Here is a 56,712-nt window from a genome sequence, read left to right on the forward strand (position 1 = left end):
GTGGAACCACCTGATCCCATGCCGAACTCAGAAGTGAAACGCGGTAGCGCCGATGGTAGTGTGGCATTCGCCATGCGAGAGTAGGACACTGTCAGGCACCTATTTAGAAGAGGCCTCCCATTCGGGAGGCCTTTTTGCTTTCTGCCCCTCGGCCCCTCATTCGGACTGCGTTTTCCTCCTCCCTTTTCCAGTCTTGCCGGGTGGAGTAAGCTGAGCCCTTCTCATCCGGGCCATGCCCCCTGTGTTCTCGCTTCATTCGGGATGAAGCGACTCTGATGGAGACTGTTTGTGCGTCTTGATCCCTTTACCTGTGTGCTGATCCTGGTGGTTGCCCTGGCCTCCCTCTTTCCTTGTGAAGGTGCGGTGGCCGTCTGGTTTGGTCTGCTGACCAAGCTGGCGGTGGCGCTGCTGTTCTTCATGCACGGCGCCAAGCTGTCGCGCCAGAATCTGCTCTCTGGCCTGGGCCACTGGCGCCTGCATCTGGTGGTGATGGCCAGCACCTTCATGCTGTTTCCCTTGTTGGGGCTTTTGCTGACGCCACTGGTTCCCCAATGGCTGAGCCCGGCCATTTATCTGGGTTTCCTCTACCTCTGTGCCCTGCCGGCGACGGTGCAATCGGCCATCGCCTTTACCTCCCTGGCGGGAGGCAATGTCTCGGCGGCGGTGTGCAGCGCCTCCGCCTCCAGCATACTCGGCATCTTCCTCTCCCCCATACTGGTTGGTCTGATGATCGATGTGCAAGGTGCCGAGGTGGACACCTGGCACTCCATCCGGTCCATCATGGTGCAACTGATGCTGCCCTTCGTGGTGGGCCACCTTTCCCGCCCCTTGATCGGGCGCTGGGTCGACAGCCACAGGCCGCTCATCGGCAAGCTGGATCAGAGCTCCATCCTGTTGGTGGTCTATGTGGCCTTCAGCGAGGCTGTGGTGCAGGGGATCTGGCATCAGGTAGGTTGGTATGACTTGGGCAGCATAGTGCTGTTGAGCTGCCTCTTGTTGGCCCTGATACTGGCCTGGAACGTCTGGATCAGTCGGCGTCTCGGTTTTTGCCGGGCAGACGAGATCACCATCGTCTTCTGCGGCTCCAAGAAGAGCCTGGCCAATGGCGTGCCCATGGCCAACGTCATGTTTCCGGCCGCCAGCGTCGGCGTCATGGTGCTGCCGCTGATGATCTTTCACCAGATCCAGCTGATGGTGTGCGCCGTGCTGGCCCGTCGCTACCGCGAGCAGGAGGCCGTGCCCCAGGTCTTGAGCCAGAAGGAGTAAGACGCCCGGATAAAACAGAGGGAGGCCATGGGCCTCCCTCTTTCGTTTGCCGCCCGGTCAGCGCTTGCGCCAGATGGTGAGCTGGGCAAGGGTGTGCTGATGTTTGCGGGCCGTCTCGCGAATGACGAAGGGAATATCGCGTGGTTCGCATAGCTCTTCAAACTCCGCGGCCAGCAAGCGTTGCAGTGCTTGATAGGTGCTGAGTGCTTCACCATTCTCACGCACACCACCTAGCCAGTTGGCCTTGGGGGTGTACTCCTCGAGCCAGGTGTAAGGGCTGGTGAGCATCAGCAGACCGCCGGAACGCAATCTGGGTGCGATGTCGCGCAGGAAGCGGGCCGGCTCTCGCAACCGGTCGACAAGGTTGGAGGCCAGCACCAGATCGTAATGGTCGTACTTGGGCTTGAGATTGCAGGCATCCCCCTGGCTGAAATGGATGCGCGCCGCCTGGGCCGGGCCCAGATCGTGATGGGAGAGCCGCGCCTCGCAATATTCCATCAGGTCGCCCTCCAGCGTGATGGCGTAGCGGAAGCTGTCCTGTTTTGCGAGGCTCAAGGCGACATCGATGAAGCGGGCCGAGTAGTCCACCCCGTCCACATGCTGGAAGTGGCGGGCCAGCTCGAAGCTGGCGCGACCGGTGGCGCAGCCGATATCCAGCGCGCGCTGATGGTTCGGGCAAAGCTCGCAGGCGATCCCGGCCAGGGTCTTGGCGTAGTTGGGGACGCCGAAGCGGGTCGGTCCGTACTGGAAATCGAGATACTGCGCCACGAGGGCGTCGGTTTCGTAAGGGTTCACTGGGATGGTTTCCTGATGGCGGGAGACCAGGTAGCGGAAGCCCGCATGCTGGAAAAAATGGCGACGAAAGGCATAACGGGACGATTTGAGCGCCTCGTTGCCGGTGGAGATCCAGCTCCCCCCCTTGATCAGGGTGTGCTTGCCGTCGAAGGTGGGGGTGGAGAAGTCATCGTAGAGGGGGTGCACCCGAAAACCTTCGAAGCCATCGATGGCGCTGCTGGTCCACTGCCAGACGTTGCCGACCAGATCGCAGAACTCGCCCTGGGGGAAGAGATCCACCGGGCAGGGGGAAGCGAAGCCGGCCAGGTTGATGTTGCCAGGTGCCCTGTGCCAGTCGGGCTGATCCCCCGGCACCCCTTCCCTGAGCAGAGCCCACTGGGCCTCGCTCGGCAGCTGGATGGGCAGTCCGGTCTGGGCTGACTTCCAGCGGCAGAAGGCGGCGGCCTCGAGCTGGTTCACCTCGACGGGCCAGTCCCAGGGCATGGCCACGACCTCCGTCATCAGCCGCAGTTGCAACCGGTCTGGATCGGCGGGGTCGCCGAGCCAGAAGCTGGGCATCTGCGCCCCGGCAAACTGGCACCAGCCCCACCCCTCCTGATCCCACCAGGCTTGTGTCTGATAACCGCCAGCCTGCACGAAGGCGAGATACTCACCGTTGCTGACCAGCAGTCGGCTGGCCTGAAACGCCTCCAGCTCGACCCGGCGCTGACCATATTCGTTGTCCCAGCCATAGGTATCGTCACGCTTGCCCAGTTCGACCGTGCCTCCCGCCACCGGCAGCAAGGCATTGGCTGGCACCTGGTCTCGTTGGTGACGCGCCTGCCGGCAGGGGGGCCAGTGAGGCTGGTCGCGTACCCAGGCCAGGGGCAGCTGGCGGATCAGCACGCTCGAGGTCTCGAGATGGATCCGCTCGTGCTCCACCCCCATCAGGATGACCCAGGCCGGGCTCTGCCAGTCGATGGGCAGGGTGACGGGCATGTGGGTGATGACCTCGATGATGCGGCTGCGCACCTTGGCGCGGTAGGCACGCAGGCGTTCGACCGAGGGCCAGTCATAGTGCGCCTCGTCCAGGTCGTCCCAGCTCATCTCATCGACGCCGATGGCGACCATGGCCTCGATCTGGGGGTCGATGCGCTGGTCGATGAGGCGGGCCGCCAGCAGCTTGTTGATGAAGAAGGCCGCCGTGTGGCCGTAGTAGAAGATGAGGGGATGGCGCAGGGAGATGGCCTTGTTGAACCAGGCTCTGGGATCGGCCAGGCAATCAAACAGGCTGTCGTAGAGATCGAAGGTCTGGCAGAAATAGCCGAGAAGTTCGCGGCGCTTGGCTTCCGGATCCGTTCCGCTCAACAGCGGGGTGCGGGTCGGTTCGGGCAGCTCGCCGACGGCGGTGCTGAGGCTGGCTGGGATCACGCTCTGACTCCTTGTCTGGATTGGCTTCTCGAAAGAGAGCTATATACGTATCAGATGTCAGTAATGGGTCAATCGACTGAGCAAGGTCACCACAGGGGTGGTGTCGGCCCTTGAGCATAGTCAATGGGTGACGGGGCCGGCGCCCACCCGGGCCCACAGTGCCTGACTCAGCTCAACTCGGTGGGGTCGATATCCAGGCTCCAGCGCACCCGCTTGGTCTCGGGCCAGCCGTCCAGCTCTTTCACCGCCCAATCCAGCAGCTGGGCCAACGGCGCCCGGCTGGGCCCCTGCACCAACAGCTGCATGCGAAACTTGCCCGCCTTGCGCTCCATGAAGCCGCTGATGGGCCCCAGCACCTGCACCTGGGGATAACGGGCGCTGCGCAGAGTATCGGCCAGACGGGTGAGGAACAGCTGCACCTCGTCCCGACCGTTGGCCTCGGCCCGAAACAGCCCCTGATAACTGAACGGCGGCAGCCCCAGCAGGCGGCGCTCCTTGAGCGCAGTGTCGGCGAAGTGGCCGTAACCGTTCTGGGTCAAGTCCTGCAGCAGGGCGTGCTCCGGGTGGTGGCTCTGCAACACCACCAGCCCGGGCTTGCTGGCGCGGCCTGCCCGACCCGCCACCTGGGTGTAGAGCTGGGCCAGCTTCTCGGCGGCGCGAAAATCGGCACTGAATAGCGCGCCATCCACATCCAGCAGACCCACCAGGGTGACATCCGGGAAGTGGTGGCCCTTGGCCAGCATCTGGGTGCCGATCAGGATCTTGTACTTGCCCGCCTTGATGTCGCCGAGATGGGTCTCCAGCTCCCCCTTGCGGCGGGTGTTGTCCCGATCGATACGCACCACCGGATATTGCGGGAAAACCGTGGTGAGCAGCTGCTCCAGCTGCTCGGTGCCCACTCCCGAGCCGATGAGCTCACTGCTGCCGCACTCGGGGCAGCTATGAGGCAGCGGGCGCACGCTGTCGCAGTGATGACAGTGCAGCCGTCGCCCGGCCTGATGCCAGGTGTACCAGGCATCACAGCGTTCACAGGCGGCGCTCCAGCCGCACTGGTGGCAGATGAGGGCCGGCGCATAGCCGCGGCGGTTGAGAAACAGCATCACCTGATTGCCCGCCGCCAGGTGCTCTGCCATCAGCTGCTCCAGCTGGGGGGAGAGCCCGGCCTGCAGCCGCACGCTCTTGATGTCCAAGATCACCTGGCGAGCGGTCTGGGCGTTGCCGGCGCGCCGGGTCAGGCTGAGGTGGTGGTACTTGCCGGTGCGGGCGTTGTGCAGCGTCTCCAGCGACGGGGTGGCCGAGCCCAGCAGTATGGGGATGCCGGCACGATGGGCCCGCATCACGGCGAGATCCCGGGCGTGGTAGCGAAAACCGTCCTGCTGCTTGAAAGAGCCGTCGTGCTCCTCGTCGATGATGATGATGCCGAGATCCTTGAACGGTGTGAACACGGCGGAGCGGGTGCCGATCAGGATGGCGGCGCCGCCGTCGCGACAGGCGAGCCAGGCATCGAGCCGCTCCCTGTCGTTCATGGCGGAGTTCATCGCCACCACGGGCACCTTGAAGCGGCGGCGGAAGCGGTTGATGGTCTGGGGGGTGAGGCCGATCTCCGGCACCATCACCAGGGCCTGCTTGCCCGCCTTGAGCAGGGGCTCGAGTATGCTCAGGTACACCTCTGTCTTGCCGGAGCCGGTGATGCCATCGAGCAGGAAGGCGCCGAACCTGTCGCTCTGGCTGGTGACGGCAGAGACCGCCAGCGCCTGCTCGCCGTTGAGGCGCAGCCCTTCTCCTGGCTCAAAATGGGTTGCCCAGTCGCCGTCATGGCTCGGCTCCAGGCTGCGCTTCTCCAGCAGGCCCTTCTTCTCCAGGGCGGTGAGGGCGGCGCTCGAGATCTCCTCCTGCTTGAGGGCGGAGGGGGTCTGGGGTCCCTTGCGCAGCAGGGCGAGGGCCTGCTGCTGCTTGGCGGCCCGCTTGAGCTCGTTGAGATCGATGGCCATGCCCGCCTCGGTGGCGAACCAGAACTCCAGCTCCCGGTAGGCGGCGGGCTCCCCCTTGCGCACCAGTACCGGCAGGGCATGGGGCAGCACTTCCCCGAGCGGATGCTGGTAGTAGCCGGCGCTCCAGGCCATCAGCGCCAGTATGTCGGGCCCCAGCACGGGGGCGCTGTCGAGCACCCTCTTCAAGGGCTTTAATTTGTTGCGGGGCACCTGGCTCTCGGCCGGGTGATCCACCACCAGGCCGACCAGGGTCTGGGGGCCGAACGGGATCTCGACCCGGCAGCCGGGGGCGGGCAGGGGGAGGGGGGAGAGATAATCGAAATGGCGGCGGAGGGGAACCGGCACTGCGACACGAACCAGATCAAGCGTTTGCGATGAATCCACCAAAGATTGCCTATTTTTTCTGCGAAGCCACTTGCCTGCCATCAGGCATTTCCTATATTATTCGCAGCCTTTGAAACTGTGTTCAACAATCGTGTGGTGTCCGACAGAAGATCGGATAGCGACACGGCCTGATAATTGAGGTTGTCCATGAAAGCTGGTATCCATCCCGAGTACGTAGCCATCACCGCCAAGTGCTCTTGCGGTAACGTCATCAACACTTTCTCTACCCTGGGTAAAGATCTGAACCTGGACGTGTGCTCCGCGTGCCACCCCTTCTATACCGGCAAGCAGAAAGAAGTGTCTAGCGGCGGCCGTGTAGACAAGTTCAACAAGCGTTTCGGTGGCCTGACTGCCAAGAAGTAATGCTACTTCTGACGAATTCTGAAAAAGGTGCCCATCGGGCACCTTTTTTGTTGCCTGGCGTTCTGTATCGGGCCGGATTGCCCTAAGGTGGTGGCTCAGCCAAGGGGAGAAGCACGCATGCGTACATGTCTGGTCATGGGGGCCGCCGGGTATATTGGTTCCCACCTGGTGCCCTATTTGCAAGGGTTGGGTCACAGGGTGATCGCCGGGGCGCGCCACCCCTGCCGCCTGCCCGCCGGGGTCGAATTTCGCCTGGCCGACGTGCTCGAGCCAGGCAGCCTGCCCGCGGCCCTGACCGGGGTGGATACCGTCTTCTATCTGGTTCATGCCATGGGGGCGGGCGCCAACTTCCATCGCCTCGAGCAACAGGGGGTGAAGAACTTCGCCGCCGCCGCCCGCGCCGCCGGGGTGCGCCGCATCATCTACCTGGGGGCCATTCAGCCCAGGCAGTGCAACAGCCGCCACCTCAACTCCCGCCGCCACTGTGGCGAGCTGTTTCGCAGCGCAGGGGTGCCCACCGTGGAACTGAGATCCGGCATCATCATAGGTCCGGGCTCTGCCGCGTTCGAGGTGATGCGGGATCTGGTGTTCAACCTGCCCATGATGGTGACGCCCAAGTGGGTACGCTCGCGCACCCCCCCCATCGCGCTGTCCAATCTGCTCCACTATCTGGGCGGGTTGGTGGATCTCGATGGGGTGGATGGTCAGGTGTTCAACGCCGTGGGGCCCGAGCTGCTCAGCTACCAGCAGCAGTTGCAGACGTTCGCCGCCCACATCGGCAAGCGCTGCCCCATCATCCCCATCCCCTTGCTGACGCCGCGCCTCTCCGCCTGGTGGTTGCAGTTTGCCACCTCTGTGCCCCAGCCCATCGCCAAGGCGCTGGTAGGGGGACTCAAGCATGATATCCCCGCCGACGATGGCCCCTTGCGGGCCCTGTTGCCCCAACCGTTGCTCGGATTCGATGAGGCGCTGACGGAGAGCCTGGCCCTGGAGCAGCGACTCGGTGCCGAGCAGCAGGGGGAGGAGACGCCCCTGGGGCTGCGCTGGCGCCATCCCGAGTATGGCTTCTATGACAGGGTCGCCTCTGGCAGTGCGCTCTCTCTGGCGCCGCCAGAGGCGCTCTGGCAGGTGTTGCAAGGACTGGGAGGGGAGCAGCGTTACTTCTACATGAACAGCCTCTGGGCCATCCGGGAGTGGATGGACGCCGCGGTGGGCGGCCCGGCCCTGACCCGAGGGCGCACCAACCCGGATCGCTTCGTGAAGGGGGACATGCTCGACTCCTGGCAGATCATCGGGGTCGAAGAGGGGCGCCGCCTGGCCTTGCTGTTCAACATGAGGGCGCCAGGGGTGGGGCGGCTCGAGTTCATCATTGCGCCGGAACCCTCCGGCCTGACCCGGGTGACGATCAGGGCACACTGGCATCCCCAGGGCGCCTGGGGGCTGGCTTACTGGCTCGCCATGCTGCCGTTCCACCTCTTCATCTTCCAGGGGATGACGGAGGCGCTGGCTCGCCAAGGGGAGGCGCTGGTCGGCATTCCCGTGATGGACTGAAACCGCACCTACCACCAAGGGGTTAGTTTTCGTCAGCACACTACTCTGTTGAGTGGCCACTTAACAGCGGGTTGGCGATATTTTCTGCTGGGAAAGCCCGGGGCTTTTCTTTATGATCCTAGCCCCTCGCCTCAGGCGAGCCACCCTTTCCCTACTTATTCAAATATTGCCTCGGGGTCCCCATGTCCGATCTGCGTCAGCAAGCGCTCGATTATCACGCCCAACCCATTCCCGGCAAGATTGCCATCGCCCTCACCAAGCCCGCCGAGACCGCCCGCGATCTGGCGCTGGCCTACAGCCCGGGCGTGGCCGAGCCGGTGCGCGAGATCGCCGCCAATCCGGATGATGCCTACCGTTACACCGGCAAGGGCAACCTGGTGGCCGTCATCTCCAACGGCACCGCCATTCTGGGGCTGGGCAACCTGGGGCCGCTGGCCTCCAAGCCGGTGATGGAGGGCAAGGCCCTGCTGTTCAAGCGCTTCGCCGGCATCGACGCCATCGACATCGAGGTCAAGCACGAGACCAGCGCCCAGTTCATCGACACGGTCGCCGCCATCGCCGACACCTTCGGTGGCATCAACCTGGAAGACATCAAGGCCCCCGAGTGCTTCGAGATAGAGCGGGCGCTGATCGAGCGCTGCGACATTCCCGTGTTCCACGATGACCAGCACGGTACCGCCATCGTCACCGCCGCCGGCCTGCTCAATGCCCTGGAAGTACAGGGCAAGCTGATCGGCGACAGCCGCATCGTCTGCATGGGGGCGGGGGCCGCCGCCACCGCCTGCATGGACTTGCTGATCACCTGCGGGGCCAAGCCGCACAACATCTTCATGCTGGACCGCCAGGGGGTGATCCACAGCGGTCGCACCGATCTCAACCCGTACAAGCAGCGTTTCGCCAACGACACCCCGCTGCGGACCCTGATGGATGTCATCGACGGGGCGGACGTGTTCGTCGGCGTCTCCGGCCCGGACGTGCTGCCCGCCGAGGCGGTGGCCCTGATGGCTCCCAATCCGGTGATCTTCGCCTGCTCCAACCCGGACCCCGAGATCAAGCCCGCCCTGGCCCACGGGGTGCGCAGCGATCTCATCATGGGCACGGGTCGCTCCGACTATCCGAACCAGATCAACAACGTCATCTGCTTCCCCTTCATCTTCCGCGGCGCCCTGGATGCTCGTGCCAGCCGCATCAACGACGCCATGAAGGTGGCGGCGGTGGAGGCGATCCGCGCCCTGGTCAAGGAGCCGGTGCCGGCCGAGGTGCTGACCGCCGCCGGGGTGGAGGTGCTGACCTTCGGCAAGGATTACGTCATTCCCAAGCCGATGGATGCCCGCCTGCTGCCCCGGGTGGCCCGCGCCGTGGCCCTGGCGGCGGTGGCGTCCGGCGTGGCCCGCATCGCCCTGCCGGCAGACTATATGCTGGGGTGACGGGGCCGGATCGGGGGAGTGACCCCCAGATCCGCCGCCGACCGGCATGAAGAAGGGGCCCCGTCATGGGGCCCCTTCTCGTATCTGGATTCGGGTCGTCTGGGGGTCAGCCCTTGCGGCACAGGTAGACACCCGCCTCCATGTGATGGGTCCAGGGGAACTGGTCGAACAGGGCGAGCCGTGCCACCTCGTGGGTCTGCCCCAGGGCCTGCATGTTGTCGATCAGGGTGTCCGGGTTGCAGGAGATGTAGAGGATGTTGTCGTACTCCTGCACCAGGCGGACCGTGTCCTCATCGAGGCCGGCGCGGGGCGGATCGACGAAGATGGTGTTGCACTGGTAACTGGCGAGGTCTATCCCCTCCAGCCGGTTGAAGTTGCGCTCGCCGCGCATCGCCATGGTGAACTCCTCGGCGGACATGCGCAGTATGATGAGGTTGTCCACCCCGTTGGCGGCGATGTTGTACTGGGCCGAGGCCACGCTCGGCTTGGCGATCTCGGTGGCCAGCACCCTGCGAAAGTTCTGGGCCAGGGCGATGGAGAAGTTGCCGTTGCCGCAGTAGAGCTCCAGCAGATCACCCTCGCTACCTCGGGTCACGTCCAGAGCCCAGCCCAGCATCAGCTGGTTAATCTCGGCATTGGGCTGGGTGAAGCTGTTCTCCACCTGCTGATAGATGAGCTCGCGCCCCTGTACCTTGAGGGTTTCGACCACGAACTCGTCCCCCAGGCAGATCTTCTGCTTGTGGGCGCGGCCAATGATGCGCACGTCGAAGCCCTGGGCCTGCAGCTTGGCCCGCAGCCCTTCGGCTGCGGCCTGCCAGTCGCCATCGAGGCGACGATGGTAGAGCAGGGTGATGACGAGCTGGCCGGAGAGGGTGGAGAGATAGTCTATCTGGAACAACTTGAAGCGCAGCGCCTTGACCGGCCGCAGCTGGTCCAGCAGGGGCGGCATCACCCGGTTGATCAGGGCGCTGGCGGCCGGGAACTGATCCACCCGGATACGCTGGCGGGTCTCCTGATCGAACATCACATGATAGAGATCGTCATCCTCGTGCCAGAGGCGGAACTCGGCGCGCATCCGGTAGTGCTCGGCGGGAGAGGCGTGGACCTCGATGGCGGGGGGATTGAAGCCGGCAAACAGGGCCTGAAGGCGTTGCGCCTTGGCCGCCAACTGGGCCTGATAGGCGGCCGGGGTTCGCTCGGATGGGGTCATGACATACCTCTGATGCACGCCGGCGGGGCCGGACAGAAACCTGGGGGTGACTCAAGGCCACCCAAAGGGGCCTGATTTTAAAAGTCAGGGGTAGATTGTCCAGTATTTTATGGTCAAGAAGTCGCCACCCGGGCCGATAAGCGGCTAACGGGGATTGCACGAGGAGATGGCGATGCGGCTGGATGGCATGGGGGCGGGTCAGCCCAAAGGGGTGAAAGGGGAGGCGCGCAGCGACGAGGTGCGCCACGGCAGGGAGAGCGAGGCCGGGGGCAAGCCTGAGCGTGCGCGCGAGACCGGCGGCAAGGGGCTGGACGAGGAGGTGATCCTGAGCCGGGCGCCCCGCTGGGCCCAGGCTCTGGTGCAGCAGGCGTTGCAGTTCCATCTGCAACTCAATGGCAAGGGCTATCAGGCGCCCAGGGCCGAGCCGCCGGAGGAGATCACCCCGCAGACCCTGTTCGACTTCCAGGCGGTGGCGGACAATGTGCTGCAGTTCGTCAACGGCCGCCTCGGCGCGGCGCGGGCCGACGGCAAGTCCGATGACCAATTGACCGAGATGATGGCCCAGGCCCGCAAGGGGGTGGAGATGGGCTTCGCCGACGCGCGCAAGCAGCTTGGCGACACGGCGACCGACAACGAGGACGTCAAGACCGGCATCGATCAGAGCTACACGCTGATCCAGCAGGGGCTGGACGAGTTCGAGCAGACCTTCTTTGGCCAGGTGTCCGATCTGGACATGAAGTCGGCGGAGATGGCCAGTCGCCAGCAGGGGATCCTGGAGATAGAGACCAGGGAGGGGGACAAGGTGCTGCTGCGCTTCAACGACAGCTGGCAGCTCAAGTCCCGGGAGCAGGGGGATGCCAGCCAGTTCAGCCTCAAGCTGAGCCAGAGCTTCAGCTTCTCCCTCGAGGGGAACCTGGGAGATGCCGAGCTGGCGGCCATCGGCGATCTGGTCAAGGGGCTCGACTCGCTGGCGGACAGCTTCTTCAATGGCAAGCTGGATCAGAGTCTGGATGCCGGTCAGTTGCCCGGGCTGGACGACGGCCAGCTGGTGGCCTACTCCCTGCGCCTCAAGCAATCGAGCCGGCTGGGTCAGCATTATCAGGGCAACAGCGCCCTGCAGCAGCGCCTGGCGCCCCTGGCGGACTACCTGCCCAGGCTGGCCGACTGGCAGCAGCAGGCCGACGGAGTGCTGGCGCAGGATCAACAACAGGCGCTGATCCCGGCCGTACTGGCGGCGCGGGGCGATGACGGGGAACAGGGCGCCCGCTTCGTCGCCACCAATCGCCGCCTGCTCGATGCCTATCGGTTATTGGGAACGGTCTGAGCCCGGATGACCCCGCCGTCGCCTGTTTGATATCTGGTGTCAGGCAGGCACGGTAGGGGCCCTGTCTTTGCCGGCCGGGTGCCCCTGTTTGCCTGGGACGCCCCCGGCTGGCACACTGCGGCTTTCCCCGCGAGCGAGAACCCCATGGATCAGCAGCCCGAATCCGGCCCCGACGAGGCGCAGACCAGCGCCCCTGCCGCGCGTCAGCGCAGCCACAAGCGCCCGAAAGACATACGGGAGCTCTGCTACCCCTTCATCTACGAGACCCAGTTGCAGTGTGACTACGAGATAGCGACCGACGAGCTCTGCTGCCAGGTGGGGGCTGTCATGGCCATGCTGCCGACGCCCCTTGGTGAGGGGGAGGCCGCCATCTTCGCCGATCTCGATACCCTGCAGCGGCTCATCTACAACCTCAACGGCTCGGTGCGCGGCAGGCTCGGCATCTTCGAGGAGGATCTGGACTGGCTCAAGGGGCGCTATGACGCCTACAACGAGGCGAGCCGCGACCGGGTGACCGGCTTCGTGCTGCCCCGTGGCCCCCAGCCGATCCCGGCCCTGCACCTGTGCCGCTGCGCCAGCAAGAAGGTGGTGCGCCTGCTGGTGCGCCTCGAGGAGAGCGGCGTCGGCCATGACCCCATACTGGCCCGCTTCGCCAACCTGCTGGCCAACTTCTTCTTCGTGCTCACCGTCTACCTCAAGCAGGCATGGGATGTGACCGAGGTCCCCTACGTCAGCATCAACTACTGAGGGGGCCTGCTCGAGCAGGGAAGTGCCGCTCTGCTCTCTGCTGACCGTTTATCTCAGTGGCGGCATGGGATGTAGCCGAGGTCCCCTACGTCAACATCAACTGCTGATGCAGCCGACCCGGATGGGGTGAGCAAACCAAAACCGGAGCCTTGTGCTCCGGTTTTGGTTGTCAGCTCGACAGCAGCACCCGGGCCGAGTTGGCCGGGATGGTGAGTTGTACCTCCCCCTGCACCACCTCGAACTTGTCGCCGTTGAAGGCATCGGTGAAGCGGCTGGCGGGGCTGGCGGTCTGCCACAGGGGCAGGCTGATGGTGCGGGGCTCCGTGGCGTGGCGGTTGCAGGCCACCACCACCTGATCGCTTTGCAGGGTGCGGGCGAACACATAGCTGTGAGCCCCGGCGTAGAGGGTCTGGGCGTCACCCCGGCGCAGGGAGGGGCGCTGGCGACGGATCTGGGTCAGGCGGCGATAGTGCTCGTGCAGCACATGGTCCCAGGCCGTGCTGTCCCAGGGGAAGCAGCGGCGGCAGTCCGGATCGTTGCCACCGGACAGGCCCACCTCGTCGCCGTAGTAGATGCAGGGGGCGCCGATATAGGTGAGCAGCAGGGTGGCGGCCAGCATCATGCGTTGCCTGTCCTCCCCCAGCAGGTGCAGGAAGCGGGCCGTGTCATGGCTGTCCAGCAGGTTGAGCTGGGCCAGCTGGTTCTTGAACGGGATGTGGGCCCGGGCCTGCTTGAGCCAGCCATCGAGCTCGGCGGCGCTGATCCTGATGGGGTGGTAGGCGATGTCCTGACCCGCCAGGAAGGCGCGGATCGGGTGGGCGAAGCCATAGTAGTTCATGGCGCCATCCTCCTGATCCCCCTGCAACCACTGGCTCGCCTCGAAGAAGTGCTCGCCGAGCACATAGGCCTCCGGGTTCTCCTGCTTGAGGGTGTGGCGAATGGCGCGCACGTGACCAGGGTTGCCCTCGGCGGTGCCCCGCTCCCCCAGCATGTGGATGACGTCGAAGCGCCAGCCGTCTATCTGGTAGGGCGGGCGCATCCAGTAACGCAATATGGCGTCCTCGGCGCGGTAGACGGCGTCCTGCACCTGCTCGCTGGCAAAGTCCAGCTTGGGCAGGCTGCGGATCCCCTTCCAGCTCACATAGTCCCCCTCCTGATCGAAGGTATAGAACTTGCGAAACGCCGAATCGGGATTGCCCATGGCCCCCCTGGGTGGGCAGAACCAGGGGTGCTGGGTCGAGGTGTGGTTGACCACGGCGTCCAGGATGATCTTCATGCCGCGCTGGCGCAGGTGGCGGGTCAGCTCGGCCAGCCGCTCATTGCTGCCCAGATGGGGGTCCACCCGGTAGTAATCCTGGGTGTCGTACTTGTGATTGCTCGGCGAGGCGAAGATGGGGTTGAGATAGAGCGCCGTCACCCCGAGGGACTGCAGATAGTGCAGTTTGCCGTCGATGCCAGCCAGATCGCCGCCATAGAACTCGCTGCTGGCGGTGCCTTCCCCCTGCTGGCTGACCGGCTCGCCCCAGGCCTTGCTGATGACGGCCTTGCCGCCGTACTCGTACTCGTGATGGCGCACGCTCAGGGAGGGATCGCCGTTGCAGAAGCGGTCGGGGAAGATCTGGTAGAACACCTGATCCTGCACCCAGGCCGGCGGCTGGTGGCGGGCGTTGAAGCGAAAATGTTGCTCGCGGGGGGGCATGGCGGGGCTGATGCCGGCGCCGTGCAGCCACCACTGACCCTCATGGGTGAGGCACTTGAAGCAATAGAGTTGCAGATCCTGGCCCGGGGCCAGGGGCAGTCTGGCCTGCCAGATCCCCAGCCGCTCCCGGGTCGCCACCCGGGTCATGGCCAGCAGGTACTCCTCGTTGTCAGGCTCGTGGCGCAGCCAGACCTCGCGGATCCGGGCCCCCTCTTCGCAGAACAGGGTGAGTAGCAGGGAGTCGGACTCCTCCTGGAACCAGGGGGCCGCCTGAGGGTGAAACAGAAACGGGATATCTTGGGTCATGTCGTTCATTGGGTCAGGAGTTCGTCGAGGGGGTTGCCCTGCTCGTGAAGGGTTTCGAGTTGCGCGGCCAGCCGGCTGGTATCCAGTCCCAGGGGCTCGGCCAGGGGCATGGGGAAGCGGGCGATGATGGTCTGGGCCGGTACCCCGGCATGCCAGGCGAAGGAGACGAAAACCGCCAGCCGGATCAGCACGGCATCCCGGCTGACGGGCTGGTGGGCCAGGGGGTCGAGCTGCTGTGCGATGGCGGTGACGAAGGCGGGAGCCAGTTGCCAGCGCCGGGCCAGTTCGGCGCCGAGCTGGGCATAGTCGTAGCCCAGCATCTGGCGCTGGGCATCGACCCGGCTGGTCCCCTGCTGCACCGCCAGATGGATGAGCTCGGCCTCGTCGGGCAGGGTGCTCTGGATCAGCAGCTCGCCGATGTTGTGGATGAGGGCGCAGGTGAAGGCGGTCTCGGGATCCATCTCCCTGGCGTGCTGGGCCAGGAGCCGCGCTATGGTGGCGACCCGGAAGGTCTCGGTCCAGAAGGCATGCTTGTCGAAGCTGGGCGGCGCCTTGAAGCTGCCAATGATGCCGGAGGCCACCACCAGGGAGCGCAACCGGTTGAAGCCCAGGCGGATCACCGCCTGTTCGATGGAGGTGATGTCGTGGCCCCGACGCAGGGCGGCGGAGTTGGCCAGCCGCAGCACCTTGGCGCTGATCACCTGATCCATGGCGATCCGGGCGGCAATCTTGTCTATCTGGGCGTTCTCGTCGCCGAAGCTCTGCATCAGCTCGTGAAGCAGCTGGGGTATGGTGGGCAGTTGCTTGATCTTGTCAAACAGGTGATCCATCGACATGGGGGCCGCCTCCGTTGCGTGCACTGCCCATATTGTGCCACAGGCAAGGGCCCTGTTCCCGTTTGTGGCGTCCCTTTCGTGCGCCTGGGGCGGTTTAGTAGACCCAGTCTCGCAACTTGTATTCCAAACGGTGCCGTTTTCCCTGCAGGATCAGCCGCTGGGTGTCTCCCGTCAGGGTGGCGCCCTGTTGCAGGGTGTCGAGCACCGCCTGCTCTATGGTGTCGAGGGGGGGCGGGCAGGCCATGCTGGTGCTGCCCAGGTTGGTGACCTTGAGCCTGTCGCCCTTGAGGTGGCCCTGGCCGAAGTAGCGGTTGCACCCTGCGATGCCGTTGACGGTGAAGTGCTCGCCTATCTCGAAATCCGGCCGGTTGCGGGCGGGGAGCTCAATGGCCTCATCATCGAGTCTGTCCAGCACCCAGTGATGGTGCATCAGGTCCTGGCGGCTGAACTGGGGGGCCGAGCTGCAACCGCCGAGCAACAGCAGGGCGAGCACCAGCAGCAAAAATCTGTACATGGGAGGGCTCCGGTAGTGGGAGCCTCAAGGATAGCGCCGCCGGGCCCGGGGGGGCAGGGGCCGGGGGCGCCCCCCCGACCGCTTCTGTCGCCCCGGGGCATGGGGGGAGTCAGCAGGGTCGAAATATGGGCCAATCCGGCGCCGATGGGGCCTGGCGCTCGGTCCACGACTGCCGGCCAATGATTTCCGGCCCATGACCTCCGGCCAAAGAAAAGAGGCGGCGACCCTGGGTCACCGCCTCTTTTGGATGGGGCTCTGGGAGGGATCAGCCCCGGGGGGCGCCAAACAGCCGCTCGGCATAACGGGCCAGCCCCGAGGCGACCGAGCCGAAGTCATCGCCGCCGTCCACCGGCAGGTTGGGCAGCTTGTCGTTGATATAGGCCTTGATGAGGGGGGAGCGGGCGCTGCCCCCCGTAATGAAGACGCGGTCAGGCGCCACCCCGGCGGCCTGGATGGCTTCATCCATCAGCTCCCCTATCTTCTCCAGCAGGGGGGTGGACGCCTGGGCCAGCTGATCGCGGTGCAGCTGGGCATGCAGCCCCCGCTCCAGCTCGGTGAGCGGCTGCTGGCAGCTTTCCTGGTCCGAGAGCTGGATCTTGCCCTGCTCGGCGCGCCATACCAGCTGGTGGCTGAGCTTGTGGGCCCGCAGCCGGGCGAGGCGGGGCAGCTTGCTGTCGGGGGCGCTGTCGAGCTGCAGATCCTGCAGGGAGCGCGCCGTCTCCAGGCTGTAGAAGCGGCCCTGGGCGCTGACGTCGTTGATGGCGGCCGCGTCCCAGAACAGCGGGTGAGGCAGCGGCTTGCCGGTCTTGAGGGTCTCGTGCATGCCGAGCAGCGGCATCATGCCCTCGACGGTGAGGCGGATGTCGAAGTCGTTGCCGCCGATGCGCTGGCCGCTGTGACCGAGCAGATCGTCGTCGCGCTCGAGCCGGTGGCGGTGGCTCGGCCCCATGCGCAGCATGGAGCAGTCCGTGGTACCACCGCCGATATCCACCACCAGCACCACGGCATCCTGGGTGAGGCGCGCCTCGAACTCGAAACCGGCCGCCACCGGCTCATAGAGAAACGCCACCCGCTCGAACCCGGCCAGACGGGCCGCCTCGCCGAGGATGGCGATGGCCTGGCGGTTGCTCTCCTCCCCGGCCAGCCCCTGGAAGTTGACCGGGCGACCGATGACGGCGCTGCGTACCGGCTGGCCGAGCTGCTGCTCCGCCTGCTGGCGCACATGCAGCATCATGGCGCAGACGATGTCCTCGAACAGGGCGATCTGGGGCGGCTTGAGACCATAGGCGCCGAGGAAGGACTTGGGCGACTTGATGTAGTAACCCTCGTCCGGGGCCTCCAGATAGCGATCCAGGGCGGCGGCGCCGAAGCTGAGCTCGTCGATGAGCCCCTCGTCGCGCATCTGGCGACGGACCGACTGGGCGCGCTGCACCACGGGGCCCCGCAGCGTGAGGTAGCTCTGCTGCTGGGCCGGGCAGAGGCCTTCGGCCAGCAGGCCGGCGATGGCATCCCGGTGCGGGGCGTGCAGGGTGGAGGGCAGATAGTGGGAGGCGCCGAGGGGCAACAGCCTGGGGTTGCCCTGCTCCATCACGGCGACGGCGCAGTTGGATGTGCCGTAATCGAATCCGATAAACATGGGGGGCGGGCTCCTGTGCAAAAAGGGGCCGGACAGCCTAACGAATTGCGCCGACTCTCACAAGTCGGCGCAGGATATTGGGAGGACTGGACTGGGCCAGTGTCAGCGGCTGGATCAGGACTCGACCTCGTTGTCGCTGCGTCCATCCTGGCCGATAGCCTGGATGTTGCCCAGGGTGGTGTCGGCGATGGCGTGCAGGGCTTCGCGGGTCAGGAAGGCCTGGTGACCGGTGAACAGCACGTTGTGGCAGGCCGACAGGCGGCGGAAGACGTCGTCGGTGATCACCTCGTTGGACTTGTCCTCGAAGAAGAGATCCTCCTCCTCCTCGTAGACGTCCAGCCCCAGGGCGCCGATGCGGGAGGTCTTGAGGGCCTCGATGGCGGCGTTGGCATCGAGCAGGCCGCCCCGGCTGGTGTTGATGATCATCACCCCATCCTTCATCTTGGCGAAGGCCTCCTTGTTTAGCAGGTGGTAGTTCTCCTTGAACAGGGGGCAGTGCAGGCTGATGACGTCGGACTGGCGCAGCAGGGTGTCGATGTCCACGTACTCGGCGCCGAGATCGATGGCGGCCTGGTTCGGGTAGGGGTCGCTCACCAGCAGGCGCATGCCGAAGCCCTTGAGGATGCGCAGGGTGGCGATCCCTATCTTGCCGGTGCCTATGATGCCGGCGGTGCGGCCGAACATGTTGAAGCCCACCAGCCCTTCCAGGGAGAAGTTGGCGTCCCGGGTGCGCTGGTAGGCCTTATGGATGCGGCGGTTGAGGGTCATCATCAGGCCCACAGCGTGCTCGGCGACCGCCTCGGGGGAGTAGGCGGGCACCCGCACCACTTTCAGCCCCAGCTCCCTGGCGGCGACCAGGTCCACGTTGTTGTAACCGGCGCAGCGCAGGGCGATCACCTGGGTGCCATGCTGGGCCAGCTCGGTCAGCACCTCCCGGTCGGCGTCATCGTTGACGAACAGGCAGACCACGGGGAAGCCGTGGGCGAGACGGGCGGTCTTGGCCTCCAGCCGCACATCGAAAAATTCCAGGTCGAAGCCGTACTGCTCATTGGCCTGGTGAAAGTGTTCCTTGTCGTAACTCTTGGTACTGAATAGGGCGACGCGCATGGCGGTTCTCCAACAACGTGAGGGTTGTGGTTAATTTACAACAAGGCGGCGGGCGCGGCACCAGAAACCGGCGCCGGGTCGCCCCCGGGGCGAGCGGCAATATGCCGGGGGCGGCGGCTGCCCCGACTCACTCCAGCTCCACCGGCGGGCGGAAGGTCATCTCGTGCATCATCACGTCCTCCGGCAGGGTGAGCAGATGGACCAGGGTGCGCGCCACGCTGGCGGGCTGCATGTATTGCGGCCTGGCCTGGGGGCGAAAGCCGGTGTCGGTGCCGCCCGGATAGAGGGTGGTGACCCTGATGCCGTGGGGCTGGGCCTCCTTCATCATCACCTGGCTCAGGCCGGCGAGGCCCTGCTTCATGGCGGTGTAGACCCCCATGGTTTCGCTGCTGCGCTTGGCGACCGTGCTCACCACGTTGATCAGGTAGCCACGGCCACGGGGCTGCATCGACTTGAGGGCCTCCCGGGCCAGCAGATAGGGGGCGCGCAGGTTGATGGCGTACTGCTGGTCGAACTCCTCCAGGCTGGTCTCCACCAGGGGGGCCTTGCGGCTGTTCATGCCGGCGTTGTTGATGAGCACGTCGATGGGGCCGAGGGCCTGCTCGGCACTGGCGTAGAGGGCGAGCAGGGCGGCGGGGTCGGCCAGGTCCGCCGTCTCACCCAGGCAGCCCGTCGCCTGCTTGAGGCGGGTGAGGGCCTCCTGGTTGCGACCGGTGGCAAACACCTGGTAGCCAAGCCGGGTCAGCTCCTCGACCAGGGCATACCCTATGCCGCTGGTGGCGCCGGTCACCAATATGGTCCGATACATCTGCAACTCCCTCCGTGTGAATGTGACAGGCCCGGTGGCTCAGCCCCAGGGCATGATGGGCACGGCGCTGACCGCGCTCTTGTAGGAGCCATCGATCAGCTTGGTGCTGTAAGTGAGATAGACCAGCCCATTGCGCTTCTCGTCGTAAAAGCGCACCACCTTCTGCTCCTTGAACACCAGGGAGGTGTTGACGTCGAACACCTCCTCCCCCTGCCTGAGCTTGTCCGGCACGGCGATGGGGCCGGTCTGGTGGCACGAGAGGGAGGCGTGCGAGGGGTCTTCTGCCAGGCCGAGGCCGCCCTTGACGCCCCCTGTCTTGGGACGGGCCAGATAGCAGGTGACGCCGGCGATGTCCGGATCGTCGAAGGCCTCGATCACTATCTTGTGGTTGGGGCCGAGCAGCTTGAAGGCGGTGCTCACCTCGCCGACGGTGTCGGCCTTGCCGTGGGCCAGGGCGGGCAGCAGCAGGGCGCAGGTCAGCAGTGTGTTCAGGAAACGCATGGGTCTCTCCATATCGGCATCAATAACGGATGGGCAGCGGTCGTTACTGACCTTGGCTGGGAGGATAGTCCCAGTAGTGGGCCGGAATGCTGCGCAGCAAGGGGGTCATGTCGGGGTTGGCCAGCTGTATGGTGGTGCGACCGGCCAGGTTGGCGTTGGCCAGGGCGGTGCGGATGGCCGGACTCTCCCGAAAGAAGCGCAGGAAGCTGCCGTCGGCATAGGCGGATTCCAGTCCCCGGGTCAGCGCCTTGGCCAGCTTGGGATGGCGAGGGCTGACGAAGAAGAACTCGGCGAAGGGGTAGCGGATCAGCAGGTGCTGCTCCACCACCAGGTTGGGATACTGGCCGGCGAGCTCCCGCTGCTCGGCGAAGATCTCCACCAGGCTGCGGGGGAAGAAGTCGAGCCGGCCGCCGTCGTTCATCAGTCGAAACAGGTTGCTGAAGCGGGTCATGTAGGTGGGGATGCCCGCCTCCTGATAGACCCGGTTGTCGGCCCAGCCGATGCCCTGGGCGGCCCGCATCTTCCTGAGCTGTTCCAGGTTCGTTATCTGGCTGAACTTCTCCTGATCCTTCTCGTGAATGAAGGCGATGCGCAAGCCTTCGAGACCGCGAAACAGCGGCACGGGCACGGGCAGCAGGGCCGACTCCAGGGCGCTGGACGTCCCCATCCAGAACACATTGATCGCTTTGCCCTCTCGCAGCTGCTGTTGCAGGGTGAACTGGTTCAGATCCACATCGACCTGCTCTATCCGAAACGCCTGGCCGGAGTGGCGCAGGGCGAGATCCAGCAACTTGAGCTGGTAGTCGCCGTCCAGCTGGTTGACGGGGCGTTTGGGGGTCTTGACCACGAGATCTTGCGCCTGCGCCAGCAAGGGCAGGCACAGACACAGGGTGATGAGCCATTTCACTGTCTGCACTCCTGAAACAACCTGAAAACAGTCCGGAGTCTAACAGAATAACGGGTCAGCGCCTCGTGCCAGGGCGGTAGTGTGGGGCAAATCGGGAGGGGGTCGGGTGAGGATGGCCAAATGGCCAGGTCCCCGGCGGGCAGCCGGGGGCCTGGCGCGCATCAGGCGACGCGGCGGAACACGTGAGTATCGTTGAACTCCTTGGTGCTCTGGCACTCGAGGCAGTAACGGGACTCCGGGCGAGCCTGCAGACGCTTGAGGGCGATCTGCTCACCGCAGGACTCGCAGTAGCCGAAGTCACCTTCGTTGATGCGGCGCAGCGCCGCCCTCAGCTTGCGCAGGTGCAACTTGTCGTGCTCGATGCGATTGAGTTCCAGGCGGCGGGCCTCTTCGATGCTGGCCCGGTCAATTTCATCGGCCATCTCGTTGGTATCGGTGGCGATGGCCTGGCTGGCCTGGGAGTTGAGGCGCTCTTCGAGCTCGGCAATGTGCCCCTCTATCTGTCCCGTGTAGTAGGCCAGTTGGTCTTCTGTCATGAAATCACACATAAGGTTTACCAGTCAGTTTCTAACCCAATTTTCCGTAGTTATGGGGGCGGTCTGCATCCAGTCCAAGCCCTGTGTCCTCGATTTACCGCAGATGGCGACGAAAAGCGTGCAAATCAGGGCGGGCCTTGTACCAAAAAAACGCCGGCAAGCAAAGCGCAGTGCGCGAAGAGTGTGCGCCCTTGCAAATAATCGGCGGGGAGAAGACGGGTTCTGACTGAGGATGGCGGGCTGCGACGAGCCGCGTCGGCAGGGAGATGCGCCCCTGTCTGTTCGAGGCTGGGTGTTTAGTATTTTGTATCGATTTGGCCGTTATTCAGACAATGACTTGTGCTTTTTTAAACAGAGCACCTTGACAGGCGCCACAGCGGCGGGCTTTTATGGAGGCGGACATTACATATCTGCAACAGGGGTGTTCCATATATTAGACACCCCTGCCAATGGCAACCGTCAAGTCGGGGTTTAACATGGACAGTATCAAGGGTTGGATGGATGCCAACCGCATCACGGAAGTGGAGTGCCTGATCCCGGATTTCACCGGCAACGCCCGGGGAAAGATCATTCCGGCCAGCAAGTTTCTGCGTGAGGGGGGCATGCGCCTGCCCGAAGTCATCTTCATCCAGACCGTCACCGGCGACTACCCGGACGACGACAGCATGATAGATCCGCTGGAGCGGGACATGCACCTCTTCCCCGACCCCAACACCATTCGCTTCGTGCCCTGGGCGCTGGAACCCACCGCCCAGGTGATCCACGACTGCTTCGACACCAGCGGCAACCTGATCGACATAGCGCCGCGCTCCGTGCTGCGCCGGGTGCTCTCCTGCTTCGACAAGCAGGGCTGGAAGCCGGTGGTGGCCCCCGAACTGGAGTTCTACCTGGTCAAGCGCAACGAGGATGCCGACTATCCCCTGGTGCCGCCCATCGGTCGCAACGGCCGCCCGGAGACGGCGCGCCAGTCGTTCAGCATAGATGCGGTCAACGAATTCGACCCCATCTTCGAAGACATGTACGACTACTGCGAGGCCCAGAACCTGGAGGTGGATACCCTGGTGCACGAGTCCGGCGCCGCCCAGATGGAGATCAACTTCCTGCACGGGGACGCCATCGATCTCGCCGATCAGGTGTTCCTGTTCAAGCGCACCATGCGCGAGGCCGCCCATCGTCACGGCATCTACGCCACCTTCATGGCCAAGCCCATGAGCGACGAGCCGGGCTCCGCCATGCACATCCATCAGAGCCTGGTGGATGGAGAAGGGCGCAACCTGTTTGGCACCGAGGATGGTGGCCACACCGAACTCTTCCTGCATTTCATCGCCGGCTTGCAGAAATACACCCCGGCGGTGACGGCCCTGCTGGCGCCGAACGTCAACTCCTATCGTCGTCTCACCTTCGGCGAGAGCGCCCCGCGCAACGTGCAATGGGGAGTGGAGAACCGCACCTGCGGCCTGCGGGTGCCCTATTCGGATGCCAACGCGCGCCGGGTCGAGAACCGTTTCGCCGGGGCCGACGCCAACCCTTATCTGGCCCTGGCCGCCACCCTGGCCTGCGGCTATCTCGGTATCCAGGAGCGGTTGCAGCCCCTGCCCGAGATGAAGACCAGCGCCTATGACCTGCCCTACAGCCTGCCCCGTACCCTGGAGGAGGCCCTGAGCCATCTGGAACAGTGCGAGCCCATCAAGGAGATGCTGGGGGAGCGTTTCGTTCAGGCCTTCGTCGCGGTCAAGCGCAAGGAGTACGAGACCTACTTCGGGGTGATCAGCCGCTGGGAGCGAGAGTTCCTGCTGCTGAACGTCTGACCCTGCTTTGGGGGAGGCCGCGGCTTCCCCTGCTCATATCGAAGGAACCGAGGAGCAATTCATGTCCAATACCAGGGAGTGGCAACAACAGGATGCCAGCCACCATCTACACCCCTTTACCCATTTCCAGGCCCTGAACCAGAAGGGCAGCCGCATCATCACGGGGGCGCAGGGGGTCTATCTCGAAGACTCCGAAGGGCGCAGGATCCTCGACGGCATGGCAGGTCTGTGGTGCGTCAACCTGGGGTATGGCCGCCAGGAGCTGGTGGATGCCGCCACCCGCCAGATGCAGCAGCTGCCCTATTACAACCTCTTCTTCCAGACCAGCCACCCGCCCGCGGCGCAGCTCGCCACCCTGCTGGCCGAGGTGACGCCGGCCCATCTCAACCATGTCTTCTTCACCGGCTCGGGCTCGGAGTGCAACGACACCGTGCTGCGCATGGTGCGCCATTACTGGGCCTGCCAGGGACAGCCGGACAAGCAGGTGATCATCAGCCGCCACAACGCCTATCACGGCTCGACGGTGGCGGGGGCCAGCCTGGGGGGCATGAAGGGGATGCACGCCCAGGGCGGCTTGCCGATCCCGGGCATAGAGCACATCGATCAGCCCTATCACTTCGGTGAGGGCCAGGGGATGAGTCCCCACGAATTCGGGCTGGCGCGAGCCCGCCAGCTGGAGGAGAAGATCCTGGCGCTGGGAGTGGACAAGGTGGCGGCCTTCATCGGCGAACCCATCCAGGGGGCCGGCGGCGTCATCATTCCGCCCGACAGCTACTGGCCCGAGATCCAGCGCATCTGTGACCAGTACGGCATCCTGCTCATCGCCGACGAGGTGATCTGCGGTTTCGGCCGCACCGGCCACTGGTTTGCCAGCGAAGGGTTTGGCATCAAACCGGATCTCATGTGTCTGGCCAAGGGGATCACCTCCGGCTATCTGCCGATGGGGGCCGTCATGGTGGGTGACAGGGTCGCCGAGGTGCTGATCGAGCAGGGTGGGGAGTTCAATCACGGCTTCACCTACTCCGGCCATCCGGTCGCCTGCGCCGTGGCTATCGCCAACATTACCCTTATGCAAAACGAGAGCATAGTTAAGCGAGTGCATGATAATATCGGCCCCTATTTGCAGCGGCGCTGGCGCGAGCTGGCCGATCATCCCATCGTCGGGGAAACCCGGGGCAAGGGCTTGGTTGCCGCGCTGGAAATAGTGCAGGACAAGCAGACGAACACCCGCTTCCCGGCCTCGGCCAATGCGGGGATGACCTGTCGAGAGTTCTGCTTTAACAATGGCTTGGTGATGAGGGCAGTCGGCGATACCATGATCATATCGCCCCCCTTGGTCATCACCGAGGAACAGGTTGATGAGTTGATCGATCTGGCCAGGCGCAGTCTGGATCTGACGGCGCAAACGCTGGCAGGCTAGCTTGCATCTGGCCAGATGGTCGTGCGCATACATTTGCTTAGGAGACAAGGATGATGTCTTTCAAAACGGGAATGCTGGCCGCGTCCATGGCGCTGGGGATGTTCAGTGCCGGGGCCATGGCCGATGACAAGGTTCTGCACGTCTACAACTGGAGCGACTATATCGCGCCGGATACGCTGGAGAACTTCCAGAAGGAGACGGGCATCAAGGTGGTCTATGACGTCTTCGACAGTAACGAAGTGCTGGAAGCCAAGTTGCTGGCGGGCAGTTCGGGTTATGACATAGTGGTGCCGTCCAACCCCTTCCTGGCCAAGCAAATCAAGGCGGGTGTGTTCCAGAAGCTGGACAAGGCCAAGCTGCCGAACTGGCAGCACCTGGATACCTCCCTGCTCAAGGCGCTCGAGCCGAGCGATCCGGGCAACCAGTACTCCATTCCCTACCTGTGGGGCACCATCGGCTATGCCTACAACATCGACAAGGTGAAGGCGGCCCTGGGGGCGGATGCGCCGGTGGACTCCTGGGATCTGGTGTTCAAGCCCGAGAACATGGCCAAGCTGAAAGAGTGCGGCGTCTCCTTCCTGGATTCACCGACCGAGATGCTGCCGGCTGCCCTGAAATACCTGGGCTTCAAGCCAGACAGCCAGGATCCGAAGGAGCTGAAGCAGGCCGAGGCGTTGTTCCTCTCCATTCGCCCCTATACCGCCTACTTCCACTCCTCCAAGTACATCTCGGATCTGGCCAACGGCAACATCTGCGTGGCCGTCGGCTACTCGGGTGACCTGCAGCAGTCCAAGGCGCGGGCGGTGGAAGCCAACAACGGCGTGAATCTGACCTACACCATCCCGAAAGAGGGGGCGGGCAGCTTCTTCGACATGATCGCCATCCCGGCGGATGCCAAGAACACCGAGGCTGCTCACACCTTCATCAACTACCTGATGAAGCCGGAAGTGATCGCCAACATCACCAACTTTGTGCAGTTCCCGAACGGCAACAAGGCGGCGACGGCACTGGTGGACGAGGCTATCCGCACCGATCCGGGCATCTACCCGAGTGACGAGACCCTGGCGAAGATCTACACCTTCCCGGATCTGCCGGCCAAGGTACAGCGCGTGATGACCCGCAGCTGGACCAAGATCAAGTCCGGCAAGTAACCGCAATACCCCTCCCGGTCCGCCGTTTGGCCGGGAGGGTACCCACGGGAGTGGGCAGACATAGACGCCGTATGGATGCGGAATCTCAATTTCCAAGGACATAAAGGAGTTAAGACGTGCATATTTCCAAGATGATAACCATGACCCTGACGCTGGGGTTGGCAAACGCGGCACTGGCCCAGCCTGTGGTGCATTTTTACAACTGGTCTGACTATATCGGTGAGACCACCCTCAGTGACTTCCAGAAGGCGACCGGCATCGATACCGTCTATGACGTGTTCGATTCCAACGAGACCCTGGAAGGCAAGCTGCTGACAGGGCGCACCGGTTACGACCTGGTGGTGCCGTCCAACAACTTTCTCGCCAAGCAGATCAAGGCGGGGGCTTTCCAGAAGCTGGACAAGTCCCAGTTGCCCAATATGGTCAACCTGGAGCCGACCCTGATGCGTCAGCTCGACAAGGCGGATCCGGGCAACCAGTATGCGATCCCTTATCTGTGGGGCACCAATGGCATCGGCTATAACGTCGACAAGATCAAGGACGTGCTGGGGGTCGACAAGATAGACTCATGGGCCTTCCTGTTCGAACCGGAGAACATGAAGAAGCTGACCCAGTGCGGGGTGGCCTTCCTGGACTCGGCCGACGAGATGATCCCGGCCGTGCTCAACTACCTGGGCAAGGATGCCAACAGCCATGATCCCGCCGACATCAAGCTGGCGGAGCAGAAGCTGCTGGCGGTCAGGCCCTATGTCACCTACTTCCACTCCTCCAAGTACATCTCGGATCTGGCCAACGGCAACATCTGTGTCGCCGCCGGCTTCTCGGGAGACGTGCTGCAGGCGGCCTCTCGGGCCGAGGAAGCGGGCAAGGGGATCCAGATCGCCTACAGCATTCCCAAGGAAGGGGGCAACCTCTGGTTCGACATGCTGGCGATCCCGAGCGATGCCAGCAATGTGAAGGAGGCCCATGCCCTGATCAACTATCTGCTCACCCCGGAGGCGATCGCCAAGGTGAGCGATTACGTGGGCTACGCCAACCCCAATGCCAAGGCGGGACCCTTCATGGATGAGAGCGTGCGTGACAATCCGTCCGTGTACCCGCCCCAGGCGGTGCTGGAGCGGCTCTATGTGCAGGAGGCACATCCCCGCGCCATACAGCGGCTGATGACCCGGAGCTGGACAAAAATCAAGTCCGGCACTTAACCATGGCGCCCGTCCGGGCGCCAATTGCTTTTTGGATCGACCCTCTGGTCACTATTTCAAGTCGGGAGTGAGTGGTAATGGCAATAGCCTCCAGTGCCTATAAGAAAGCCCTCGAGGGCAGCCAGCAACCCAAGGAGGTGCTGGTAAAAATTGACAGGATCAGCAAGCAGTTCGATGAGACCCTGGCGGTCGACAACGTCTCGCTGACCATCAACAAGGGGGAGATCTTCGCTCTGCTCGGCGGATCGGGTTCCGGCAAATCCACCCTGCTGCGGATGCTGGCCGGCTTCGAGCGCCCGACCGAGGGACGGCTCTTTCTCGATGGGGTCGACATCACCGACATGCCGCCCTATGAGCGCCCCATCAATATGATGTTCCAGTCCTACGCCCTGTTCCCTCACATGACGGTGGCCCAGAACATCGCCTTCGGCCTCAAGCAGGATGGCCTGGCCAAGGCGGAGATCGACGCCCGGGTGGAGGAGATGCTCAAGCTGGTGCAGATGAACCAGTACGCCAAGCGCAAGCCGCACCAGCTCTCCGGAGGCCAACGCCAGCGGGTGGCCCTGGCCCGCTCCCTGGCCAAGCGTCCCAAGCTGCTGCTGCTGGACGAACCCATGGGGGCGCTGGACAAGAAGCTGCGCTCCCAGATGCAGCTGGAGCTGGTCGAGATCATCGAGCGGGTCGGGGTGACCTGTGTCATGGTGACCCACGATCAGGAAGAGGCCATGACCATGGCCGAGCGCATCGCCATCATGCACCTGGGCTGCATCGAGCAGATCGGCAGTCCCATGGACATCTACGAGACCCCGGCCAGCCGCCTGGTGTGCGAATTCATCGGCAACGTCAACCTGTTTGACGGTCTGCTGGTGGAGGATGAGCAGGATCACGCCACCATCGCTTGCGCCGATCTGGAGCAGCCCATCTACGTGGGCCACGGCATCAGCTCCCGGGCCGAGAACAAGAAGGTGACCTACGCCCTGCGTCCCGAGAAACTGCTGATGAGCACCCAGAAGCCAGCCGATCTCGAGCATCCCGACTTCAACTGGACCAAGGGGCTGGTCTACGACATCGCCTATCTCGGCGGTCACTCCGTTTATCACATCCAGTTGCCCTCGGGCAAAATCGTGCAGGCCTTCATCGCCAATGCCGAACGCCACGGCAAGCGGCCAACCTGGGATGATCAGGTGTTCCTCTACTGGGAAGATGACAGCGGCGTGGTGCTGCAATCATGATGGCATTGAGACGACTGAAGCGATTGGGGGGGCGCCGGTTGGTGATTGGCATCCCCTTCTTCTGGCTGTTCCTCTTCTTCCTGCTGCCCTTCATCATAGTGGTGAAGATCAGCTTCGCCGAAGCGGACGTGGCCATACCGCCCTACACGGATGTGGTGAGCTGGGCCGATGATCAGCTCACCATCTTGCTCAACCTGGGCAACTATGTGCTGCTCGGCGACGATGAGCTCTACCTGGCCGCCTATCTGGGCTCCCTCAAGATGGCCTTCTTCAGCACCCTCATCTGCCTGCTGATCGGCTATCCCATGGCCTATGCCATCGCCCGGGCCAACAAGGAGAACCAGACGGTCCTGCTGTTGCTGATCATGATGCCGACCTGGACCGCCATCCTGATCCGGGTCTACGCCTGGATGGGCATTCTCAGCAACAACGGGCTGCTCAACGGCTTCCTGCTGAGCATGGGGCTGATCGACGAGCCGTTGCAGATCCTCAACACCAACCTGGCGGTCTATATCGGTGTGGTCTACTCCTATCTGCCCTTCATGATCCTGCCGCTCTACGCCAACCTGGTGAAGCATGACATGAGCCTGCTGGAGGCTGCCTCCGATCTGGGATCCAGCAACATCAACAGCTTCTGGAGGATAACGGTTCCCCTCTCCAAGAACGGCATCATCGCTGGCTGCATGCTGGTGTTCATCCCCGTGGTGGGCGAGTTCGTCATCCCCGAACTGCTGGGAGGCCCCGAGACCCTGATGATCGGCAAGGTGATGTGGCAGGAGTTCTTCAACAACCGCGACTGGCCGGTGGCCTCTGCCCTGGCGGTGGTGATGCTGGCGGTGCTGATCGTGCCCATCATCCTGTTCAACCGCAACCAGGCGAAGGAATTGGAGGGCAAGGTATGAAAAAGGAGCTGCTGATAGTCCCTCTGTCATCCCTGTTCAACCGCAACCGGGCTAAGGAATTGGAGGGAAAGGTATGAAAAAGGAGCTGCTGATAGTCCCTCTGTCATCCCTGTTCAACCGCAACCAGGCCAAGGAATTGGAGGGCAAGGTATGAAAAAGGAGCTGCCGATAGTCCCCCTGTCATCCCTGTTCAACCGCAACCAGGCCAAAGAGCTGGAGGGCAAGGCATGAAACGCATCAATTTTCCCAGCCTGATGCTGGTGGTGGGTCTGCTGTTTATCTACCTGCCCATGGTCATCATGGTGATCTACTCCTTCAACGCCTCCAAGCTGGTGACCGTCTGGGGGGGCTGGTCGCTGAAGTGGTATTTCGGCCTGCTCGACAACACCCAGCTGATGACGGCCGTGATGCGCTCCCTGGAGATCGCCTTTTACACCGCCATCGCCGCCGTGGCTCTGGGGACGGTCGCCGCCTTCGTGCTGACCCGGATCCCGAACTTCAAGGGACGCACCCTGTTTGGCGGCATGGTCACCGCTCCCCTGGTGATGCCGGAGGTGATCACGGGTCTGTCGCTGCTGCTGCTGTTCGTGGCCATGGCCCAGCTGGTGGGCTGGCCCGCCGAGCGAGGCATGATGACCATCTGGATCGCCCATACCACCTTCTGCACCGCCTATGTGGCCGTGGTGGTATCGGCGCGGTTGCGGGAGCTGGATCTCTCCATCGAGGAGGCGGCCATGGATCTGGGGGCCAAGCCGTGGAAGGTGTTCTTCCTGATCACCATCCCCATGATAGCCCCCTCCCTGGCGGCCGGCGGCATGATGTCGTTCGCCCTGTCGCTGGATGATCTGGTGCTGGCGAGCTTCGTCTCAGGCCCCGGCTCCACCACGCTGCCGATGGAGGTGTTCTCCGCGGTGCGTCTGGGGGTCAAGCCCGAGATCAACGCGGTGGCCAGCCTCATCCTGCTGTCGGTGTCGCTGTTCACCTTCACCAGCTGGTTCCTGATGGCCCGCGCCGAGAAGCGGCGCCGGGCGGAAATCTCCCAGATGCTGCAGATGCAGTCGGTGACCTGAGTCTGATAATATCCGCATTCTCTCGTCAATCAGGAGGATGAGAATGCGGATATCCCTCTTTCGCGGCCATGGCTCGGAGCTGGCCCCGACCCTCACCAGCGCCATCCACAAGTCCATCATCACGGATCCCGTTTTCTGCTCCTTTTTGGGGCTGGACGGAGACGAGCAGAGCGACCAACGCCACCACGGCGGCATCGAACGCGCCCTGCACTATTACCCTGCGGAACACTATCTCTGGTGGCAGACCTGGCAGCAGGCCATGGCGCTGCCCGAACCCGCCATCGCCTGGCAGCCGGCCGCCTTTGGCGAGAACCTGTCCGGTCTCGGCCTGACCGAGGAACAGGCCTGCATCGGCGATGTCTACCGGCTAGGCGAGGCGCTGATCCAGATCAGCCAGCCAAGATCCCCCTGCTTCAAGCTCAATCTGCGCTTTGGCTATGGCCAGCTATCCCAGGTGATGCAGCTCAGCGGTCGCTGTGGCTGGCTGCTGCGGGTGCTGGAGGAGGGCAGGGTGGCGCCCGATGCCGATCTGACCCTGGTCGATCGTCCCTATCCTGGCTTGAGTGTGAAACGCTGTGCCGACATCCTGTTCAACGGGGTGCGCAACGAAGACGATCTGCTGTTGCTGACCGACACCCAGGCCCTGTCGCCGGGCTGGCGGCAGCATGCGGCCCACTGGCTGGAGCACGGCCGGGTGGCGGATTGGAGCCGTCGACTGCTGGGGCCGGCCGAGTTCCGTCTGCCGCAATGAGGCAGCGCCAAGTTGCGGAGCGGACAGGTTTTTCCCCTCAATGGCCAGGATCGCCCAATAGTTGAGCGAATGGCGCTTTTTTTGCGGCTTAACTGAAAAAAGACTTGTGCCGAGTGCGGGGTTTAGGTAAATTCTCGCCCCGCAGACATCGGTGTGTAGCGCAGCTTGGTAGCGCACTTCGTTCGGGACGAAGGGGTCGGAGGTTCGAATCCTCTCACACCGACCATATTAGAAAAGGCCGCTCAACAGAGCGGCCTTTTCGCATTCTGACATCCGGCGCGGCCCGGTTCTGGGTCGCCGTCTGCTTCCTTTGTCTCCCTCCTGACAGGCGGGGCGGCTAGCCACAAAAAAGCGGGCCACCGCTCGGTGGCCCTGGGTGAGATCTGTTGCTGATCCCGTGATCTTTCAGATTGTCACTAGCTCGCTATGGGTCTTGTCTATGGTGCCCTCCTTGCGCGCCGGGCGCTCTCTCAGATATGCCAATGACTGTGCTGCAACGCCTTGAAGCTATGTTGTGGTTGCAGAGCCGCGTGTTTGGGATACTCGTTGATGAACTGTTCAATACCCTCCATCAAGCGTAACCGCAAGGAAGAGACGGGCTCGTGCCAGGCTTGCAGACAGAGGTAGCCAGGGATCAGCAAGGCCTGGTATTGCTCCTTGAGATCGTCGGGCCAAGGCTCGATATCGGAACTGGGGTGCAACAGGTAGTGAGCGGCAGGGGCGCGGGCATAGATGAACTGAATATGGGCCAAATCGCGTTGGCACAGCGTTTGACTGCCGATATGGCAAGTCAGATAGCGTCCTGTGTTCAGATCCAAGAAGTGACCACGTTGCCGGCAGGCGATGATGCGGTACCAAGGCAGTTGAGCGTCCGGGGCATAACCCTCGAGCTCCTGTTCAAGCCAGTGACGACATTCGGGTGTCTGCACCTCGTTGCGCATGGATTCAAGTTGCTGCAACAAGACACTGGGTGAAGCGACCGCCAGACTCGCACTCATCAATCTCTCTCCCTATCTGCATCACAATCCCGACCTCCAGTATGGACCGGATGATGGCGAGGGGGTAATTAATCCAATGATTAAAGATTGATTAAAAGCTCTGTTTTTATGCAGTCTCGGCGTTTAGCCCACCAGGTAGGTGCCGGTACCGAAGGCGATGTGGGTGCCCGCTTCGTTGTGCAGCTCCATGCGGGCGACGGCCACCTTGCTGCCGGCGCGGATGATGTGGGCGGTGGCGATGAACTCGCTGCCGCGGCCGGGTCGCAGGTAGTCGACCCTGAGGTCTATGGTGCCGAGGCGGGAGAAGCGCTCCTTGAGGTAGCTGGGGGAGAACTCCTCCAGCTCGTCGATGCAGGAGGCGGCGACTATCATGCCCCCCGCCACGTCCAGCAGCGTGGCGGTCACGCCGCCGTGCAGTATGCGGTGAAAGGGGTTGCCGACCAGCTTGTCATCCATCTTGATGCGCAGCTCGACCCTGTCGAAATCGTAGTGGGTCACCTCCATGCCGATCAGCTTGTTGAAGGGCATCCGTTCGGCAAACAGGTTGGCAATGCCACTGAGCGCCATCTTCTTCATCATCTGCTTCATCGATCCATCCCTGGTCAAGCCGAGTAAAAACTCCAACCAGTCTGCAACACATGGTTAACAGTCGCAATGGCAGGTTTATTGTGGGCGGCGGCTGCTTTAGAATGGCGACCCCAAAGGAGAGCCCATGACCGTCATCGCCGACACCCTGCCCGACCCTCAGCCAGAGAATCCCCTTGCCCTGCTGCAGGCGGTGTTCGGCTATCAGCAGTTCAGGCCGGGTCAGCTGGAGATCATCGAACAGATAGTGGCGGGGCGCGATGGCCTGGTGCTCAAGCCGACCGGCGGCGGCAAGTCCCTCTGCTACCAGATCCCGGCCCTGTTGCGACCCGGTCTGGGGGTGGTGGTCTCCCCCCTCATCTCCCTGATGAAGGATCAGGTCGATACCCTGCGGGCCAACGGGGTGGCGGCGGCCTACATCAACTCGGCCCTGAGCCGGGAGGAGCTGATCCAGCACTTTGCCGCCATGCGCCGGGGCGAGATCAAGATTGTCTATGTCTCCCCCGAGCGGCTGCTGCAACATGAGTTCATGGACAGGCTGGCCGAGCAGCCCCTCGGCCTGTTTGCCATCGACGAGGCCCACTGTGTCTCCCAGTGGGGCCATGATTTTCGCCCCGAGTATGCGGCCCTGGGCCGGCTCAAGCAGTGGTTCCCCCAGGTGCCCGTGGTGGCCCTCACCGCCACCGCCGACGAGGCGACCCGGCGCGATATCCTGCATCGCCTCGAACTGCAGGATCCCTTCGTCCATACCGCCAGTTTCGACCGACCCAATATCCGCTACAGCCTGGTGGAGAAGTTCAAGGCGGCGGAGCAGCTGCTGCGCTATGTCCAGGGCCAGAAGGGCAACTGCGGTATCGTCTATTGCTCCAGCCGCAACCGGGTGGAGGAGGTAGCCGAGCGCCTGGTGCGCCACGGCAGCAAGGCGGCTCCGTACCATGCCGGTCTGCCCCTCGAGCAGCGCCAGCGCACCCAGGAAGATTTCCTCAAGGATGACGTCGAGATAGTGGTGGCGACGGTGGCGTTCGGCATGGGGATAGACAAGCCCAACGTGCGCTTCGTGGTGCACTATGACGTGCCCAAGAATATCGAGTCCTACTACCAGGAGACGGGCCGGGCCGGGCGCGACGGTACCCCGGCCGAGGCGCTGCTGCTCTATGATCCCGCCGACATCGGTCGGGTGCGCCGCCTGCTCGACAACATCGAAAACCCCCAGCAGCTGCAGGTGGAGCAGTACAAGCTCAACGTGATGGCGGCCTTCGCCGAGGCGCAGACCTGCCGCCGCCAGGTGCTGCTCAACTACTTCGGCGAGTACAACGACAAGCCGTGCGGCAACTGCGACATCTGCCTGGATCCCCCCAAGAGCTATGACGGCACCGAAGACGCCCAGAAGGCGCTCTCCTGCGTCTGGCGGGTGGGGCAGGCCTTCGGGGTAGGCTATGTGGTGGAAGTGCTGCGTGGGTCGCTGAACCAGCGTATCAAGGACCACGGCCACGACAAGCTGTCCACCTATGGCATCGGTAAGGATCAGAGCCACGAATACTGGATGAGCGTCATTCGTCAGCTGATCCACAAGGGGCTGCTGACCCAGAACATCACCCGCAATCTGGTGTTGCAGCTGACGGAGGCGTCCCGCCCCGTGCTGCGCGGCGAGGTGACGCTGGCCCTGGCGGTGCCGCGCCTGCAGCCTATCTCCAGCCGCAAGGAGAAGCGCAGCGGCCTGTTGGACAACGCCAACTACGACAAGCGGCTGTTCAAGGAGCTGCGGGCCCTGCGCAAGCAGATCGCCGAGGAGGAGGAGGTGCCTCCCTATGTGGTGTTCAACGACGCCACCCTGGTGGAGATGGCCCAGCTGATGCCCATGACCGAGGCTGAAATGCTGGCAGTCAACGGCGTCGGCCAGCGCAAGCTGGAGCGTTTTGGCGAAGCCTTTATGGATCTGATCATCGACTACTGCCGCCGCTAGGGGGTCAGTTGGGGATGATTGGGTCAAGAGGAATGCCGATGACACAGAGCGAGCTGCAGGCCCTCGCTGGCGTCGGCCAGCGCAAGCTGAAGCGTTTCGGCGAAGCCTTTATGGATCTGATCATCGACGGCTGCCGTCGGTAGGAAGAGTCAGTGCGCCCGGCAGTCGGGCGCATGCTTCACTTCAAGCTGGCGTAATAGGCCGCCAGATTCGCCATGTCCGCCTCGTTCAGCATCGCCATGAAGGGGACCATCAGCGGTTCCTGACGGCTGCCATCCTTGAAGGCCTTCAGTTGCTTGAGCAGATAGGCCGACTGCTGGCCGGCCAGGTGGGGATAGACGGGGACGCTGGCCCTGCCATCCGCCCCGTGACAGGCGGCGCAGACCGCCGCCTTGGCCTTGCCCGCCTCGATATCGGCCGCCCTGGCATGATGCCCCCACGCCAGTGCCAGCAAGGGCAGGGCATATACCCATCTTTGCATCTTCTTCTCCTTGATATGAAATAGAACCATCGCCCGTTAGCCGGAACCGGCCGACGGCGGTATAACAGAGTGACACGAGCATACGCAGGGACGAATCGCACCACCATGAAGCTGATCAATAGTTTTGCCACCGAATTGCCCTGGGCCTGCGAGCCGGTGGCGCCCCAGCCCCTGGCCAACGCCCGCCTGCTGCACCTCAACCGCCCTTTGCTCGGCGCACTGGGGCTAGGCGAGGTGAGCGATGAACAGTGGCTGGCCTGCTGCGGCCAGGCCAGGCCCCTGCCGGGCATGCAGCCGGTGGCCCAGGTCTATGCGGGCCATCAGTTCGGCGGCTACAGCCCGCGCCTGGGAGATGGCCGCGCCCTGCTGCTGGCAGAGCAGCAGGCCCCCGATGGCCAGCGCTGGGATCTGCATCTGAAAGGGGCGGGCAAGACGCCGTTTTCCCGCTTCGGCGACGGCCGCGCCGTGCTGAGATCCAGTATTCGCGAATACCTGGCCTCCGAGGCGCTCCATGCCCTCGGCATCCCCACCACCCGCGCCCTGGTGCTGGTGGGCAGCGACGAGCCCGTCTATCGCGAGACGGTGGAGACGGGGGCGACCGTGCTGCGCACCGCGCCGAGCCACCTGCGCTTCGGCCAGTTCGAATACTTCGCCTGGAGCGGCCAGGGGGAGAAGATCCCCTTGCTCATCGACTATCTGCTGCGCCACCACTTCCCCGAACTGGAGAGTGGCGCCGAGCTGTTTGCCGAGGTGGTGCGCCGCACCGCGCGGCTCATCGCCAAGTGGCAGGCGGCCGGGTTTACCCATGGGGTGATGAACACGGACAACATGTCCATTCTGGGGCTGACCCTGGATTACGGCCCTTACGGCTTCATCGACGGTTACGAGCCCGATTTCGTCTGCAACCATACCGACAGCGGTGGTCGCTATGCCCTCAGCCAGCAGCCGGCCGTGGGCTACTGGAATCTGCAGAAGCTGGCCCAGGCCCTGGCGGATCATGTGGACGGGGAGGCCCTGGCAGCGGCCCTCGGCCAGTACGAGCATCAGCTGATGCTGCACTACTCCGAGCTGATGCGCGCCAGGCTGGGGCTGCTGACCTGGGAGGACGAGGATCCCGCCCTGTTCCGTCAGATGTTCCAGCAGCTGGCGGCGGGCAAGATTGATTACCACCTCTTCCTGCGTCGCCTCGCCCTGGTCGAGGCGAGCGGGCCCTGGCCTGTCTCCCTGCTGGCGTTGTTGCCGGATGCCGCCTCCTGGCAGGGCTGGCTCGACGCCTATCGGGCGCGCCTGGCCCGGGAGGGGAGCGAGGATGCGGCCCGCAAGGGGCGGATGAATGCCGTCAATCCCAAGTATGTGCTGCGCAATGCCCTGGCCCGGCAGGTGATCGAGGCCGCCGAGGGGGGCGACATGGCGCCGTTTGAGCGGCTTTATGCGGCGTTGCAGCATCCCTATGACGAGCAGCCCGAGTTCGAGGCGTTTGCCACCCCGCATCCTGACTGGTATCTGGGGGAAGCACTCTCATGCAGCAGCTGAGCCCGGGGCGGACAAGAGGAGGAGAGCCATGTCAGTGCACTGGCAGGTGACGGGCAGGGATGAGGAGGCCGGCATACTGCTGCTGGGCCATCCTGCTCTGGATTGGGACAGCTTCCCCGTCCTGGCACAGGAGTTGCTGGCCGAGTGGGAACTGATCCCCTTGCAGCGGGACAGCGGCGCCGATCGCCACTGTTGGCAGCTGGCGTTCGAGGCGTGCCGCCTCTGGCTGCACTTCGAGCATCACAGCGGCTGCTGGCTGAGTGCCGACGACGAGGAGGGGAGGGCGACCCTGGGCTGGTTGGCCAGACAGCACAAGGATTGAACTATGGCGTTGGGGGCGTATAATGCCGCCCCTCAATTAGCGCCATGGTGGCGCTATGGGTTCCCTAACCCCATTAACCAAAAAGGTCACAATATGAATCTGACCCCTGCTCAGCACCAGACGGCGCTGACGCGCCTCGCTTTGTTCCACATCCTGATCATCACCAGCAGCAACTATCTGGTGCAGCTGCCGATCACCCTCTTTGGCTTTCACACCACCTGGGGGGCGTTCAGTTTCCCCTTCATCTTCCTGGCGACCGATCTGACGGTACGGATATTCGGCCCGGGCCTGGCCCGCGCCATCATCCGCAGGGTGATGCTGCCGGCGCTGGCGGTCTCCTATGTGCTCTCGGTGCTGTTCTTCGAGGGCAGCTATCAGGGGATGGGTCAGCTGGCGGAGTTCAACCTCTTCGTTGCCCGGATAGCGTTGGCCAGCTTCATGGCCTATCTGGTGGGCCAGTTCATGGACGTGGTGGTGTTCAACCGGCTGCGGCAGCGCGGGGCCTGGTGGGTGGCACCGGCCGCCTCGACCCTGATCGGCAACCTGGTCGATACCCTGGCCTTCTTCAGCATCGCCTTCTGGCGCAGCACGGATCCCTTCATGGCCGAGCACTGGGTCGAAATAGCGACCGTGGACTATGTCTTTAAGCTGCTGATAAGCCTCGGCCTGTTCGTGCCCCTCTATGGCGTCCTGTTGCGCTATCTCAGTCGCAAGCTGGTGGGCCCTGCCCATGGGGAGGGGTTGTCGGCGACCTCCGGCATCTGATCGTCGACTGACGACTCAGGCATCGCCATTGGCCATCCCAGGGTGGTCAATTTTTTTGCAAGATTGGAAAATAAGGGTTGCCAAGTTAAATGAGAATGATTATTGTTAACTTGCGTTCCGGGATAGGCCCCATTCGTTCCAACATGGTGACTTCTTGTGAAAGCACGACATTGCTCACATTGCTTCCAGTTATAGGGCCAGTATTTCTGGCCCTCTTTTTTTGCCCCACTTTTGCTGTTTCTCCCTCTTTTTCCGCCGTCTTCCCATAAAAAATGGGAGCCAGCGGCTCCCATCTCTTCCGGCCGGACAAGGCCTATTCGATATCCAGCGGATCCGGGGAGAGGATCACCCCAGTGGTATCTGCGTAGAGGTGGTCATCCGGCAGGAAGGTGACGCCGCCGAAGTTGACCGGCAGATCCGTTTCACCCACTTCCTTGCGATCGGCACCGACCGGGATGGCGGCCAGGGCCTGGATGCCGATATCCAGATCTTCCAGCACGTCTACCTCGCGCACGCAGCCGTAGCAGACGATCCCTTCCCACTCGTTTTCTGCCGCCGTGGTGGCGATCTCGCCGTCGATCAGCGCCCGGCGCATGGAGCCGCCGCCATCGATCAGCAGCACGCGGCCGACGCCGTTCTCCTTGACCATCTCACGGATCAGGCCGTTGGATTCGAAGCATTTGACCGTGGTGATGACACCACCGAAGGAGGCGCGTCCGCCGAAGGAGCAGAGCATGGGTTCGAGTACATCAACCATGTCCTGATAGATGTCGCAAAGTTCTGAAGTGTTGTATTCCATTGTGTCAGTCCACCGCTGGAAACAGGTGGATCCAGTATAAGGACTGAGACCGGCATTTCAATGAATATTCCTTGAACAACAAGTGGCTGGCGCCCACCCGCCGGCTGCTGGCGCCGCGCCCTGCCCCTATCAAGGCCTCATCAGGCCGATGCCCTCCGCCCCGGGGCCACTTCCCCAAACCAGGCGAGCTGGTCGGCCAGGGTCACCACCGAGCCCACCATGATGAGGGCCGGGCTCTCGACGCCTTGCGCCAGCGCGGGCAACTCATCGAGGGTGCCGCGAATGACCCGCTGGCTGGGCTGGGTGCCGCGCTCGATGAGGGCCACCGGGGTGTTGCCCCCCTTGCCGTGGGCCAGCAACTGCTCGCGGATAGTGGCGCAAGAGGAAAGCCCCATATAGAACACCAGGGTCTGTTTGTCTCTGGCCAGCAGCGGCCAGTCGAGATCCTGGGCGCCCCCCTTGCCGTGGGCGGTGACAAAGCGCACGCTCTGGGCGTGATCCCGGTGGGTCAGGGGAATGCCGGCATACGCCGCGCAGCCGCTGGCCGCCGTGATCCCCGGCACCACCTGAAAGCCGATGCCGCTACCGACCAGCGTTTCCAGCTCCTCGCCACCACGGCCGAAGATGAAGGGGTCACCCCCCTTGAGGCGCACCACCCGTTGCCCCTTCTTCGCCTCGTCCAGCAAGAGCTGGTTGATCCCCTCCTGCGGCACGCAGTGGTTGCCCGCCTGCTTGCCGACGAAGATACGTTTGGCATCCCGGCGCACCAGCGCCATCACCTCGTCCGAGACCAGCCGGTCATAGACCACCACGTCCGCCTGCTGCATCTGGCGCAGGGCGTGCAGGGTGAGCAGGCCCGGATCGCCGGGGCCGGCCCCCACCAGCACCACCTCGCCAGCGCTCTGGCTTTCGTCGGCAAACAGGTTGTCGGCCAGTTGGTGGGCAGAGGCGCTATCGCCGCGCGCCAGCGCCTGACCGAGGCGGTCGGCGCCGAGCAGTCGCTCCCAGAACTGGCGCCGCTCCCCCATGGTGGCGAAGCGGGCCTTGACCCTGTCTCTCAGGCCGCCGGCAAAGGCCGCCACGGCGCCAAGATGTTGCGGCAGCAGGGCCTCCAGCTTCTCCCGCAGCAAACGAGCCAGCACAGGGGCCTTGCCACCGGAGGAGATGGCCACCATCAGCGGCGAGCGGTCGATGATGGACGGCATGATGAAGCTGGAGCGTTTGGGGTCGTCCACCACGTTGGCGAAGATGCCCGCCTGGTTCGCGCTCTGGTAGACCAGGGCGTTCACCTCGCGCCGATCGGTGGCGGCCACCACCAGCCACTTGCCCGTCAGCTGCACTGGCTCGAATTCACCGGCCAGCCACTCGATGCTCCCGTTGGCAGCCAGTTCCGCCAGCTCGGGGTCGAGTTCGGGCGCCACGACTGTGAGGTGGGCACCGGCATCCAGCAGCAGGCGCGCCTTGCGCTCAGCCACCTCGCCGCCGCCGACCAGCAGCACGGGTTTGTTGTCGAGTCGGCAAAAGATGGGCAAGTAGTCCATGGGGCCTCCTGATCAGGCGGTTTGGGTCTGGCTGATGGTGGTGGTGGTGGCGTCGCTCACCGCGACCGGGCGCTCCGCCTTGGGGGTGGCATACCAGTAGCCGAGGCCCATGAAGAGGGCGCCGGAGACTGTGTTGCCCAGGGTCACCCACAGCAGGTTGTGGCCGATGCCGCCCAGGGTGTAGGCCTCGGAATGGGCGCCGAACCAGGAGAGGGCGAACAGGGTCATGTTGGCGACCGAGTGCTCGTAGCCGGAGGCGATAAAGGCCAGCAGGCACCACCAGATGGCGATGAACCTGGCAGCACCCTCGGTGCGCAGCGCCATCCAGATGGCGAGGCAGACCAGCCAGTTGCAGAGGATTCCCTTCATGAACAGGGTCAACGCCGGTGCCTGGGTCTTGGCCAGCGCCACCTTGTGCGCCAGGCTGCCCGCGTCCGGCAGCAGGCTGCCGCCGTAGGAGTAGATGAGCGCCACCGCGATGGAGCCGAGCAGATTGCCGGCCCAGGTCTGCGGCAGGATGCGCAGCAGATCGGCCATGGCGATCCTGCCCGTCTTCACCCCGAAGGTGAGGAACATGGTGTGGCCGGTGAACAGCTCGGAGCCGGCGATGATGACCAGGGTCAGGGCTATGCCGAAGGTGGCCCCCATCACCAGCGGACGGATGCTCGGATCCACCAGGTTGCCCAGGGTGAAGATGAGTATGATGCCCAGGCCCACATAGGCCCCCGCCATGGCGGAGCTGAGCCAGAAGCCCAGCTTGTCGCTGCGCTCGAAGCGGTTGATGCGGGCCGCGTTGGCGGCGCACTTGTTGATGGTTTCCGTATACATCTTTTGAGTCCTTGAAAGGGCTGCCCATGGGCAGCCCGGGCATTTTTTACCCCCTCCCTGCCTCCCCCTTGTTAAGGGGGAGGTGTTTTTTTGGGGGTGGGGTCTGATGTTAGACGGCGACCCAAACCTGCTGGTCGCGCACTTCAACGACATAGGCCGCAATCGACATGGCGGCGTTTTCGAGGCAGTGGCCGTCGCTCAGGCGAAAGTGCTGCTTCTTGAGGGGGCTGGCGACCCAGAGCTCGCCCTCGTGTTCACCTACGATGCCGCGTGACAGCACGTTGGCGGCGAAGAAGGGATCCCGGTTGTCGATGGCGAACACCTCGGCGGCCGCGCTAGGGCGGAACAGGGCGATCTGGCGACCCTCGATCAGGGCGCAGACACCGGTGCCCGGAAAAATCTCATTGAGTTGACAGGCTAATTTCATCATTTGGTTTCCACCTCGATCTGGTAGACGGGGATGCGCTCGGCCGGGGTGGCGGGTCTGTGCTGGTCGCGCTCGCTGACGAACTGCACGTCCGGGTCGCGCTTGTCGCTGTTGATGAAGTGGCTGAAGCGCTGCAACGCTTGCTCTTCGTTGAGGGTACGGGACCATTCGCATTCGTAGCTGTCGATCAGCACCTGGATGTCGCGCTCCAGGGTCTCGGCCAGCCCCAGCTTGTCGTCGACGATCACCTCGCGCAGGTAGTCGACGCCCCCTTCCAGGTTGCCGAGCCAGACAGAGGTGCGCTGCAGTTTGTCGGCGCTGGTGACGTAGAACATCATAAAGCGGTCGATCAACCGGACTAACGTCTCGCGGTCGAGATCCGAAGCCAGTAGGTCGGCGTGGCGCGGCTTCATGCCGCCGTTGCCGCCCACATAGAGGTTCCAGCCCGCGTCGGTGGCGATGATGCCGACGTCCTTGCCCTGGGCTTCTGCGCATTCACGGGTACAGCCGGAGACGCCGAACTTCATCTTGTGGGGGGTGCGAATGCCCTTGTAGCGGTTCTCGAGGAAGACCCCGAGGCCGACGCTGTCCTGCACGCCGAAGCGGCACCAGGTGCTGCCGACGCAGGTCTTGGCCATGCGCAGCGCCTTGGCGTAGGCCTGACCGGTCTCGAAACCCGCCGCCAGCAGCTTGCGCCAGATGGCGGGCAGATCATCCTTCTGGGCCCCGAACAGGCCGATGCGCTGGGCGCCGGTGATCTTGGTGTAGAGCTGGTAGTCGCGGGCCACTTCGGCCACCGCCAGCAGCCCTGCCGGGGTCACTTCACCGCCGGCCATGCGCGGGATGACGGAGTAGCTGCCGTCCTTTTGCATGTTGCCGAGGAAGATGTCGTTGGTGTCCTGCAGCTGGGTGTTGAGCGGGCTCAGCACATAGTCGTTCCAGCAGGAGGCGAGGATGGAGCCGACGGTCGGTTTGCACACCTCGCAGCCATGGCCGTGACCGTGCTTGGCCAGCAGCTCGTCGAAGCTCTTGATCCCCTCCACCTTGACCAGATGGAACAGCTCCTGACGGGAGTGGGGGAAGTGGGCGCAGAGGTGGTTGTTGACCTCGATGCCCTGCTTCACCAGCTCGGCGTTGAGCACCTGGCTGATGAGGGGCACGCAGCCGCCGCAACCGGTGCCGGCCTTGGTGTGCTGCTTGATGGCGGCCAGCGTGGTGTGACCCTCGGCCACCGCCTGGGCTATGTCGCCCTTGGAGACGTCGAAGCAGGAGCAGATCTGGGCGGTGGACGGCAGGGCATCCACCCCCAGGGTCGGCTTGGCACCGGCGTAGGCAGGCAGGATCAGGGTATCCGGGTGGCTCGGCAGCGGCAGGGCGTTGAGCATCAGCTGCAGCAGGTTGCCGTAATCTTCCACATCCCCCACCAGCACGGCGCCGAGCAATCGGCTGTTGTCTTCGCTCACCACTATCTTCTTGTAGACGCCGGCCTGGTCATCCTGGAACACATAGCTGTGGCTGCCCGGGGTGCGGCCGTGGGCATCACCGATGGAGCCGACGGAGACGCCGAGCAGCTTGAGCTTGGCGCTCATGTCCGCCCCCTCGAACCGGCTGTCGCCGCCGAGCAGATGGTCGACGGTGATCTGGGCCATCTTGTAGCCCGGCGCCACCAGCCCGAAGAAGCGGCCCTGCCAGGCGGCGCACTCACCGATGGCATAGATGTCGGGGTCTGAGGTGAGGCAGTGATCGTCGATCAGCACACCGCCGCGCTCGGCGATGGCCAGTTCGCTATAACGGCCCAGGGTGTCCTGCGGGCGGATGCCGGTGGAGAAGACAACCACATCCACGTCAAGGGCGCTGCCATCTGCGAAGGCGAGGCGGTGTTTCGCCTGCTCACCGCCGTGCATCAGGATTTCGCTGGTGCTCTTGCTGGTGTGAACCTGCACGCCCATGGACTCTATCTTGCGGCGCAGCAGCTGGCCGCCCTGACCGTCGAGCTGCTCCGCCATCAATACCGGGGCGAATTCCACCACGTGGGTCTCGAGGCCCAGCGCCTTGAGGGCACCGGCCGCTTCCAAGCCGAGCAGGCCGCCACCCACCACAACGCCGCTCTTGCCGCTCTTGGCGGCGCTGCGGATGGCTTTCAGATCTTCGATGGTGCGATAGACGAAGCACTCGTGGTGCTGACTGCCCTGGATGGGCGGCACCCAGGGGTAGGAGCCGGTGGCCAGTACCAGCTTGTCATAGCCGACCACAGTGCCCTTGTTGGAGTGCACCTCGCGGGCCGCCCTGTCGATTTTTTTCACCGCTTCGCCGAGCAGCAACCGGATGCCGTGCTTCTCGTAGAAACCGGGTTTGACGAGGGAGAGATCTTCGCTGGTGTGGTGGGAGAAGTAGGAGGAGAGATGGACACGATCGTAGGCGGGACGCGGTTCTGCACCGAAGACGGTGATCTCGAACCGGTCCGGATCGGATCGCTCGATCAACTCTTCGATGAAGCGGTGCCCCACCATGCCGTTGCCGATAACGGCCAGCCTGACTTTGCTCATGATTGCCTCTGATTTGGAGTAATAAAACATCATTCTGAAGCTAGGCTACCCAGTCGGCGGGGGCGGTCGATTGATGCAAATCAAGTGTCTATTTATATATCTCGTTAGGGGTAATTTCGATGCAATTCAATACTATATAAAAATAGGTATACCAGTTGATGATTTCTGCACTGGTCTGGGGCGAGGTATGGCGAAGAGAAAGGGCGGTTTACTGAGCGCAGGACAGTGAAAAGGCCTGCCCAAAAAAGACCGGTCTCGTGCTGGCGAGACCGGCATCGGCGAACAAGGGGGCGGGTCAGGCGATATGGCGGCGGAACATGGCCAGCGCCAGGGACAGGGAGACACCGGCGATGGCGAGCAGGGGCCAGAGCAGGGGCCAGGCCGCCGACCAGCCGAGATCCTTGAGGAAGACCCCCTTGAGCAGCAGGATGAAGTGACTGAGGGGATCCATGGCCGCCAGCCACTGGAACAATAGCGGCATGTTCTCGATGGGGGAGACGTAGCCCGAGAGGATCACCGCCGGCACCATGAAGGAGAAGACCCCGAGAAACGCCTGCTGCTGGGTCGAACAGAGGGACGAGACGAAGAGTCCTATCCCCGCCAGCGCCAACCCGTAGCAGACCATGCCTGCCATCAGCAGCGTGGTGCTGCCGCCAAACGGCACCTGATAGACGAAGCGGGCCGCCAACGCGACTATGGTGCCCTGGCCCACCGCCACCAGGATGCCGGGCACCGCCTTGCCCGCCATGATCCAGCCTGCGGTGAGGGGGGAGACCAGCAACTGATCGAAGGTGCCCTCTTCCCGCTCCCGCGCCACCGACAGGGCGGTGACGATAAGGCAGCCTATGGTGGTGATGATGGCCACCAGGGAGGGCAGTATGTGCCAGCTGAACTCTATGTTGGGGTTGTAGAGGTGGCGCACCGTGAGCTCCGGCAGCCCCTTGCCCTCGCTCTGCCAGCGGGCGATCACCTGACTGATGTAGCCTGCCGCCACCTGACCCCCGTTGGAGCGGCGCCCGTCGATGATCAGCTGCACCTTGGCGGTGTCGCCGCGCGCCAGGCGACGGGAGAAATCCTGCGGAATGATGAGGCCGATCAGGGCCTGCTGCCCGGTGATGGCCTCTGTCATCCCCGCCTCGCCCGCCACCGGCATGACGGTGGTGAAGGCGGGCATATGGGTGAGGCGCTCGATGAGCTCCCGGCTCTGCGTCCCCCCATCCTGGTCGTAGATGGCGAGCGTGTTGCCGGTCACCTCCAGGGTGGCGGCGAAGGGGAAGAGGGCCGTTTGCAGCAACACCGGCATGATGAGCAGGAAGCGTCCCTGGGTATTGCCAAGCAGGGCCTGCAACTCTTTTCGGATCAGCCACCAGAGTCGAGTCAGCATGTTTACTCCAGGGTGCGCCGCGTCTTGCGGGCGGTGAGGGCCAGCCAGAAGGCGGCCAGCAGCAACAGGCAGACGCCGTTGACCAGCAGGATGGAGAGCACGTTGCCCGCCTGGTAGAGGGTCTGCAACGAGCTCGCGAAGTAGCGGGCCGGGATCAGGTGGGTGATGGCTCGCAACAGCGGCGGCATGCTGGCGATTTCGAACACGAAGCCCGAGAGCATCATGGCCGGCAGAAACGCAGCCGTCAGCGCGGCCTGGGCGGCGTTGAACTGGCTGCGCATCACGGTAGAGAGAAAGAGCCCGAGCCCGAGGGCGCTGCCGAGAAACAGGGTGGTGAGCGCGAACAGGGAGAGCAACGAGCCGCGCCAGGGCACCCCCATCACGGCCACCGAGAAGAGCAGGCAGATGAGCATGGCGGCGATGCCGAGTCCGTAGTAGGGCAACAGCTTGGAGAGCAGCAGCTCTGTCTTGGTCACCGGGGTGGCGAGCAGGGCCTCCATGGTGCCGCGCTCCCACTCCCGGGCCACCACCAGGGAGGTGAGCAGGGCGCCTATGATGGTCATCACCACGGCGATGGAGCCCGGCACCAGGAAGTTGCGGCTCACCAGGGCCGGGTTGAACCAGGCGCGGCTCTCCACCGCCACCGGCAGGGAGACTCCCTCCCTGACGAGCCACCCCTGCCAGATCCCCTGCACATAGTTGGTGACGAAGTTCGCCGTGTTGGGTTCGGAGCCGTCGGTGAGCAGCAAGACCCTGGGGGTGCTGCCGCCCTGGCCCGCCATGGCACGGGAGAACCCCTCGTCGATCACCAGCAGGCCGCGGATCTCGCCGCGCTCAAGGCTGCCGAGCAGCGCCTCCTTGCTCGGACCGCCCTGGACCTCAAGGGCGTTCGAGCCGCGCAGGGCCTGTTCGAGGCGGATGGCCGGGGCGCCGCCGTCGGTGCGCCAGATGCCGAGGCGCAGGTGGTCCACGTCCAGGTTGATGGCGTAGCCCATCACCACCAGCAGCACCACGGGCATGATGAAGGCAATCAGGATGCTGCTGGGGTCGCGTACTATTTGCAGGGACTCCTTGTGGCACAGGGCCAGCAGACGGCGGCGGTTGATGCTCATGCGTCCTCCTCGCTGGCCTGCTCGACTAGCGTGATAAAGGCCTCTTCCATTGTGGGTAACGAAGAGGTTGGCAAGGAGGGGGGGTTGCCTCCGGCGGCACTGGCCTTGAGTTCGTCCGGGGTGCCGAGCGCCAGCAGGCGACCGCGGTAGATGAGGGCGATGCGGTCGCAATACTCCGCCTCGTCCATGAAGTGGGTGGTGACCAGCACTGTGACCCCGTGATCGGCCAGGGCGTTGATGTGGGACCAGAACTCCCGCCGGGTCACAGGGTCGACCCCTGAGGTAGGCTCGTCGAGGAACAGCAGCGGCGGCTCGTGGAGCAGGGCGCAGGCGAGGGACAGGCGCTGGCGCAGGCCCAGCGGCAGGGATTCCGCCTTCTGATCGAGCCAGGGGGCGAGGGAAAAGGCCGCCACCATGGCATCGATCCGCGTCTGCTGCTGGCGGCCGAACAGGCCGTAGATGCCGGCGAAGAAGGCGAGGTTCTGGGCCACGGTGAGCTGCTTGTAGAGGGAGAACTTCTGGGCCATATAGCCGAGGTGCTGGCGCGCCGCCGAGGGGCTGCGGGCCAGATCGATGCCGGTCACCAGCGCCTGCCCGCTGCTTGGGCGCAGCAGGCCGCACTCCATCTTGAAGGTGGTGGACTTGCCCGCGCCGTTGGGGCCGAGCAGGCCGAAGATCTCGCCGCGACGCACCGCGAAGCTGACGTCGTCGGTGGCGGTGAAATCCCCGAAACGCTTGGTGAGGCGGCGAGCCTCGATCACCGCCTCCTGGGAGACCCCCTCGGGCAGGCTGGCCTTGCGCATCAGCTGCGCCAGGCTGGATTCCCCACCCGGGCCGCCCCCCAGCAGATCGATAAAGGCATCCTCCAGCCTGGCCTGGGTCGGTACTAAGGTGCCCTCCCTCACGTTCAGCTCCGCCAGGGGAGGCGGCATCTGGTCCGGGTGCAGCAGCAGGCGTACCCTCTCCCCCGCCACAGTGCCGTCCATCACCGCCGGGTGGGCCAGGGCGTGGCGCAACAGGGCGCGCCGCTCCCGGCCGTCCAGTTCTCCGGCTTCCAGCAGCCAGCAGCGGCTCGCCATGGCTCCCATGAGTGTCGCCGGGGTGCCGCTGGTGCGCACTTCGCCGTCCGCCATCAGCAGCACGTGGTCGCACAGCTCGGCCTCATCGAGGTAGGCTGTGCTCCAGAGCACCGTCATGCCTCCCTGGGCCAGCTCGCGCACCATCTGCCAGAGGGCGCGGCGGGAGATGGGATCGACCCCGACCCCGGGCTCGTCCAGCAGCAGCACGTCCGGGGTGCCGAGCAGGGCGCAGGCCAGCCCCAGCTTCTGCTTCATCCCCCCCGACAGCTTGCCCGCCGGCCGTGCGGTGAAGCGGGCGAGATCGGTGAAGGCGAGCAGCCGCTCGAAGGTGGGGCTGCGCTCTGGCTCCAGCACGCCGCGCAAGTCAGCATAGAGGTTGAGGTTCTCCTGCACGCTGAGATCCTCGTAGAGCCCGAACTGCTGGGGCATGTAGCCCAGCCGCTGACGCAGGGCATCCCCCTCGCGCACCGGATCCAGCCCCAGCACCCGTATGGTGCCCGCCTCCGGCACCAGCAGACCGGCCAGCAGGCGCAGCAAAGTGCTCTTGCCAGCGCCGTCGGGCCCCACCAGGCCCGTGATGCCGCCGGTCGGAATGGTGGCCGAGATGGCGTTGAGAGCCACCCGTTCGCCAAAGCACTTGGTGACCCCGGCGAGCTGGATGGCGGCGTTCATGGCTGCAGCCTGACGGTGACCGGCATCCCCTGGCGCAGGGCAGAGTCAGGATCCTGCACCACGATGCGCAGCCGGTAGACCAGGTGGGTGCGCAGATCCGGCGTCTCCACGGATTTGGGGGTGAACTCGGCGGTGGGGGAGACAAAGCCCACCACCCCCTGATAGGGCTTGTCCGGCCTTGAGTCAGTGGTCAGGGTCACCCTGGCACCGCTCGGGAAGTGGCCGAGCCAGGGCTCCTCCACATAGGCGCGTACCCAGACAGGCGCGGTCAGGGAGAGGTTGAAGGCCGTTGCGCCGCTTTGCACCATGCTGCCGGTTTCGACGGCGCGAGTGAGGATGATGCCGTCGCTCGGGGCTGCCAGCACAGCGTCGGCGAGCGCCAGTTCGGCACTGGCGAGCGTCGCCTTGGCCCCTTGCAGCTCGGCATCTGACTGGGCGATCTCTTCGGGGCGATAGCCGGTTTCGAGCTGGGCCAGTTGCTCCCGGGCGGAGCTTACCTGGGCCCGGGTCTGATCCCGCTGGGAGCGGGCGCTGTCGAGCTGACCGCGGGAGATGGCGCCGGTGGCGGCCAATGCGCTCTGGCGACGCCACTGTTTGTCGGCTTCCAGGGCGGCGGCGTCTGCGGCGGCCAGGGCGGCCCGGGCCCGATCCGTCTCTTCCCTGCGATACCCCTTGTGGATCAAGGCGTTGGCAGCTTCGATCGCGGCCAGATTGGCGCGGGCGCTGTCGCGCTGGTGGGTGAGGGGCACGGGATCGAGACGGGCCAGCAATTGGCCTGCTTTTACGCTATCCCCCTCATCCACCAGCACCTCGCTGACCCTGCCGCCGACCCTGAATGCCAGGTTGACGTCGCGAATATCGACGTTGCCGTAGAGGATGGAGCCGTCGGCCGGACGGCCCTGCCACCAGAGGTAGCCACTGAGCAGGGCCAGCAGCACGGCCAGGATGGCGATTCGCTGTTTCATGTAGGATCTCCTTCCTTCATGTCAGTAGGACGCAAGCCGCGCAGGGCCCACGTCAGGCGTTGCCGGGCGGCCTCGGGATTGTCTATCTGGGACAAAAACGGCGCCGCCTCCGGAGGCAGCCAGCCGAGCTGGCGACCGCCACCGGCGATCACCAGGGGCAGACCGACCGACCCCATGATGAAGATCATCAGCTGCAGCGGGTGGCCCGCCACCAGGGATCCTTCCGCCTGCGCTGTGCGCACCTGTTCGAGCAGCAGCAGGGGATGGCGGCGCGGCAGGCTTAGCAGAAAGCGCTGGGCCGCGCTCTCGCCGGCCAGGGCATCGCCAAAGAGGTGGTTGATAAAGCCGCGCTGGCGCGCCACCAGACCGATCAGGGCTTCCATGGTGGTTTCGAACGCCGCCAGGGCGCTGGGGTAAGTGCCTTTGGCCGCCACCGCCTTGAGCTCATCAAAGAGGGGGGCGTACCAGAGCTCCACCAGCTCATCGATGAAGGCGTCGCGGTTGCCGAAGTGGTAGACGAAGGAGCCGAGATTGACCTCGGCCGCCGCCGCCAGCTCGCGCACCGTGAGGCCGCGCAGCCCCTTGTCGGCGGCGAGGGCAAGGCCGGTATCGAGCAGTTTTTGACGAGTGGGGTGCATCTAACAAGGCTCCTGCTGCACAGATTTTGATCTGAATTATACGCTCGTATAAACCCAAGGAAAGGGGGCGGGTCGATCTTTTTTGAACAAGGGGCGGGCGGCGCCTCACGGCTCTGCGTGAAGGAGGGAAAAGCCAGGTGCAGCGGGCCGGAACCCTCGGGATCCCGGGCGGCCGCACCGTGCTCCCCGAGCGGCCAGGAGGTGGATTTGCCTGCCGCCGGGGGGATCACCTGCCTGACTGTGGTGGCGGGCCGGCTCGGCGATCGTCTGGGGCGGCGTCGCCTGCTGCTCCTGGGGCTGGGGCTCTTTGCGCTGGCCTCATTGCTGTGCGCCCTGGCGCCGACCATGGGCTGGCTGATCGCGGCCCGTGCCCTGCAGGGGGTCGCTGCGGCCTGCATGCTCTCCCTGGCGCTGGCCATGGTGGGTCAGCTGGTGCCGCCGGCGCGGCGGGGCTGGAGCATGGGATTGCTCGGCACCCTGTCGGCCTGCGGCACGGCGCTCGGCCCCTCCTTCGGCGGCCTGTTGATCGGCGGATTTGGCTGGCAGGCTCCCTTCCTGCTGCTGCACCCCCTGGCGTTGCTGGCGCTGGGGTGTGCCTGGCGCGATCTGCCCCGGGACGGCTCCTCGCCACAACAAGAGGGGATGAACCTCGCGAGCCTGTCACTGCTGGTGGCGGCCCTGCTCTGCTACGGCCTGGCGCTGACCCTGGGGGGCGCCCTGGCCCTCTGGTGGGGGGCGGGGACCCTGCTGGTCACGGCCTCGTTCGTTCGCCGCGAGCGCCGCGCCCCTGTGCCCCTGTTGCCGCTGGCGCTGCTGGGGGCCCCGGGGCTTGGCAACGGCCTTGTCGCCAGTGCGCTGGTGGCCAGCGTCATGGTGCTGACCCTGCTCATAGGCCCCTTCTACCTGAGGGGGGTCTTCGGTCTCAGTCTCGGGACTGTCGGCCTGATGATATCGGGCGGGCCCCTGCTGGCGGCCCTGACGGGCATGCCCGCCGGCTGGCTGGTGGACAGGGCGGGGGCGACCCAGGTGGTGCGCCTGGGCCTGGGGCTCATGGTGGTGGCCGCCGTCTTGCTGGCCCTCCTGGACAGGGCGCTCGGGCCCCTCGGCTACCTGCTGCCCATCTTGCTGCTGACCGCCGGCTATGCCCTGTTCCAGACCGCCAACAACAGCGCCCTGGTGGGGGAGGCGGAGGGGGCGAGCCGGGGCGCCGTCGCCGGGCTGCTGACCCTGTCGCGCAACCTTGGCCAGCTGACGGGGCGGCGGGGTTGGGGGGCCTGTTCGCCGCCTTGGCGGGGCGACCCGATCTCGCCTTCGCGACGGCGGACGAGCTGGCGTTGGCGACCCGATCCACCTTCGCCCTGACGGCCCTGCTGCTGATGAGCGCACTCTGGCTGGCCGGTGGCTGGCGAGGCGAGAGGCTGGCCAGGGCCTGAGCCGAAACCCATAAAAAAACGCCTCCGGGAAGGGAGGCGTTTGTCTGGCGGGAGGGGGCGCGCTTACAGAATGTAGCGGCTCAGATCCTCGTCCTCGATAAGCGCCCCAAGGTGGGCGTTGACGTAGTCGGTATCGATGACGAAGGTCTCGCCGGACTTCTCGGAGGCATCAAAAGAGATGTCTTCCATCAGGCGCTCCATCACGGTGTGCAGGCGGCGGGCACCGATGTTCTCGGTGCGCTCGTTGACCTGCCAGGCCGCTTCGGCCAGACGGCGGATGCCATCCTGGGTGAACTCGATGTTGACCCCTTCAGTGGCCATCAGCGCCTGGTACTGATCGGTCAGCGAGGCGTTCGGCTCGGTCAGGATCCGCTCGAAGTCATCGGTGGTCAGCGCGGTCAGCTCGACCCGGATCGGCAGACGGCCCTGCAGCTCGGGGATGAGGTCAGACGGCTTGGCGATCTGGAAGGCGCCGGAGGCGACGAACAGGATGTGGTCGGTCTTGACCATGCCGTGCTTGGTGTTGACGGTGCAGCCCTCAACCAGCGGCAGCAGGTCACGCTGTACCCCTTCACGGGAAACGTCCGGGCCTGAGCTCTCGCCGCGCTTGCAGATCTTGTCGATCTCGTCGAGGAAGACGATGCCGTTGTTCTCGACCGCGGCGATCGCTTTCTGCTTCAGCTCTTCCGGATTGACCAGACGGGCCGCTTCCTCTTCGATCAGCGCCTTCATGGCCTCTTTGACCTTGATCTTGCGCTTCTTCTTCTGGTTCTGGCCCAGGTTCTGGAACAGCCCCTGCAACTGGTTGGCCATCTCTTCCATGCCCGGCGGGGTCATGATTTCGACGCCCATCGGGGAGGCGGAGAGCTCCAGCTCGATCTCCTTGTCATCCAGCTGACCTTCCCGCAGTTTCTTGCGGAAGATCTGGCGGGTGTTGGAGTTGTCAGCTTTCTCTTCCTCGCCCCAGCTGTTGCGCGGGTTGGGCAGCAGGGCGTCGAGGATGCGCTCTTCGGCGGCTTCCTCGGCGCGGTATTTCATCTTCTCCATCTCGGTTTCGCGCACCAGCTTGATGGCGGCATCGGTCAGATCGCGGATGATGCTGTCCACTTCCTTGCCGACATAGCCCACTTCGGTGAACTTGGTCGCTTCCACCTTGATGAAGGGGGCGTTGGCCAGCTTGGCCAGACGACGGGCGATCTCGGTCTTGCCGACACCGGTCGGGCCGATCATCAGGATGTTTTTCGGGGTCACTTCATGGCGCATCTCTTCATCGAGCTGCATCCGGCGCCAGCGGTTGCGCAGGGCGACGGCGACCGCGCGCTTGGCGTCGGCCTGGCCGATGATGTGTCGGTCCAGCTCGTGGACGATTTCTCTCGGGGTCATATCGGACATGATGGGGTTCCTGTATCCGGGGCGGGCAGGGCCCACCCCTTGGAAAATGGGGTTTGGCTGGCGGCCTTATTTGGCGGCCCTATTTCGCCGACTTATTTAGCTGAATAATCCAGCACTTCGATGGTGTGGTTGCCGTTGGTGAACACACAGATATCGCCCGCAATCTTGAGGGACTTCTCGACGATGCTCTTGGCATCCAGCTCGGTGTTCTCCAGCAGGGCGATGGCGGCGGACTGGGCGAAGTTGCCGCCGCTGCCGATGGCGATAAGATCGTGCTCCGGCTGCACCACGTCACCGTTGCCGGTGATGATGAAGGATTTGTGCTCGTCGGCGACGGCCAGCAGCGCCTCGAGGCGGCGCAGGGCGCGATCGGTGCGCCAGTCCTTGGCCAGCGCCACGGCGGCGCGCTCCAGGTTGCCCTGATGGGCCTGCAGCTTGGCCTCGAAGCGCTCGAGCAGAGTGAAGGCGTCGGCGGTGCCGCCGGCGAAACCTGCCAGCACCTTGCCGTTGTAGAGGCGATGAACCTTGCGGGCGTTGCCCTTCATGACGGTGTTGCCGAGGGATACCTGGCCATCCCCTCCGATCACGACTTGGCCGTTGCGGCGGACTGAAACTATGGTCGTCACTTTACTTACCTCGCTTGAGCCGATTCACGGCCATGACTGTGCATGAGAAGAGAGATGGGGTTGCCGATTGTGCTTTTCAACCCTGATCCCGTCGCGGGAGGCAGGGGAGGTGACACCCGGGAGCTGGATCGGCAGGATGGGTTTCAAGAGGGCCGTGGCTGGATAAAAAAAGGCGGCAGTGTGTCGCCACACCGCCGCCTTTCTTGTTGCGAGATCTCAGCCCTTGCGGGAGATGCAGCCGCTGATGCCGGAGCCTTGCAGCTTGCGGTTGGCCGCATCGACGGCGGACTTGCCGTTGAAGGGGCCCACCATCACCTTGTAGACGGCGCCATTGGCGCCATTGACCACCTGCAGGCTGGAGGAGAGGCCGGCGCCGAAGGCGATGCGCGCCTTGAGGGATTCCGCCGAATCCTGTGAGCGCAGGGCGGCGCACTGCATCATGTAGCGCCCCGTGTCTGCGGCCGCCGTCGCGGCGGGCTGGGCCTTGGCGGCCTGGGCACGCTCCCGCTCCAGTTCGGCGCGTAGTTCCCGCTCCATCCGCTCCCGTTCGGCCTTGCGATCGATCACCTGCACCTGGGCGCTGGCGACCGGTGCGCCGGTCGGCTTGGGCTGATAGGGCTGCACCTGGCCGATGGGGGTACCTGGCTGGGGTATGCTGGTCTCCACCGGCTTGGGCAGCTTGTCCGGTTGCAGCGTCACCGTCTCGGCGGGGGGAGGGGGCAGCACGCCGGGCTGGGGCGGCGGCTCTACGATGTCCACCTGCTTGTTCTCGAGCCGCTCGATATAGCTCCACTTCTCCTGGGGCAGTTCATGTCCCTTGGCCTTGGGCTTGTTGGCGCGCACCTGCTCTTCGATGGTGGGGGCGTCCGCCCCCTTGCCATTGATGAGGTAGAGGAAGGCGCCAAAACCGGCGACCAATACCCCCGCCAGCAGGACGGGGATCAGCGGAAAACGGCGGCGAGGCGGCGCCTTCTTGGCATTGCGACCACCGGCCCGTCTGCGCGAGCCACTCCCGACATAATCCCGTGTCGCCATGAATTACATGCGCTCCAGGGTGTGGATACCCAGCACGCCCAGGCCCAGTTTCAGCACCTTGGCGGTGGCGGCGCACAGCAGCAGACGGCTCTGACGGTCTTGCGGCTCGACCCCGTCCTTGTTGATCGGACAGGCTTCGTAGAAGGTCATGAAGTTGCCGGACAGCTCGTACAGGTAAGTACAGAGCAGGTGGGGCATGCCGCGCTCGGCCACGCCGTTGACCGCGTCGGAGAACTGGATCAGCTTCTGGGCCAGGGTCAGCTCGGCATCCTCGTTGAGCTGGATGCTGCCGCTGAGCTGGCTGGCATCGACGCCGGCCTTGCGGAAGATGGACTGGATCCGGGTGTAGGCGTACTGCAGATAGGGTGCAGTGTTGCCTTCGAACGACAGCATCAGATCCCAGTCGAAGATGTAGTCCGTGGTGCGGTTCTTGGAGAGATCCGCGTACTTGACCGCCCCCATGGCGATGGCGTGGACCACCTCGGCCTTCTCGTCGGCGGACAGATCGCTGTTGCGGCTCTCCAGCAGGGCGCTGGCGCGCTCTTCCGCTTCGTTCAGCAGATCGACCAGCTTGACGGTGCCGCCGGAGCGGGTCTTGTAGGGGCGGCCATCCTTGCCCAGCATCATGCCGAAGGCGTGATGTTCGAGGGGGACGGATTCCGGCACATAGCCCGCCTTGCGGGTGATGGTCCAGGCCTGCATCAGGTGCTGGTGCTGGCGGGAGTCGATGAAGTACATGACCCGCTCGGCGCCCAGGGTCTCGTAGCGGTACTTGGCGCAGGCGATGTCGGTGGTGGTGTAGAGGAAGCCGCCGTCGCTCTTCTGGATGATGACGCCCATGGGCTCGCCATCCTTGTTCTTGAACTCGTCGAGGAAGACCACGGTGGCCCCCTCGCTCTCGACCGCCAGCCCCTGGGCCTTCAGGTCGGTGACGATGGCGGGCAGCATGTCGTTGTACATGGACTCGCCCATGATGTCCTTGTTGGTCAGGGAGACATTGAGGCGGTCGTAGTTGCGCTGGTTCTGGGCCATGGTCATGTCGACCAGCTTCTTCCACATGGTGCGGCAGTACTCATCGCCGCCCTGCAGTTTCACCACATAGTTGCGGGCGCGCTCGGCGAAGGCGTCGTCTTCGTCATACAGGCGCTTGGCCTGGGTGTAGAAGGCTTCCAGATCCTTGAGCTCCATGTCGGAGGCGTGCTCGTTCTCCATCTTCTCCAGATAGGCGATCAGCATGCCGAACTGGGTGCCCCAGTCGCCGATGTGGTTGGCGCGGATCACCTTGTGACCGAGGAACTCCAGGGCGCGGGCCGCCACGTCGCCGAGGACTGTGGAGCGGATGTGGTGCACCGCCATCTCCTTGGCCACGTTGGGGGCAGAGTAGTCCACCACCACGGTTTGCGGCGCGGGCAATTTAACGTTGGCGTTGGCGCTGGCCACCATGGCATCGACCTGACCGGCCAGCCACTGCTGGTTGAAGAAGAAGTTGATGAAGCCGGGGCCGGCGATCTCGACCTTGGCGACGAGATCAGAGGCGGGCAGGTGCGCTATGATGGCCGCAGCCAGCTCGCGGGGGTTCTTGCCCGCCGGCTTGGCCAGCAGCATGGCGAGGTTGGTGGCCAGGTCGCCGTGAGCCTTGTCCTTGCATCGATCTACCAGCACGCGGGCTTCCAGCTCCGCCGGCAGGATGCCCGCGGATTTGAGATTGGCTACCGTCTGTTCAAGTAGATGATGAATATGCTCTTTCATGACTGACCACCGAGGTTATGCGTCGAAATATGACTGATATATAAGGGCGTGAATTTTACCCGCATCGGGCCGAGAAAACTATAGGAATGACCCTCCACTGCTGGGGCGGCGGATATTTCACTGCGTGGCGCGCAGGTTTGCAGAATATTGCGTTGTCGCCTGCGACTTAACCATTTCTACTGCATATGGAAGCAGCTTGTCCAGGCTATTTTCCCCTAATACCAATGGGGTTTTTTATTCCCACTTGGTCTGAATGATCTGGCCCGTTTCCGTAGTCGTATCAGAAGAAGACACACGAAACTGGATACCGACATGCAACTGGCGCTCTTCCCCCTCTCTGCTCATCTGCTGCCCGGCGGCGTCATGCCCCTGCGCCTCTTCGAGCCCAGATACCTGCGGATGATCGCCGAGGCCCAGGTTCGGGAGTTCGCCCTCTGCATGCTGGACCCCCGCCAGCCCGATGCGCTGCGCAACATGTACCCCATCGCCACCCGGGTGCGGATCATCGACTTCGACCGCCTGCCCGACGGCCTGCTCGGCATCAAGGTGCAGGGGGTGGATCGGCTGCGGATCCGGGATCTCTGGCAGGAGGGGGATGGTCTGAGGGTGTGTGACGCACAGCTGCTGCCGCCCTGGCAGGGTGGCCGCCTGCCCCAGGATCAGCGCAATCTGGCCCAGGCCCTGCGGGAGGTATTCAGCGACTACCCCGAATATGCCGCCCTCTATCACGAGCCGGCCTGGGACGATGCCTGCTGGGTCGCCCAGCGCTGGATCGAGGTGCTACCCATCCCGGCAGAGCAGAAGCAGTGGCTGATGGCCTGCGAGGATTATCGTCCCGCCCTGCGTCTGCTCAGCAACCTGCTGGTCACCAGTCACTGATCCGGCCCGGTGATCCGGGTCTCGTTTCCGAGCGTATAGCTGGGTACGTTTGCATTCAGGGTTAGGCGCCATGGCATATACTGGCCAATCACAATCGGTTCACAGC

General features: G+C 64.1%; 49 protein-coding genes, 1 tRNA gene, 1 rRNA gene and 1 pseudogene. 23 read left to right on the forward strand and 29 right to left on the reverse strand.

Annotated features, from left to right (window positions below):
- Positions 1–97, forward strand: a 5S ribosomal RNA gene (rrf, locus tag ACW5W4_RS14080); the annotation flags it as partial.
- Positions 98–288: 191 nt separating this feature from the next.
- Complete coding sequence (locus ACW5W4_RS14085) at positions 289–1,266, forward strand: bile acid:sodium symporter family protein (RefSeq protein WP_456689795.1); 978 nt, start codon at positions 289–291, stop codon at positions 1,264–1,266.
- A gap of 57 nt (positions 1,267–1,323) precedes the next feature.
- Here the strand turns inward: ACW5W4_RS14085 and ovoA are convergent, their stop codons facing one another.
- Both ovoA and priA read right to left on the reverse strand, forming a co-directional pair.
- The gene (gene ovoA, locus ACW5W4_RS14090) at positions 1,324–3,471 is read right to left on the reverse strand and encodes a 5-histidylcysteine sulfoxide synthase (protein ID WP_456689796.1); all 2,148 of its coding nucleotides are present in this window, start codon (positions 3,469–3,471) and stop codon (positions 1,324–1,326) included.
- A gap of 167 nt (positions 3,472–3,638) precedes the next feature.
- Positions 3,639–5,846, reverse strand: coding sequence for a primosomal protein N' (gene priA, locus ACW5W4_RS14095; protein ID WP_456689797.1), 2,208 nt, complete (start codon positions 5,844–5,846; stop codon positions 3,639–3,641).
- A 147-nt stretch (positions 5,847–5,993) separates the two neighbouring features.
- On the opposite strand from priA, the gene rpmE reads away from it, so the two are divergent.
- The 3 genes from rpmE (at position 5,994) to ACW5W4_RS14110 (ending at position 9,187) form a co-directional block, all read left to right on the forward strand.
- On the forward strand, positions 5,994–6,209 hold the full coding sequence (gene rpmE, locus ACW5W4_RS14100; protein ID WP_041998072.1) for a 50S ribosomal protein L31: 216 nt from the start codon (positions 5,994–5,996) through the stop codon (positions 6,207–6,209).
- 117 nt (positions 6,210–6,326) lie between these two features.
- The gene (locus ACW5W4_RS14105) at positions 6,327–7,760 is read left to right on the forward strand and encodes a DUF2867 domain-containing protein (protein WP_456689798.1); all 1,434 of its coding nucleotides are present in this window, start codon (positions 6,327–6,329) and stop codon (positions 7,758–7,760) included.
- Positions 7,761–7,942: 182 nt separating this feature from the next.
- Positions 7,943–9,187 (forward strand): malic enzyme-like NAD(P)-binding protein, encoded by a 1,245-nt coding sequence (locus tag ACW5W4_RS14110; protein ID WP_456689799.1) that lies wholly within the window; start codon positions 7,943–7,945, stop codon positions 9,185–9,187.
- Between the two features lie 106 nt (positions 9,188–9,293).
- Here ACW5W4_RS14110 and trmA read toward each other — a convergent pair whose 3' ends face one another.
- Positions 9,294–10,397, reverse strand: coding sequence for a tRNA (uridine(54)-C5)-methyltransferase TrmA (gene trmA / locus ACW5W4_RS14115; RefSeq protein ID WP_456689800.1), 1,104 nt, complete (start codon positions 10,395–10,397; stop codon positions 9,294–9,296).
- Positions 10,398–10,569: 172 nt separating this feature from the next.
- Here trmA and ACW5W4_RS14120 point away from each other — a divergent pair, with 172 nt between their 5' ends.
- Positions 10,570–11,721: a DUF5610 domain-containing protein gene (locus tag ACW5W4_RS14120; protein ID WP_456689801.1), complete on the forward strand. Its 1,152-nt coding sequence runs from the start codon at positions 10,570–10,572 to the stop codon at positions 11,719–11,721.
- A 144-nt stretch (positions 11,722–11,865) separates the two neighbouring features.
- The gene (locus ACW5W4_RS14125) at positions 11,866–12,468 is read left to right on the forward strand and encodes an ATP--cob(I)alamin adenosyltransferase (RefSeq protein ID WP_456689802.1); all 603 of its coding nucleotides are present in this window, start codon (positions 11,866–11,868) and stop codon (positions 12,466–12,468) included.
- A gap of 169 nt (positions 12,469–12,637) precedes the next feature.
- Here ACW5W4_RS14125 and malZ read toward each other — a convergent pair whose 3' ends face one another.
- The 9 genes from malZ to ACW5W4_RS14170 form a co-directional block, all read right to left on the reverse strand.
- On the reverse strand, positions 12,638–14,473 hold the full coding sequence (gene malZ / locus ACW5W4_RS14130) for a maltodextrin glucosidase (protein ID WP_456689803.1): 1,836 nt from the start codon (positions 14,471–14,473) through the stop codon (positions 12,638–12,640).
- Between the two features lie 5 nt (positions 14,474–14,478).
- Positions 14,479–15,309 (reverse strand): HDOD domain-containing protein, encoded by an 831-nt coding sequence (locus ACW5W4_RS14135; RefSeq protein ID WP_408796093.1) that lies wholly within the window; start codon positions 15,307–15,309, stop codon positions 14,479–14,481.
- Between the two features lie 94 nt (positions 15,310–15,403).
- Entirely contained in the window at positions 15,404–15,823 is a 420-nt protein-coding gene (locus ACW5W4_RS14140) for an META domain-containing protein (protein WP_456689804.1), read from the reverse strand.
- Positions 15,824–16,088: 265 nt separating this feature from the next.
- Positions 16,089–17,459: a molecular chaperone gene (yegD, locus tag ACW5W4_RS14145; protein WP_456689805.1), complete on the reverse strand. Its 1,371-nt coding sequence runs from the start codon at positions 17,457–17,459 to the stop codon at positions 16,089–16,091.
- Positions 17,460–17,573: 114 nt separating this feature from the next.
- Positions 17,574–18,566: a 2-hydroxyacid dehydrogenase gene (locus tag ACW5W4_RS14150; protein WP_408796087.1), complete on the reverse strand. Its 993-nt coding sequence runs from the start codon at positions 18,564–18,566 to the stop codon at positions 17,574–17,576.
- Positions 18,567–18,693: 127 nt separating this feature from the next.
- Entirely contained in the window at positions 18,694–19,374 is a 681-nt protein-coding gene (locus ACW5W4_RS14155) for an SDR family oxidoreductase (protein ID WP_427261185.1), read from the reverse strand.
- A gap of 39 nt (positions 19,375–19,413) precedes the next feature.
- The gene (locus tag ACW5W4_RS14160) at positions 19,414–19,875 is read right to left on the reverse strand and encodes a CreA family protein (RefSeq protein WP_456689806.1); all 462 of its coding nucleotides are present in this window, start codon (positions 19,873–19,875) and stop codon (positions 19,414–19,416) included.
- Between the two features lie 43 nt (positions 19,876–19,918).
- Positions 19,919–20,782, reverse strand: coding sequence for a hypothetical protein (locus ACW5W4_RS14165; protein ID WP_456689807.1), 864 nt, complete (start codon positions 20,780–20,782; stop codon positions 19,919–19,921).
- Positions 20,783–20,943: 161 nt separating this feature from the next.
- Positions 20,944–21,330, reverse strand: coding sequence for a TraR/DksA family transcriptional regulator (locus ACW5W4_RS14170; protein WP_041998035.1), 387 nt, complete (start codon positions 21,328–21,330; stop codon positions 20,944–20,946).
- A gap of 464 nt (positions 21,331–21,794) precedes the next feature.
- Here ACW5W4_RS14170 and ACW5W4_RS14175 point away from each other — a divergent pair, with 464 nt between their 5' ends.
- The 9 genes from ACW5W4_RS14175 to ACW5W4_RS14215 all read left to right on the forward strand — a co-directional run bounded on the left by ACW5W4_RS14175 (position 21,795) and on the right by ACW5W4_RS14215 (position 31,080).
- Complete coding sequence (locus ACW5W4_RS14175) at positions 21,795–23,126, forward strand: glutamine synthetase family protein (protein ID WP_408796079.1); 1,332 nt, start codon at positions 21,795–21,797, stop codon at positions 23,124–23,126.
- 61 nt (positions 23,127–23,187) lie between these two features.
- Complete coding sequence (locus ACW5W4_RS14180; RefSeq protein ID WP_408796077.1) at positions 23,188–24,546, forward strand: aspartate aminotransferase family protein; 1,359 nt, start codon at positions 23,188–23,190, stop codon at positions 24,544–24,546.
- A 53-nt stretch (positions 24,547–24,599) separates the two neighbouring features.
- The gene (locus ACW5W4_RS14185) at positions 24,600–25,697 is read left to right on the forward strand and encodes a polyamine ABC transporter substrate-binding protein (RefSeq protein WP_456689837.1); all 1,098 of its coding nucleotides are present in this window, start codon (positions 24,600–24,602) and stop codon (positions 25,695–25,697) included.
- A 131-nt stretch (positions 25,698–25,828) separates the two neighbouring features.
- A complete protein-coding gene (locus tag ACW5W4_RS14190) occupies positions 25,829–26,899 on the forward strand; it encodes a polyamine ABC transporter substrate-binding protein (protein WP_427261269.1) in 1,071 nt (356 codons plus the stop codon).
- A 77-nt stretch (positions 26,900–26,976) separates the two neighbouring features.
- Positions 26,977–28,131 (forward strand): polyamine ABC transporter ATP-binding protein, encoded by a 1,155-nt coding sequence (gene potA, locus ACW5W4_RS14195; protein ID WP_427261190.1) that lies wholly within the window; start codon positions 26,977–26,979, stop codon positions 28,129–28,131.
- Complete coding sequence (locus ACW5W4_RS14200; protein ID WP_456689808.1) at positions 28,128–29,033, forward strand: ABC transporter permease subunit; 906 nt, start codon at positions 28,128–28,130, stop codon at positions 29,031–29,033. Before potA ends, ACW5W4_RS14200 begins: the two co-directional genes overlap by 4 nt.
- A gap of 227 nt (positions 29,034–29,260) precedes the next feature.
- Entirely contained in the window at positions 29,261–30,103 is an 843-nt protein-coding gene (locus ACW5W4_RS14205; protein WP_427261192.1) for an ABC transporter permease subunit, read from the forward strand.
- A gap of 43 nt (positions 30,104–30,146) precedes the next feature.
- Positions 30,147–30,854 (forward strand): MOSC domain-containing protein, encoded by a 708-nt coding sequence (locus tag ACW5W4_RS14210; protein WP_427261193.1) that lies wholly within the window; start codon positions 30,147–30,149, stop codon positions 30,852–30,854.
- Positions 30,855–31,003: 149 nt separating this feature from the next.
- A tRNA-Pro gene (locus ACW5W4_RS14215) sits at positions 31,004–31,080 on the forward strand.
- 244 nt (positions 31,081–31,324) lie between these two features.
- On the opposite strand, the gene ACW5W4_RS14220 is transcribed toward ACW5W4_RS14215, so the two are convergent.
- Together ACW5W4_RS14220 and ACW5W4_RS14225 are read right to left on the reverse strand one after the other, a co-directional pair.
- Entirely contained in the window at positions 31,325–31,852 is a 528-nt protein-coding gene (locus ACW5W4_RS14220) for an AbiTii domain-containing protein (RefSeq protein WP_408796073.1), read from the reverse strand.
- Positions 31,853–31,975: 123 nt separating this feature from the next.
- Positions 31,976–32,440 carry a thioesterase family protein gene (locus tag ACW5W4_RS14225; RefSeq protein ID WP_408796071.1) on the reverse strand — a complete coding sequence of 155 codons (465 nt, stop codon included), beginning with the start codon at positions 32,438–32,440 and terminating at the stop codon, positions 31,976–31,978.
- Positions 32,441–32,564: 124 nt separating this feature from the next.
- On the opposite strand from ACW5W4_RS14225, the gene recQ reads away from it, so the two are divergent.
- Both recQ and ACW5W4_RS14235 read left to right on the forward strand, forming a co-directional pair.
- Positions 32,565–34,400, forward strand: coding sequence for an ATP-dependent DNA helicase RecQ (gene recQ, locus ACW5W4_RS14230; protein WP_456689809.1), 1,836 nt, complete (start codon positions 32,565–32,567; stop codon positions 34,398–34,400).
- Positions 34,401–34,438: 38 nt separating this feature from the next.
- Positions 34,439–34,543, forward strand: a complete 105-nt coding sequence (locus ACW5W4_RS14235; protein ID WP_427261195.1) for an HRDC domain-containing protein — start codon at positions 34,439–34,441, stop codon at positions 34,541–34,543.
- A 35-nt stretch (positions 34,544–34,578) separates the two neighbouring features.
- Here the strand turns inward: ACW5W4_RS14235 and ACW5W4_RS14240 are convergent, their stop codons facing one another.
- Positions 34,579–34,881, reverse strand: a complete 303-nt coding sequence (locus ACW5W4_RS14240) for a c-type cytochrome (protein ID WP_456689810.1) — start codon at positions 34,879–34,881, stop codon at positions 34,579–34,581.
- 105 nt (positions 34,882–34,986) lie between these two features.
- Here ACW5W4_RS14240 and ACW5W4_RS14245 point away from each other — a divergent pair, with 105 nt between their 5' ends.
- From ACW5W4_RS14245 to ACW5W4_RS14255, 3 genes are all read left to right on the forward strand, one after another.
- The gene (locus ACW5W4_RS14245; protein WP_456689811.1) at positions 34,987–36,414 is read left to right on the forward strand and encodes a protein adenylyltransferase SelO; all 1,428 of its coding nucleotides are present in this window, start codon (positions 34,987–34,989) and stop codon (positions 36,412–36,414) included.
- A 28-nt stretch (positions 36,415–36,442) separates the two neighbouring features.
- Positions 36,443–36,736 (forward strand): DUF3630 family protein, encoded by a 294-nt coding sequence (locus ACW5W4_RS14250; protein WP_456689812.1) that lies wholly within the window; start codon positions 36,443–36,445, stop codon positions 36,734–36,736.
- 93 nt (positions 36,737–36,829) lie between these two features.
- Positions 36,830–37,501: a 7-cyano-7-deazaguanine/7-aminomethyl-7-deazaguanine transporter gene (locus ACW5W4_RS14255; RefSeq protein WP_456689813.1), complete on the forward strand. Its 672-nt coding sequence runs from the start codon at positions 36,830–36,832 to the stop codon at positions 37,499–37,501.
- 313 nt (positions 37,502–37,814) lie between these two features.
- Here ACW5W4_RS14255 and rraA read toward each other — a convergent pair whose 3' ends face one another.
- From rraA to ACW5W4_RS14305, 10 genes are all read right to left on the reverse strand, one after another.
- Positions 37,815–38,300, reverse strand: a complete 486-nt coding sequence (rraA, locus tag ACW5W4_RS14260; RefSeq protein ID WP_041998003.1) for a ribonuclease E activity regulator RraA — start codon at positions 38,298–38,300, stop codon at positions 37,815–37,817.
- 140 nt (positions 38,301–38,440) lie between these two features.
- Positions 38,441–39,841, reverse strand: coding sequence for a siroheme synthase CysG (cysG, locus tag ACW5W4_RS14265; protein ID WP_456689814.1), 1,401 nt, complete (start codon positions 39,839–39,841; stop codon positions 38,441–38,443).
- Positions 39,842–39,853: 12 nt separating this feature from the next.
- On the reverse strand, positions 39,854–40,669 hold the full coding sequence (nirC, locus tag ACW5W4_RS14270; RefSeq protein WP_456689815.1) for a nitrite transporter NirC: 816 nt from the start codon (positions 40,667–40,669) through the stop codon (positions 39,854–39,856).
- Between the two features lie 109 nt (positions 40,670–40,778).
- Complete coding sequence (nirD, locus tag ACW5W4_RS14275) at positions 40,779–41,096, reverse strand: nitrite reductase small subunit NirD (RefSeq protein WP_456689838.1); 318 nt, start codon at positions 41,094–41,096, stop codon at positions 40,779–40,781.
- The gene (gene nirB, locus ACW5W4_RS14280; RefSeq protein WP_456689816.1) at positions 41,096–43,642 is read right to left on the reverse strand and encodes a nitrite reductase large subunit NirB; all 2,547 of its coding nucleotides are present in this window, start codon (positions 43,640–43,642) and stop codon (positions 41,096–41,098) included. The genes nirD and nirB overlap by 1 nt, the downstream gene beginning before the upstream one ends.
- Positions 43,643–43,937: 295 nt before the next feature.
- Positions 43,938–45,026: an ABC transporter permease gene (locus tag ACW5W4_RS14285; protein ID WP_456689817.1), complete on the reverse strand. Its 1,089-nt coding sequence runs from the start codon at positions 45,024–45,026 to the stop codon at positions 43,938–43,940.
- 2 nt (positions 45,027–45,028) lie between these two features.
- Complete coding sequence (locus ACW5W4_RS14290; RefSeq protein WP_456689818.1) at positions 45,029–46,138, reverse strand: ABC transporter permease; 1,110 nt, start codon at positions 46,136–46,138, stop codon at positions 45,029–45,031.
- Positions 46,135–47,889: an ATP-binding cassette domain-containing protein gene (locus tag ACW5W4_RS14295; protein WP_456689819.1), complete on the reverse strand. Its 1,755-nt coding sequence runs from the start codon at positions 47,887–47,889 to the stop codon at positions 46,135–46,137. The genes ACW5W4_RS14290 and ACW5W4_RS14295 overlap by 4 nt, the downstream gene beginning before the upstream one ends.
- On the reverse strand, positions 47,886–48,854 hold the full coding sequence (hlyD, locus tag ACW5W4_RS14300) for a secretion protein HlyD (protein WP_456689820.1): 969 nt from the start codon (positions 48,852–48,854) through the stop codon (positions 47,886–47,888). Before hlyD ends, ACW5W4_RS14295 begins: the two co-directional genes overlap by 4 nt.
- A complete protein-coding gene (locus ACW5W4_RS14305; protein ID WP_456689821.1) occupies positions 48,851–49,492 on the reverse strand; it encodes a TetR/AcrR family transcriptional regulator in 642 nt (213 codons plus the stop codon). Before ACW5W4_RS14305 ends, hlyD begins: the two co-directional genes overlap by 4 nt.
- 222 nt (positions 49,493–49,714) lie before the next feature.
- Between ACW5W4_RS14305 and ACW5W4_RS14310 the strand changes: the two are divergent.
- Positions 49,715–50,925, forward strand: a pseudogene (locus ACW5W4_RS14310) (MFS transporter); the annotation flags it as partial.
- 63 nt (positions 50,926–50,988) lie between these two features.
- On the opposite strand, the gene hslU reads toward ACW5W4_RS14310, so the two are convergent.
- The 4 genes from hslU to argS all read right to left on the reverse strand — a co-directional run bounded on the left by hslU (position 50,989) and on the right by argS (position 55,727).
- On the reverse strand, positions 50,989–52,317 hold the full coding sequence (gene hslU / locus ACW5W4_RS14315) for an HslU--HslV peptidase ATPase subunit (protein ID WP_456689822.1): 1,329 nt from the start codon (positions 52,315–52,317) through the stop codon (positions 50,989–50,991).
- 92 nt (positions 52,318–52,409) lie between these two features.
- Positions 52,410–52,943, reverse strand: a complete 534-nt coding sequence (hslV, locus tag ACW5W4_RS14320) for an ATP-dependent protease subunit HslV (protein WP_005306539.1) — start codon at positions 52,941–52,943, stop codon at positions 52,410–52,412.
- Positions 52,944–53,159: 216 nt separating this feature from the next.
- Positions 53,160–53,978 (reverse strand): SPOR domain-containing protein, encoded by an 819-nt coding sequence (locus ACW5W4_RS14325; protein WP_456689823.1) that lies wholly within the window; start codon positions 53,976–53,978, stop codon positions 53,160–53,162.
- A 3-nt stretch (positions 53,979–53,981) separates the two neighbouring features.
- On the reverse strand, positions 53,982–55,727 hold the full coding sequence (gene argS, locus ACW5W4_RS14330; protein ID WP_456689824.1) for an arginine--tRNA ligase: 1,746 nt from the start codon (positions 55,725–55,727) through the stop codon (positions 53,982–53,984).
- Positions 55,728–56,039: 312 nt separating this feature from the next.
- Here argS and ACW5W4_RS14335 point away from each other — a divergent pair, with 312 nt between their 5' ends.
- The gene (locus ACW5W4_RS14335) at positions 56,040–56,606 is read left to right on the forward strand and encodes an LON peptidase substrate-binding domain-containing protein (RefSeq protein WP_456689825.1); all 567 of its coding nucleotides are present in this window, start codon (positions 56,040–56,042) and stop codon (positions 56,604–56,606) included.
- Positions 56,607–56,712 lie beyond the last annotated feature (106 nt).

The sequence above is a fragment of the Aeromonas crassostreae genome, from assembly GCF_054052445.1.

Coding starts and splice junctions, on each gene's coding strand:
- ACW5W4_RS14285 (WP_456689817.1), bottom strand. CDS start 45,026: ATGCTGACTCGACTCTGGTGGCTGATCCGAAAAGAGTTGCAGGCCCTG.
- ACW5W4_RS14305 (WP_456689821.1), bottom strand. CDS start 49,492: ATGCACCCCACTCGTCAAAAACTGCTCGATACCGGCCTTGCCCTCGCC.
- ACW5W4_RS14120 (WP_456689801.1), top strand. CDS start 10,570: ATGCGGCTGGATGGCATGGGGGCGGGTCAGCCCAAAGGGGTGAAAGGG.
- ACW5W4_RS14210 (WP_427261193.1), top strand. CDS start 30,147: ATGCGGATATCCCTCTTTCGCGGCCATGGCTCGGAGCTGGCCCCGACC.
- ACW5W4_RS14175 (WP_408796079.1), top strand. CDS start 21,795: ATGGACAGTATCAAGGGTTGGATGGATGCCAACCGCATCACGGAAGTG.
- ACW5W4_RS14185 (WP_456689837.1), top strand. CDS start 24,600: ATGTCTTTCAAAACGGGAATGCTGGCCGCGTCCATGGCGCTGGGGATG.
- ACW5W4_RS14220 (WP_408796073.1), bottom strand. CDS start 31,852: ATGAGTGCGAGTCTGGCGGTCGCTTCACCCAGTGTCTTGTTGCAGCAA.
- cysG (WP_456689814.1), bottom strand. CDS start 39,841: ATGGACTACTTGCCCATCTTTTGCCGACTCGACAACAAACCCGTGCTG.
- ACW5W4_RS14205 (WP_427261192.1), top strand. CDS start 29,261: ATGAAACGCATCAATTTTCCCAGCCTGATGCTGGTGGTGGGTCTGCTG.
- ACW5W4_RS14170 (WP_041998035.1), bottom strand. CDS start 21,330: ATGTGTGATTTCATGACAGAAGACCAACTGGCCTACTACACGGGACAG.
- ACW5W4_RS14155 (WP_427261185.1), bottom strand. CDS start 19,374: ATGTATCGGACCATATTGGTGACCGGCGCCACCAGCGGCATAGGGTAT.
- argS (WP_456689824.1), bottom strand. CDS start 55,727: ATGAAAGAGCATATTCATCATCTACTTGAACAGACGGTAGCCAATCTC.
- ACW5W4_RS14295 (WP_456689819.1), bottom strand. CDS start 47,889: ATGAACGCCGCCATCCAGCTCGCCGGGGTCACCAAGTGCTTTGGCGAA.
- ACW5W4_RS14160 (WP_456689806.1), bottom strand. CDS start 19,875: ATGCGTTTCCTGAACACACTGCTGACCTGCGCCCTGCTGCTGCCCGCC.
- ACW5W4_RS14225 (WP_408796071.1), bottom strand. CDS start 32,440: ATGAAGCAGATGATGAAGAAGATGGCGCTCAGTGGCATTGCCAACCTG.
- rraA (WP_041998003.1), bottom strand. CDS start 38,300: ATGGAATACAACACTTCAGAACTTTGCGACATCTATCAGGACATGGTT.
- nirB (WP_456689816.1), bottom strand. CDS start 43,642: ATGAGCAAAGTCAGGCTGGCCGTTATCGGCAACGGCATGGTGGGGCAC.
- nirC (WP_456689815.1), bottom strand. CDS start 40,669: ATGTATACGGAAACCATCAACAAGTGCGCCGCCAACGCGGCCCGCATC.
- ACW5W4_RS14250 (WP_456689812.1), top strand. CDS start 36,443: ATGTCAGTGCACTGGCAGGTGACGGGCAGGGATGAGGAGGCCGGCATA.
- hlyD (WP_456689820.1), bottom strand. CDS start 48,854: ATGAAACAGCGAATCGCCATCCTGGCCGTGCTGCTGGCCCTGCTCAGT.
- ACW5W4_RS14105 (WP_456689798.1), top strand. CDS start 6,327: ATGCGTACATGTCTGGTCATGGGGGCCGCCGGGTATATTGGTTCCCAC.
- trmA (WP_456689800.1), bottom strand. CDS start 10,397: ATGACCCCATCCGAGCGAACCCCGGCCGCCTATCAGGCCCAGTTGGCG.
- ACW5W4_RS14140 (WP_456689804.1), bottom strand. CDS start 15,823: ATGTACAGATTTTTGCTGCTGGTGCTCGCCCTGCTGTTGCTCGGCGGT.
- hslU (WP_456689822.1), bottom strand. CDS start 52,317: ATGTCCGATATGACCCCGAGAGAAATCGTCCACGAGCTGGACCGACAC.
- ACW5W4_RS14290 (WP_456689818.1), bottom strand. CDS start 46,138: ATGAGCATCAACCGCCGCCGTCTGCTGGCCCTGTGCCACAAGGAGTCC.
- potA (WP_427261190.1), top strand. CDS start 26,977: ATGGCAATAGCCTCCAGTGCCTATAAGAAAGCCCTCGAGGGCAGCCAG.
- ACW5W4_RS14110 (WP_456689799.1), top strand. CDS start 7,943: ATGTCCGATCTGCGTCAGCAAGCGCTCGATTATCACGCCCAACCCATT.
- ACW5W4_RS14235 (WP_427261195.1), top strand. CDS start 34,439: ATGACACAGAGCGAGCTGCAGGCCCTCGCTGGCGTCGGCCAGCGCAAG.
- ACW5W4_RS14325 (WP_456689823.1), bottom strand. CDS start 53,978: ATGGCGACACGGGATTATGTCGGGAGTGGCTCGCGCAGACGGGCCGGT.
- ACW5W4_RS14255 (WP_456689813.1), top strand. CDS start 36,830: ATGAATCTGACCCCTGCTCAGCACCAGACGGCGCTGACGCGCCTCGCT.
- nirD (WP_456689838.1), bottom strand. CDS start 41,096: ATGAAATTAGCCTGTCAACTCAATGAGATTTTTCCGGGCACCGGTGTC.
- ACW5W4_RS14190 (WP_427261269.1), top strand. CDS start 25,829: ATGATAACCATGACCCTGACGCTGGGGTTGGCAAACGCGGCACTGGCC.
- ACW5W4_RS14245 (WP_456689811.1), top strand. CDS start 34,987: ATGAAGCTGATCAATAGTTTTGCCACCGAATTGCCCTGGGCCTGCGAG.
- ACW5W4_RS14135 (WP_408796093.1), bottom strand. CDS start 15,309: ATGTCGATGGATCACCTGTTTGACAAGATCAAGCAACTGCCCACCATA.
- yegD (WP_456689805.1), bottom strand. CDS start 17,459: ATGTTTATCGGATTCGATTACGGCACATCCAACTGCGCCGTCGCCGTG.
- ACW5W4_RS14240 (WP_456689810.1), bottom strand. CDS start 34,881: ATGCAAAGATGGGTATATGCCCTGCCCTTGCTGGCACTGGCGTGGGGG.
- ACW5W4_RS14200 (WP_456689808.1), top strand. CDS start 28,128: ATGATGGCATTGAGACGACTGAAGCGATTGGGGGGGCGCCGGTTGGTG.
- ACW5W4_RS14125 (WP_456689802.1), top strand. CDS start 11,866: ATGGATCAGCAGCCCGAATCCGGCCCCGACGAGGCGCAGACCAGCGCC.
- ACW5W4_RS14335 (WP_456689825.1), top strand. CDS start 56,040: ATGCAACTGGCGCTCTTCCCCCTCTCTGCTCATCTGCTGCCCGGCGGC.
- recQ (WP_456689809.1), top strand. CDS start 32,565: ATGACCGTCATCGCCGACACCCTGCCCGACCCTCAGCCAGAGAATCCC.
- rpmE (WP_041998072.1), top strand. CDS start 5,994: ATGAAAGCTGGTATCCATCCCGAGTACGTAGCCATCACCGCCAAGTGC.
- malZ (WP_456689803.1), bottom strand. CDS start 14,473: ATGACCCAAGATATCCCGTTTCTGTTTCACCCTCAGGCGGCCCCCTGG.
- ACW5W4_RS14180 (WP_408796077.1), top strand. CDS start 23,188: ATGTCCAATACCAGGGAGTGGCAACAACAGGATGCCAGCCACCATCTA.
- ACW5W4_RS14150 (WP_408796087.1), bottom strand. CDS start 18,566: ATGCGCGTCGCCCTATTCAGTACCAAGAGTTACGACAAGGAACACTTT.